The following is a 57,671-nucleotide window of genomic DNA, read 5'->3' as shown; positions in this document are numbered from 1 at the left end:
AGTCCCGACCGTTCTTTTTGACGCCAATATCGACACGATTGGCGAGGCTTTTGTTGGCTCGAACAACGAACAAAGTATTGGCTTGATTGTGGATTACCTCTGTCGAACTGGCGAAGCACCGTGCTTTTTTGAGATGAGATCCCCCACTAACCCGAACGCTTTTAAGAGGCGGAGCGCCTATATTGCGGCCATGGAAAGGCTGGGGCACACGCCACATTTGATCCAGGCCGAAGGTGAAGGCTGGGAGTTTGAAGAGATCGGCTTTCGCGAAGGAATGCGGGCTCTAAGTGATCGAAACCTGACCACGAATACGATCCTTTGCAGTAACGACCGCCTCGCCATTGGAGTTTTGTCCGCCGCTTTTGAGACGGGGCTAAAAGTTGGAATCGGAGAGGATTGCGATCTACGAATTGCAGGCCACGATGACCATCCCTTTTCCAAATATACCTGCCCCACGCTCACAACGGTTTCGCAAGATTATGAAGCTATAGCAAAGAAAAGCGCCTCACTTCTTCTAGAGCGGATTGAGACTGAAAAGGCCGCCGATTCGCGGCGAGAGGCATTATTCGACGGGCGTTTGATAATGCGGTCCTCCGCTTAAGCAGTTGAGCCTAAAAGGGTAATTTATAAAATTTACGCGCGTAAAGAAATAAATTGACGCAAGTAATTAAGTAGAGCTACCATTTCCTCAAGCATCTACTTTAGGGAGGACGAGGATGTTTAAGAGAAGCGCATTTCGCGCAGCAACCGCCATGGCGCTGCTTGCAGCCGGTGGGGTATCTGCCGAAACACTGACAATTGCGATCGTGAACAACGGTCACATGATCAACATGCAGAAAGTCGCAGAAGCTTACACCGCCGAAACTGGCGTTGAGCTGAACTGGGTCTCTCTGGAAGAAGGCGTCCTGCGTGAGCAGGTTCAATCTGACACCGCAACAGGTGGTGGACAGTATGACATCATCAACATTGGTATGCAGGAAGCACCCATCTGGGGGCAGGCTGGCTGGATTGAGCCGCTTAATTTCTCTGCAGACTATGATGTAGACGACATTCTACCAGCGATGCGCAATGGTTTGTCTCATGATGGACAGCTTTATGCGGCACCGTTTTATGGTGAATCCTCTATGGTGATGTACCGCAAAGACCTGACCGACGCGGCTGGTGTTTCCATCGGCGACAACGACAGCTGGGACAATGTGAAAGCGGCCGCCGCCGCGATCCATGACCCGGACAATGGTGTCTATGGTGCCTGCCTGCGCGGCAAGCCGGGCTGGGGCGACAACATGGCTTTCATCACGACTGTGGTGAACTCTTTCGGTGGCGCGTGGTTTGACGCAGAAGGTCGCCCGCAGCTGGACAGCGCGGAATGGAATGCGGCGATTAACTTCTATGTCGACCTGCTCGGTTCTTATGGCCCTCCAGGTTCGGAAGGTAACTCCTTCAACGAAATTTTGGCGCTTTATAACGAAGGCAAATGCGGCATGTGGATTGACGCCACAATCGCGGCGTCCTTCCTAGAAGTTGACGGCGTGGCATACGCGCAATCTCCGAACGCAGGCAATCCGGTCGGTGCAAACTGGCTATGGGCTTGGGCAATGGCGATCCCTGCGGGCTCTCCTAATGCTGAAGCCGCTGCTGACTTTATCGAGTGGGCGACATCCAAAGACTATGTTCAGGCTGTCGGCAACCACCCAGACTTCGGCTGGGGCTCTGTTCCAACTGGTCAGCGTGCGTCCACTTATGCGATCCCTGAGTTCCAAGCCGCAGCTGGTTTTGCTGCCGCGGAACTGGCCGCAATCGAAAGCGCTGCGCCTGAAGCAACAGATCTGAAACCATATGTTGGCGTACAGTTTGCTGCGATCCCGGAATTCCCAGAGGTCGGCTCTGCCGTTGCTCAGGAAATGGCTGCAGCGCTATCTGGCGCGAAATCGGTCGAAGATGCGCTGGCTGCTGCTCAAGGTGCAGCTGACTCGATCATGAAAGAAGCGGGCTACTACGACTAAGCCTCATCGGGGCCCGGCAGGCATCTCAATGGTTGCCAGGTCCCACCCACGACGTACCACAGGGTTTGCTAGATCGCCTTGGTACCGCCTAACATCCAAGCAATCGCAACCCAAACATAAGATGTGAAACGGAAAAACCGTTTTACTGAGAGGATAGGACCATGTCCGACAGAAAGCTCCCTCGACTTTTACAAAGCCCCGCAGTTCTGCTGCTTTTGGTCTGGATGCTGATCCCGTTGGGAATGACGCTTTATTTTTCGTTCATTCGCTACGTGCTGAACAGCCTTCGCCGGCCAGAGTGGACATCACCAAGCCTCAGCAACTGGCGCGGCTTCGGAAACTACGAATTCGTTCTGAAATCAAAAGATTTCCTCTTCGCTATTCAGAACAGCCTATTCATCGTTTGCAGCATCTTGATCCTGACGGTCATCCTCGGTGTCTTAATCGCAGTTTTGATCAACAAGACATTCCCTGGGCAGGGCATCGTCCGAGTTCTTCTGATCTCACCGTTCTTTGTCATGCCTGCCGTGAACGCCGTTCTCTGGATCAACATGATCCTCGACCCGGTCCTAGGTCTGCAAGGCATCGCAATCGGAAGCATCAATGATCTGATTGATGGCCTAAGAGCTGCGCCTGGCGTGGGCTGGTTCTTCTCACTCTGGCCGGAACTCGAGCCGATTTCCTTTCGGGCAACGCAGACCTCAGCCTATGCGGTCATCATCATGGTGACGTGGCAGTGGACACCTTTCGCAGTCTTGATCTTCATGACCTCGCTGCAATCTGAAGACCAGCAACAGAAAGAAGCTGCGGTTCTGGATGGCGCGAGCCCATGGTCACAATTCCGGTTCCTGACCCTGCCGCATTTGGCGCGACCGATTGCGATTGTGGTCATGATCCAGGCGATCTTTCACCTCTCGCTTTATGCGGAAATCGAAATCGTCAGCCGCGGTACCGGCAACAAGAACCTGCCGTATCTGATCGGTGAATTTGCCAACAACAACATCGGGGCTGCCAGTGCCACAGGCATCTTCGCAGTCATCCTCGCCAACATCGTAGCCTTCTTCCTGCTGCGCATGATTGGCAAGACACTGATGGAATAAGGGACAGAACCAATGGCAATCGTTGCAAAACCCTCAAGATTTTCAAAATACGGTCGGCCAACAGTGGCCTGGGTCGTGGGGCTCTTGTTCTTCTTCCCGATCTTCTGGATGGTCCTGACCAGCTTTAAGACCGACGCGGATGCGGTGAAGCCTGAACACCTGATCTGGTTCACACCGACGCTCGAGAACTACCTGAATATGACCGAGAACTACGACTATTGGCGCTTTGCCAAAAACTCCGTGATCACGGCGGTCTTCGCCACAGCATTCACCCTAGTCGTTGGCATTCCATGTGCCTATGCGATGGCCTTCAACCCAAGCAAGGCAACCAAAGACGTCTTGATGTGGATGCTCTCTACCAAGATGCTTCCAGCGGCGGCCGTGCTTTATCCAATGACCTTCTTGACCAAGTCAGCAGGACTTTTTGATACGCACTTCCTGATCATTCTGGTTCTCAGCCTGATCAACCTGCCGATCGCGATCTGGATGCTTTTCACCTACTTCAAGGAAATCCCGAAGGACATCATTGAAGCCGGTCAAATGGACGGTGTCAGCACAATGGGTGAGATCAAAGAGATCCTGATCCCCCTCGCTTGGGGCGGCATCGCAGCCACCGCGCTTCTTGTGTTCATTTTCTGCTGGAACGAAGCCTATTGGACCGTGCGCTTGACGACGACCGATGCGGCAACGCTCTCCAAACTCATCGAAGGCAACCGGGCCCCTGAAGGTCTCTTCTTCGGACGCCTGTCTGCCGTATCAGCCGCCGCCGTTGGACCAATCGTTGTCCTCGGATGGTTCTGCCAGAAACAACTTGTCCAAGGCTTGACCTTCGGCGCTGTGAAATAAGGAAAGACAATGGGACGTATTCAACTCAAAAACGTGACGAAGAGTTTCGGTGAAACTCAAGTTATCCCACCGCTTGATCTGACCATCGAAGACGGAGAGTTCGCGGTATTTGTTGGCCCATCAGGCTGCGGTAAATCCACCTTGCTGCGGATGATTGCAGGTCTTGAAGACCTCACCTCCGGTAACATCGAAATCGATGGCGATGTCGCCACCGAAGTGCCGCCATCCCAACGCGGTCTGGCTATGGTGTTCCAATCCTACGCGCTTTACCCGCATATGACGGTGCGCAAGAACATCGGCTTTCCGCTGCGCATGGCAAAGATGGAGCAGGCCGAGATCGACCAGCGTGTCGAAACAGCCGCCAAGTCGTTGAACCTGATGGATTACCTAGAGCGTAAACCTGCTGACCTGTCTGGCGGTCAGCGCCAGCGGGTCGCCATTGGCCGCGCGATTGTTCGCGAGCCTGCTGCCTTCCTGTTTGACGAGCCACTGTCAAACCTCGACGCAGCCCTGCGTGTAGGTATGCGCTTGGAAATCGGCGAATTGCATGAACGTTTGAAAACCACCATGATCTACGTGACCCACGACCAGGTCGAAGCGATGACTATGGCGAATAAAATCGTCGTGTTGCGGGCTGGTGTGATCGAACAGGTTGGTTCTCCGCTTGAGCTCTATCACAAGCCGCAAAACGAGTTTGTGGCCGGCTTTATTGGTTCCCCGAAGATGAACTTCGTCAAAGGTCCAGAAGCGGAAAAATATGGGGCAGCGACCATCGGTATTCGGCCAGAACACACGGACGTCAGTATGACTGAAGGTGCATGGAAAGGTCGGGTCGGCGTTGCAGAACACCTTGGCTCTGACACCTTCATTCACGTGCATGATACAGGTCTTGCAGACATGCTGACCGTGCGTGTGACCGGCGACATTTCTGTCAAACACGGCGACACCATCTACCTGACACCGCAGGCTGACCAGATCCACAAATTTGATACACAAGGTCTGAGACTTTAATGGCATCTGCGGCACTCAATACCCAAGCGATCGCGCTGTCAGAGGCGAACCTGCCAAGGCTTCCGGAAAGCGTTGATCTACCTAGCTATGACCGAGCTACCCTCCACCCTGGCATCGTACATATCGGGCTTGGAAACTTTCACCGCGCGCATCAGGCTTGGTACATACATCGCCTGATGCAGGAAGGGCTGGCAAAGGATTGGGCCATCATTGGCGCCAGCGTCAGGCAACAGGATCAAACGATGCGGGATCGATTGATAGCGCAGGACTGTCTGACCACCCTGATCGAGCTTTCTCCAAAAGGCCGATCCGCAGAGATCATCGGATCAATGATTGACTACCTACCAATCGAAAAGGACCATTCTGCGCTGATTGCGAAAATGTCTGATCCCGACATTCGCATCGTTTCTTTGACGATCACGGAGGGGGGATACTTTATATCCGCCAACAAGGGCGGTTTGGATACAGATCATCCTGACATTCGACATGACATCGCAAACCCCGGTTCTCCGCGGACGGTTTTTGGCGCGATTGTTGCAGCCCTTGATAAGCGGCGACAGTCTGGTGTTGGGCCGATCACGGTTCTCAGTTGCGATAATCTTCGTGGGAACGGTGATATCACACGTTCAGCGGTGACTGGCTTGGCAAAACGCATCGATCCTGACCTAGGTAATTGGATTTCTGAGCAATGCAGCTTCCCCAATTCTATGGTGGACTGCATTGTGCCTGCAACCGGCCCCAGTGAACTCGCGTTGGCGCATGGGTTTGGCATCGATGACGCCGCACCCGTCACTCATGAAAATTATAGACAATGGGTCATCGAAGACGATTTTTGCGTGGGCCGACCCGAACTTGAACACGTTGGGGTGATTATTACACCAGATGTTGAGGCCTACGAGGCCATGAAGATCCGCATCCTGAATGCTGGGCATCAGGTGTTAGCCAATGTCGGAGAACTGCTCGGCTTGGAAACTATTGCAGATTGCATGGCTCACCCAGTTGTGTCGCGCTTTTTCCACAAGATCGAACAGGAAGAAATCGCACCTTACGTATCTGCTGTGCCAGGAATGACTCCGCCAAAATACGTCCAGCTCGTCGCGCAAAGGTTCTCAAATCCTGCGATTCAGGACACCACACGGCGGGTTGCCTTCGACGGATCGTCGCGTCATTCAGAATTTCTGCTACCGATCATTCGAGATGCCCTAAATGCCGGGGGATCGATAGAAGGCTTGGCCCTTGTCGAGGCGCTTTGGGCTCGTATGTGTGCCGGAACCCGTGATGACGGAACAGATATTTTCGAGAATGATCCAGATTGGGCACGTTTGACTGAGGTTGCGCAGCAAAGTGCACAGCGGCCAATAACTTGGCTTGAACAAAGCCACATTTATGGAAACCTTGTCGAACACCCTTCGTTTGCTCCCGCATTTTGCAGCTGGTTGGACAGGATTTGGTCTGAAGGGAGCGTTGCCGCGCTTCAAGCCTATCTAAGATAATTCGAAAGCCGAAAATCAAGTGAATTTCGGGCCGGTGTGACTGGGCGCTGCGCTTGCGGCACTTCAAACACGGAGTGGAGAGCTGCACGTCGAATTTAAAAAATAGCAGATCCAAGCCCCAACTTTGAAAACTCTCGACGTTCCGCAACTGCGGCTCTGCCGGGTTCACTCCAATGCAGACATTCGTCAAAACTGCAGCATTGGCGACTTGTGCTCAGAGCCGCCGATTGCGCACGCAGCGCCGATGCAGTCCATGGCAGAAGCGGTTAAGAACCTGATCGACAATGCCATGATCCACGGCGGCGAAAACCTGTCGCAGATCCACGTTACCCTGAAGGCAGACGCTGAAACCGCGTTCTAAGCGAATTTGATCTCTGAGATGTCAAATTTGGACAGGTTTCACAGACCTTCAAACGCAAGTCAGTCTTCCGCCTTTGGTTCTATTCCTGCGGTTACCAAGAGCTAAAAGCAGCCGTCTGGTTTAACAACGGCAGTGGTCGCTTTGTCCAGCGCCTAGATGGTCCGAGCAGGTTGCAGCGAAGGTGCGTTCTCGGATTGGATCATCTGGATGCCTATGGACGTCCGGTTTGGTGACACTCGCCGCACGCAGCGGGCGGTCTGCCGCAACCGCAAAAGGATTCTGCGGCAGCGAAGTGTCAAAACCCAAGGTCGGCTTAGTCTGAAGAGCAGACCTTGCTGCGCGTGTGGCCTTCGCTTTCCTTGACATAGCTTGGCCGCCTGCAGCAAGTCATCGGGCGCTACACCTGCTTTCACCGTCGCTTCGTCCAGGCGCAGACCAGTTCACCGAATTTCTTGCAACGCACAGCGTTGACCCGAACGCGGAACTTCTCTGCTTAAAATCGAGCTCTGATTGGAATGAGATTATTCAAACCGCTCGACCGTCGCTCAAGAGAAGCTGTCACGAGCGCATCAAGCGTTCTCAAGTAGCCCTAAAAGGACACCCGCGGCGCGAACCAAAAAGCGCCACGGGTCTTTTTCGCTTAAGCGGCAACCGGTGCAGCCGCGGCCCCCTCACGACGTCCTTTGCGGAAGAAGGCGTGATAGAACACCGGCGCGGCAATCAGCGTCAGGATCGATGCAAAGGCCAAACCACCCATGATCGTCACGGCCATCGACTGGAAGAAGGCATCCCAGATCAGTGGCAACATGCCCAAGATCGTTGTTGCCGCCGCCAATATAACCGGCCGCAAACGCGATGTGGACGCTTCTACGATCGAGTCAAACTGTAATTGCTGGGGTTTTGCCGCGCGGATCAAGTCGATCTCTTCGACCAAAACAATACCGTTCTTGATCAACATGCCGGACAAAGACAGCAAACCAAGCAGCGCCGTGAAGGTGAATGGCATGCCAGTCCCCAACAATGCCAAGGCAACGCCGTTCACCGACATGGGCACCAAAAGCCAAATGATCAGTGGCTGACGCAGGGCATTAAACAACAGCACCGAAATCAGAACCATGATCAAAAGGCTCAAAGGCAGCTGCTGGGCCAAGCTGGCCTGAGCGTCGCTAGAGCTTTCGTACTCTCCACCCCATTCCATCTTGTAGCCAGCGGGCAGCGGCATCTCTTCAATGGCTTGCTGCACTTCTGCCTGCACTTGCGCCGCGGTAACCCCTTTGGTGACGTCAGCACCCACTGTGATCGTCAGAACCCGGTCGCGACGCATAACAAGCGTGTTCTGTGCCTCAAAACGCAGCCCTTCGACCACCTGATCAAACGGAACATAGCTTTGGCCAGATGTTGAGAAAATCACCTGATCAGCGAAGGAGAGTTCATCTTCCGGGGATACACGTACAATGATCGGGATCTGACGTTCGCCTTCGCGGTAGACCCCTGCATCAATGCCCTCGGTTGCAAATCGCATCGAGTTGGTGATGTCATCCCGCGTGATCCCCGCTTCTTGCGCACGCTCGGTTGCGTAGATCGGACGAAGCACTTGCTCCATCTCACGCCAATCAACGCGCGGGGCCACGATATCCGCCGAGCTCGCCTGCAACAAAGCGCCAGCTTGGTCTGCGAGATCACGGAGCACGTCAGGATCGGACCCAGAGAAACGCACCTGAATTGGGTCACCGCCGCCAGGACCAAAGGCCAGACGTTTGGCGCGGAATTCACCTTGCGGCAGGGCTGCTGCAGCAAAGGCTTCCATTTCTGCAATCAATGGCGCGATTTCGTTGATCGTTTGGGTGCGCACGATGATATGGCCATAGCTCGGATTCGGGTCTTCCGCCTGATAAGTCAGCATGAAGCGCGCTGCCCCCTGCCCTGCATAGGCCGTCGACGACACGACATCTTCTTGGTCAGCTAGCCAGTTTTCCAGCACCTCCAGATCGCGTGAGGTTTCATGGATCGAAGCCCCTTGCGCAAGTTTGTAATGCACAAAGAAAAGCGGCGTGTTGCTGTCCGGGAAAAACTGTTGTTTGACCTGTCCAAACATCGCGAAACAAACCACGGTAATCGCCAGCAGGCCCGGAATGATCAGCCACCAGATGCGCAAGCAAAGGCGCAGCAGACCGGCGTAGGCGCGGAACATAACGCCATCATAGGCATCATCAGATCCTGCTGTGCCCTGACGGAAGAAGTAGTGGCCCAAGATCGGCGTCACAGTAAGCGCCAAAATCCAAGACAGCATCAGTGAAATCGCGATCACTGCAAAGAGAGAGAACAAGAACTCCCCTGTTGCGTCGCTACTGAGACCGATCCCGGCAAAGGCCATGATACCAATGACCGTCGCCCCAAGCAGTGGGATTTGTGTTTTACCGGCAGCATCTTCAGCAGCTTTGCGGGAGTTCATTCCTCGCCGCATCGATATCTGCATGCCTTCGGCGACAACGATCGCATTGTCCACAAGCATCCCCATGGCAATGATCAAAGCACCCAAGGAAATCCGCTCCATCTCGATTGCGAAAATTGCCATGAAGAACAGCGTTCCGACCACCGTCAAAAGCAAAGTCATACCCACCACGACGGCAGCGCGCCAACCCATGAACAACGCAAGGACGATCACCACGATGCTCACGGACATGGCGAGGTTCACAAGGAAATCGTTTGATGCGTTCTCGACCACAATGTGCTGCTGATAGATCGGATGCAGATCCACTCCCACAGGGATTTGCGGCGCCAGCTGAGCAAGCTTCGCGTCAGCACGGTGACCCACTTCCACGATGTTTTCACTCGCCAACCCAGCGATACCCAACGTGAAGGCCGAGACGCCGTTGTGCCTGATCATGATATCTGGGGTTTCTTCTCGGCTACGACTGACTTGAGAGAAATCGAATAGGTTCAAAACCTGGCCACCTAATCCAACGGCCAGACCGGCGATCTCGGATACAGTGTCAGACCCCGTCGGACCCTGGATCAGCGTACGACCATTCACACTTTGGAGTGAACCGCCATCGGTGACCGAGTTTGAGTCGGCAATCGCCTGTGTAATCGCTCCCGGGGAGACCCCAAGGTTGGTTGTGATTTCAAGATCGGGTTCAACGTAAATGACCTCTTCCGGCAATCCCGAGACATTTACATCGGCCACCCCTTGGACAGTCAGTAGCTCTCGCCTCAGAAAGGTCGACAATTGGTGAATTTCTGCATCGGAATAACCAGGCGCAGTGACCGCGTAGTAGATGCCATAAACGTCGCCAAACCCGTCATTCACAAAGGGGTGCGCGGCGCCGCTCGGCAATCTTGCGCTGTTGACGCGATTGCGAAGTTTTGTCCAAATTTCAGGCAGTTCCGCCCCATCAAATTGGTCCTGCATATCCACTGTGATCCAAGACAGACCGGGTTGGTTCATAGAGCGGATTTCCCGCACCTCTGACATCTTTTGGATTTCAGATTCCAGTGGTTCCGACACTTCGCGTGCGACCTGTCGTGCATCAGCGCCCGGGTATTGGGTGACTACGACAGCGGTTTTGATGGTAAAGGCCGGATCTTCGAGACGGCCAAGGTTGAAGAACCCCCAGATACCGCCAAACATGCAGATCAACATAATGATCCACGTTTGGACGGGCCGCGAAATGGATGCGCTTGCTACGTTCATACCAGCACCCTTAGTTCGCGAAGCCAGTGAAACGGCGTGCGGATGCGCCATCGGTCAAGCGGCTCGCCCCGCTCGCGACGATCTCTTGACCATCGCTAAGGCCGGACACCACTTGCACATTTCCATTCACATCAGGGACGATTTCGATATCGACCGCCCGCAAGGTCCCCTCATCGGCACCAGCAGGTTCAAAGACCAGGGCCATTGGGGTTCCGTCATTGGCGTTTTTGATGGCGGATGCGGGAATAAGAATGCGTTGATCATTGTTGCTTAGGGTCGCGGACACAGTGACCGACGAGCCGGGCAGAACCACAAGATCATCCGGTGGGGTCATCCCAAGCGTAATGCGGAACGTCTGACCGACAGCAGAGGTCTCCGCATTAAACTCACGCACTTCCAACGGAAACACGGTATCGCTTGCTGGGAATTTCGCACTCAGAGTCACATCCGGATCACGCCCAGCGCGTTGAAACAGAACCTCTGGTACATCAATTTCGATGCGTAGGTCAGACATATCATGCAGCCGCGCCACCGGGGTGCCCGCATTGATTGTCGAGAACTTGGCAACGTTGCGAGACGCCACCAACGCGTCAAACGGTGCATGCAGAGTCGCATTGTTCAAAGAACGCTGCGCGTTTCGTTGAGAAATGTCAGCCAATTGCGCTTGGGTTTGCGCATCGTCGACGGTCACTTGGCTAACGGTATTGCCCTGCAACTTCGTCAAACGCTCTACAGTTCGATCCGCCTGATCCTTTTGCACAACAGCTTGATCCAACGCGAGCTCAAACGGTTCTAAATCCAACTGCGCGATCACCGCACCTTCGGGCACCACCGCCCCCTCGACGATCGGGAGTTGAACGATTTGCCCCGCAACCTGGAATGCCAAATCAACAGTTTCTTTCGCAGCAACCTGACCAAAGAACACCCGCGTGACCTGATCAGCGCCCGCGTTCACAGTGACCAGTTTCACTAGGCTCTGCTCTTCTTGAGCAAGCGCCAATTGCGGTGTGGCGAGCACCGCAAAGGCGGCAGCTAATAATGGGCGATACATGCGGTTTCTCCACTGTCCTGTGCGTCGTGCCCCAAAGATAGCTAGGTTGATTGCCCATGCAAGCGCTGGAGGTGTCGAAAAGATGCCATATGATGACAAACGACTGGTCAAGGGCGACAAAGCGAGAGCTATTTATGGCTGCGCAGAGCAGTCTCGCGAATTTGCCCAGCCGTCACACCTTTGTGGTCACGCAGGCTGCGCGTCAGATGAGACGCATCACAAAACCCATTCGCCACAGCAACGTCTGCCACACTGCGGCCAGTGCGGCGCAGCTGGTCTATCGCGCGATTTAAGCGCAAATCACGATAGAACTCTGACGGCGTGTCTCCGGTATCAATGCGAAAGCGCCGCTCAAGCGTCCGGCGTCCAACCTTTAAGGTGTCAGCGAGCGCCTCAATGGACTTTGGAACTTCTAGGTTCTGATTCATCAAATGCATGCAACGTTTCACCAACGGATCTTGAGCCGACCGTTCTGGAACACCAGCCGGCTGTGGACGATCGGCACTCAAAGCACGATCAATTGTCATGATATTCAAGCTCTTAGCAGCCGCAGCATCGCCGATGTGACGAGCAATTATATAGGCGGCCATATGGGCTGACCCGTGCCCCCCGGAACAGGTTAGACGGTCTCGATCAACCACAAAAATCTGATCCGATACCGGGCGTTCGTTTTCAAACCGATCCACGAACTCCTGATGGTGGAACCAGTTCACACAACAGCGGTACCCCTTCAACAGCCCCGCCTCTTGCAGAATGAACACACCAGTGCACAGGCCAACAATTGGCACTCCGCCCGCGGCTTGTTCGTGCAGATATCTTAGCATCTCTGGCGCAAGGTTACTGCCATCCCCAATCAGCCCACCGACAACGACGATGTAGTCGTAAGCGCGCGCATTGCGCAGGCGCGTGTCGGGCTGGATTTTAAAACCTCCACTGGACCGGATCATATCCATGTCATGAGAGAGCACATCCCAGTCACATAAAATACGCCGAGATTTATCGTCTTCATCAGACGCAAGCCGCACCACATCCGCGAAACTTGCAAAGGCGGACATGGTAAAACGATTGGCCAGAATGAAGCCAATCAAAAGAGGTTTACGACGCGGTTGCTGCATGACGCAATTATACCCAAAAAGTGACGCGAATATTCCAGCACGATCCGCTGCATTTATCCAGAGTTTTTCTTCGAGACTCTCATCAGGCTTTGGATCCGCCATGACCCGTTTTAACGCCCTCAATCTGTTTAAGAACGCCCTTTCCGGCCATAAGAACTGGACCGAACAGTGGCCCGACAGCCAGCCCAAAGACGAATATGACGTTGTTGTCATTGGTGCGGGCGGCCATGGGCTTGGGGCCGCTTACTATTTGGCCAAAGAACACGGCATCACCAATGTGGCTGTATTGGACAAAGGTTGGCTTGGGGGCGGCAACACTGGGCGCAACACCACGATCATCCGCTCGAACTATCTCTATGACGAGAGCGCGCGGCTCTATGATCACTCCGTCGATCTGTGGCAAAACCTCAGCCAAGACCTGAACTACAACGTCATGTATTCCAATCGCGGCGTGTTGATGCTGGCCCATAACCAGCACGACGTCCAAAGCTCGCAGCGCCATATTCACGCGAACCGATTGAACGGCGTCGATAACCGTTGGCTCACCCCCGAAGAATGCAAAAAGTTCTGCCCGCCGCTCAATATCTCGGGGAACGCGCGCTATCCGGTCCTTGGCGGAGCGCTTCAAGAACGCGGCGGCACCGCCCGCCATGATGCGGTTGCATGGGGTTATGCGCGCGGCGCGTCGGAACGTGGTGTCGACATCATCCAAAACTGCGCAGTCACCGCAATCCGCCGTAATCCAGACGGTTCCGTCGCGGGCGTTGAGACTGAGAAAGGCTTTATCAAAGCCAAAAAAGTCGCGGTATCTGCCGCTGGGCACACATCCGTCGTCATGCAAACCGCAGACGTGCAACTGCCGCTGGAAAGCTTCCCGCTTCAGGCGTTGGTGTCTGAGCCCATCAAGCCCGTCGTGCCTTGCGTGGTTATGTCCAACGCGGTGCATGCCTATATCAGCCAATCTGACAAAGGCGAGCTGGTGATTGGCTCGGGCACAGACCAATACACCTCCTACTCTCAACGGGGTGGCCTTCCGCTGATCGAACATACTGTATCTGCGATCACCGAGATGTTCCCGATCTTCAACCGCATGCGCATGTTGCGCAAATGGGGCGGCATCGTTGACGTGACACCTGACCGGTCCGCTATCATTTCAAAGACACCTGTGCAGGGTCTTTACGTGAACTGCGGCTGGGGCACAGGTGGCTTCAAGGCAACGCCGGGGGCAGCGCATACGCTGGCCTGGACCGTTGCCAAAGACGAGCCCCACCCGATCAACGCCCCCTTCACCATCGAACGTTTCCGCAATGGCCGTTTGATTGACGAAGCCGCCGCTGCGGCCGTCGCCCACTAACGCCCGCGCAAAGGAAAGATACGCCAATGCTTATGATCCATTGCCCCTATTGCGACGAACTGCTGCCCGAAGCAGAGTTCGCCTATGCTGGCGAAGCCCATATCATTCGCCCCGAAGATCCCTCTGCGGTCAGCGACGAAGAATGGGAGAAATTCCTCTTCATCCGCACCAACGTGAAGGGCCTGCATTTTGAACGCTGGCGGCATGTGCACGGCTGTGGTCGTTTCTTCAATGCAGTGCGCGACACGGTCAGCGACCGCATCTTGATCACCTACAAAGCAGGCGAACCAAAGCCTGAGTTGGACAAACTTCTCGCGGAGGTCGGCCAATGAGCAACTATCGCGTCAAAGGTCTCGGCCGCGTCGACACCGGCAAACCAGTGACTTTCACTTTCGATGGAAAGTCCTACTCGGGCTTTAAGGGCGACACGGTCGCCTCCGCTCTGCTCGCCAATGGTGTTCACCTCATGGGACGGTCGTTCAAGTCCCACCGCCCGCGCGGCGCTGTGACAGCGGGTTCTGAGGAACCCAACGCATTGATTGGCACCCGCCGTGGACCGGGCCGGTTCGAGCCCAACACCCGCGCAACGGTGCAGGAAATCTATGGCGGGCTAGAGACCAACTCGCAAAACAAATACCCAAGTCTCAAATTTGACGTGGGTGCCGTGAACGACGCGGCCTACATGCTGTTTTCCGCTGGGTTCTACTACAAAACCTTCATGTGGCCGAAGTCATTCTGGGACAAGGTCTATGAGCCGTTCATCCGTGCCGCCGCCGGTTTGGGCGTCTCTCCGTCTGAGGAAGACCCAGACACCTATGCTTCCCGCTATCTGCACTGCGATTTGTTGATTGTGGGTGCCGGTCCAACCGGTATCGCCGCAGCAAAAGCCGCGATCGGCAAGGGGTTGAAAGTCGTTCTGGTCGACGAAAACGCCGAAGTGGGCGGGACACTCTTGTCTGAACCACAGTCAAAGATTGATGGCACAGCCGCATGGGAGTGGCTTGAGACAGAGATTGCCGCGTTGAAAGACGCGGGCGTCAAAGTCATGACCCGCACAACGGCAATCGGCTATTACCACCAGAACATGATTGGCATGGTCGAAAAGCTCACCGACCACCTGCCAGAACTTCCCACCGACATGCCCCGAGAACGCATGTGGCGCGTGCGCGCCAAGCAAGTGGTTCTGGCACAAGGCGCATTGGAAAAACCGCTTGTTTTCCACGGAAACGACCGCCCAGGCATCATGCTGGCAGGCTCGGCGCAAACCTTCCTGAATCGGTACGGCGTCAAAGTCGGCAACGCGCCTGTTGTCATCACAAGCCATGACAGCGCTTGGTATGCAGCCTTCGACCTGCACGACGCGGGAGCGAAAGTTCGCGCTATTGTCGATACGCGCGAGGATGTGCCGGATGACTTGACCAAAGCCGCCCGAGAGCGCGGGATTGACGTCAAAGTCTCCCACACCGCAACGGCGACATCAGGCCGCCTGCGGGTCAGCGGCATTCGCGTAAACGCCATGAAAGGCGGCGCGGTCGAGCAAGGCACATGGATTTCATGTGACTGCGTGCTCATGTCCGGCGGCTGGACCCCCTCTTTGCATCTCTTCTCCCACACCAAAGGCAAATTGACGTGGGACGAAGACCAAACCACGTTCCTGCCGGAACACACACCAGAAGACTGCGTTGTAGCTGGAGCTGGGCGCGGCCTGTGGGGCGTGAAGGCAGCACTTGATGATGGGGTTGCACAAGCAGCCAAGGCGTTGACTGCTTTGGACCAAAAACCAGATACGGCAGCTTACGATGTCACAGATGACCGCACCGGCACCGGTGTCACCTATCGCGAGCTGCCCACAGACAAAAACACCAGCAAAGCCAAAGCTTTTGTCGATTTCCAAAACGACGTGACTGCGAAAGACCTGCGTTTGGCCGTGCGCGAGGGCATGCGCTCGATCGAGCATGTGAAACGCTACACCACCAACGGCATGGCCACCGATCAGGGCAAAATGTCCAATATCAACGGCCTCAATATTGCGGCCGATGCTTTGGGCAAAGAACAACCGAAGGTGGGCCTCACCACCTTCCGCCCGCCTTACACACCAACAACCTTTGGCGCGTTTGCGGGCTACCATCGTGGCGATCACTTTGAAATCACGCGCAAAACCCAGATCGACAGCTGGGCCGAAGACCAAGGCGTAGCCTTTGAGCCTGTAGGCCAATGGCGCCGTGCTTGGTATTTCCCAAAACCGGGCGAAGACATGCACGCTGCGGTAAAACGCGAATGCAAAGCGGTGCGCGACAGCGTTGGCATGTTTGACGCGTCCACCTTGGGTAAAATCGAAATCGTTGGCCCAGACGCAGTCGAGTTCATGAACCGTATGTACACCAACCCATGGACCAAACTGGGTGTGGGCAAATGCCGGTATGGCATCCTTTTGGGGGATGATGGTTTCATCCGCGACGATGGTGTGATCGGGCGCTTATCTGACGACCGCTTCCACGTGACAACCACCACCGGCGGTGCCCCGCGCGTGCTGAATATGTTTGAGGACTACCTGCAAACCGAGTGGCCGGATCTCAATTGCTGGCTGACCTCAACGACCGAGCAATGGTCCGCCATTGCCGTGCAAGGTCCAAACGCGGCGAAGCTGCTTGCCCCATTGGTCGAAGGTGTTGAGCTCACGGACGCCGCCTTCCCCCATATGTCTTGCGCAGAATGCACCGTAGCTGGAATCCCAGCACGCTTGTTCCGCATCAGCTTTACGGGAGAATTGGGCTTTGAAATCAACGTCCCTGCTCCTTACGGGCGCCAGCTTTGGGAGAAAATCTGGGAAGCAGGACAAGCCTACAATGTAACCGCCTATGGCACTGAAACAATGCACGTCCTCCGCGCCGAAAAAGGCTACATCATTGTCGGCCAAGACACCGACGGCACCGTGACACCACACGACGCGGGCGTTGCTTGGGCCATTGGCAAGAAGAAACCCGACTTCGTGGGCAAACGGGGTCTGGAACGTCCTGACTTGAAAGCGCCAAACCGCAAACATCTGGTGGGCCTGCTGACAGAGGATAAATCCTGCCTCGAAGAAGGCGCACAGATCGTCTTTGATCCAAACCAACAGATCCCAATGAAGATGGTGGGCCATGTTACCTCGTCTTACGACGAAGGCACCACAGATCAGCCAATCGCAATGGCCTTGGTCGAGGGCGGCTTTGATAGGATGGGCGAAACCGTCTACATCCCAATGCCCGACCGCACCATTGCCGCCAAAATCACCAGCCCGATCTTTGTAGATCCGGACAACACTCGCCTGAAGATCGGAGCTTAAGATGTCTTTGCAAATCTCATCCCTAAGCCCCGAAACGCTGATTCACACAGGCGACGTCCAAATCACAGTAACGGGGGAAACTGGACGCATTTCATTGCGCGCGCGCGGGAAATTAGCCCCTCTCGACAAAGCACTTGGTGTGAAACTGCCAACCAAAATCGGCACGCGCGCCAATAAAGGCGATGTCGAAGCGCTTTGCCTCGGACCAGATGAATGGCTCATCCTTTGCCCAAACGATGACGTTTCTGCCCTGAAAGCAGCCTGCGACGCGATTTATGAGAAACTGCCGCACAGTTTCACCGATATCTCAGCACGTGAAATCACATTGAGTATCACCGGGCCACAAGCCGCAGAGCTGCTCACAATCGGTTGCCCACGTGATATCGCGTCAATCGGTGTCGGCGAAGCCCGTCGCACCGTGTTTGACAATGCGAGCGTCGTGCTTTGGTGCGATGGCCCTGACCAATTCCGCTTGGACCTTTGGAACAGCTTTGCACCCTACTCAGCGGAACTGCTGATCACTGGTGCGAAAGAGTTCTCAGCAGAAACAGCGCTTACCTAAGCTTTCCCAATAAATAAGCGGCCCAGAGTCTCTCCGGGCCGCTCAACACTCGCTACCAACACCTGTTTGCGGCGTTAACCGGCAACCACTTTCTGGGTTTGGCCACCAAGGCCACTTACGCCGAGTTCCATTACGTCGCCCGCTTTCAAATACCGCTCTGGCTTTTGGCCCATACCAACACCGGGCGGGGTGCCCGTGGTAATCACGTCACCTGGTTGCAAGCTCATGAACTGGGACAAATGGGCAATGATTTGCGCCACGGTAAAGTGCATCGTGCGTGTAGATCCAGACTGCTGGCGCTCACCGTTCACATCTAGATACATCTCCAGGTCCTGTGGATTTGGCACCTCATCACGGGTCACCAGCCAAGGACCAATCGGTCCAAACGTGTCGCAAGACTTCCCCTTGATCCACTGACCCGAGCGATGCAGCTGAAAATCTCGCTCGCTCACGTCATTCACGACGCAATACCCAGCCACATAGTCCAGCGCGTCTTCGACGGACACGTATTTCGCCGTCTTGCCGATGACAAAACCAAGTTCCACTTCCCAGTCGGTTTTCTCGCCACCTCGGGGGATTTCCACATCGTCATTCGGACCGGAAATCGCAGATGTTGCTTTGGCGAACACCACCGGTTCATCCGGCAGCTGCATGCCTGCCTCTTCTGCGTGATCGCTGTAGTTCAGACCGATACAGATGAACTTTCCCACTTGGCCCACACATGGCCCAATCCGTGGATTTCCTTCGACCACTGGCAAGGTTTGCGGATCAACGGTGCGGAGCGCATCAAGCCCTGCATCGCTTAACACATCACCAGCGATGTCAGAGACAACTTCCGACAGGTCGCGCACCTGACCATCTGTATCAAGCAAACCGGGTTTTTCTGCGCCGCTTGGCCCATAGCGTAGAAGCTTCATTATTTTTTCTCCTCAGAATTCCTCAAATTTCGGTGCGGGCGCAGCATTCGCTCACCCTTAAGAACTCGTTCGCCCAAAACCATGGCATCCATGCCGCGGTCAGGCTTGTTTTGTTGCGCTTTGGCATTCCACACTGGTATATGCCGGATCTCTCAGATATCATCTAGAAAAAAGGATCTTAGATGAATATCGCCGCCAGCCAACCGTTTACGATACCCGACATCTACCTGTCGGAATTGCCGACTGGTGCGGCCAAAACTGCGGTGAACACCTTGGGTCAAAAGATCGCGCGTGGTGAATTCCCCATCGGGTCCACCATTCCCATGGAAGCCGAATTGACCGAGATGCTGGGTGTGTCCCGCACCGTGGTTCGGGACGCGATCAAAGTGCTGTCCGGCAAAGGCATGCTGCGCACCGCACGCCGCTATGGCACACGCGTGCTGCCGTTTGAGAACTGGAACCTGATCGACCCGGACGTGATCAAGTGGCACGATCCCGACAGCCCCACGGCGAAGCGGATTTACCAAAACAGCACGCAATTGCGCTACATCATTGAACCGGAAGCGGCGGCACTTGCCGCGGTCAATGCCACGCAGAAACAGCGGGATACCATTCTGGCGGCAGCGCAGCACATCAGCCCTGGGCCTTACGGCGCGGAAGGTATGATTGCGGCGGATTATACGTTCCACGCCACGATTCTTGAAAGCACCGGCAACATCATGTTGCGCCAGATGCAGGGACTGATCTTGGCGGTCTTGCAATTCGCCTACCCCACTGGCGCGCAAGCCGCACCGGATGAGAAAGTTTCGCGCCGCAACCATATTCTTGTGGCGGAAGCGATTGCTGATGGCGATCCAGAAAAAGCGCGTGCGCGCATGACGACCATGCTCACGCAAAACAAACAGATCGCCGAGCGCATCGACGCCGGCGATCTTTAAAGTTTGTAACGGCCCGATCAAGCCAGATCAGCGGGCAAAAGCTCCGCTGGAATGTTCTGATAACAAACCGGACGCAAGAAACGGCGGATTGCCATCGTCCCCACCGAGGTCGCCCCAAAGTTGGTGGAGGCAGGATATGGTCCGCCATGAACCATGCTGTCACACACTTCCACGCCGGTTGGAAAACCGTTGGCCAAAACCCGACCCGCTTTGCGTTCCAAAACCGGTAGCAATGCACCAGCCGCCGCATGGTCTTCAGCGTCCAGATGCAGCGTACAGGTCAATTGGCCGTCCAGTGATTTTGCCAATTCCAGCACTTCAGCTTGATCAGAAGCGACAACCACAACGCCCAGCGGTCCAAAGACCTCATGACCAATGCTTTCGTCTTCCAGCCACTTCTTAGCGGTCGTTTCAAACAGAAACGGTGTGCCCTTGCGCGGTGCGGTTTCGGTCGCCAACAGCGTTTCAACGTTGGTGTTCTGAGACAAGCGCGCTTGTCCGTTGTCATAAGCAGACGCAATGCCTGCTGTCAGCATGGTCTGACCGTCGACTTGGCCCAAGGCCTCTACCGTCGCATCGACAAACGCACGCGCTTCTGGACTATCGATCACAATCGCAACGCCAGGGTTGGTGCAGAACTGCCCCGCGCCCATGGTCAAGGAAGCCGCCCAAGCCTGACCCAATGCAGCTCCGCGAGACGCGACTGCGTTTGGCATCATGAACATCGGATTCACAGAACCAAGCTCGCCAAAGAATGGGATCGGCTCGGGACGTGCCGCGCAAAGATCAAACAACGCACGCCCACCGCGAAGGGACCCGGTAAAGCCAACGGCCTTGATCAGTGGATGCTGCACCAGTGCCGCGCCCACGGGCAGGTCGCCCCCTTGGACTTGGCTAAAGACACCCGGGTGCAGATCGCAAGCTTTGATCGCGACATCAATGGCTTGGGCAATCACGTCAGACACACCGGGATGCGCGAAGTGACCGCGCACTACAACCGGACAACCGGCAGCCAAGGCGGACGCGGTGTCGCCACCAGCCGTTGAGAACGCCAATGGAAAGTTGGATGCACCAAACACGGCCACAGGCCCAATCGGGCGCTGAATCATACGCAGGTCAGGACGGGGCAAAGGCGCACGATCTGGCAGCGCCGCATCAAAACGGCGATCCAGATAATCGCCTTTCAAGATATGGTCTGCGAACAAGCGCAACTGGCCAGTGGTACGACCACGCTCGCCTTCTAAACGCGCTTCTGGCAAGCCCGTTTCTTTGGTGCCAATCGCGGTGAGATCCGCACCGCGCGCTTCAATCTCGTCGGCGATACGATTGAGAAACGCCGCCCGCTCCTCAGCAGTCGTCTGGCTATAGGACCAAAATGCATCCTCGGCCGCCTCGACCGCCTTATTCACCAGCGCAACGGTGCCGGAAGAGAAGCTATCCGCCTCCCGAGTAACCGGTTCGTTCGTAAATGTCCCTTCGCCGACCAACCATTGGCCGGCAATCAAATGTTTGCCTGTCAGCATATCAATGTCCTCTTAGAGCCCGATCAGGGTCCTGTGTGGGTCTTACCAGTTGGTGAAAGAGCCATCCTCGCGATGGAGAATGGGCAGGTGCTCGTGGCTAAACGGGTAATTGTCTAAGGCTTCGGTGTTCAATTCGACCCCAAGACCCGGTTTACCCGCGCAAGACAGCCAGCCATCTTCCCAAACTTGATCTGTTGAAACCAGATCAGGAATAGACTCGCCCGGCCGTTTTGGCAGCTCCTGCACCAATACATTTGGGCTGCTTAAATTCAGATGCAAGCAGGCCGCGCTGGAAATCGGTCCGATCGGGTTATGAACCGCAAGATCGATCATGTGGGTTTCACACATGGCTGCGATTTTTTTGGACTCGGTGATGCCGCCCGCGATGCAAAGATCCACGCGAATGTAGTCTACCAAATTGCCTTCAATCAGATTGCGGAACTGCCACTTGTTGGCGAGTTGTTCCCCGGCGGCCAACGGCACTGCCGTCTGCTTGCGCAGCAGCGCATAGCCTTCGGTAAATTCGCTCCGCAAAGCGCATTCTACAAACATCGGGCGGTATTCTTCCACAGCCCGACAGAACCGTGCTGCCTCAGCTGGAGTAAGCTTTGTATGCGCATCAAAAGCCAGTTCGATATCAGGGCCCAGAGCTTCCCGCAGCAGGCGATATTCTTCGATGGCTTTATCCACCGCCCAGCGCCCACGCATGACCATATCGTCTTTATACGTCGGCTCCCAACGTATGGCCTTCCAACCATCAGCAACCGCCTTTTTGGCCGCTTCCAGTGTCTCCTCAGGGGTTTGGCCACCGATATGGCAGTAGGTCAGCACCTTGTCTCGTGTCTTGCCACCCAGCAGCTCATAAACCGGCACATTCAGGGCTTTGCCTTTGATATCGTAAAGCGCAATATCAATCGCCGCGATGGCGCTGGACAGAACCTGACCAGACGGATGAAAGCCCGAGCGCCACAGAGTTTGCCAGTGATGCTCGATCTGGAACGGATCTTGACCAACCAACAAATCCTTCAGATCTCGGATCATACCTTCAACGGCATATTCACGGCTGGTTAGACCGCTTTCACCGATACCGTAGATGCCCTCATCGGTTTCGACGACAACAAGCAACAGCGTGCGCCATTCTTTCAGGAGATAGGTTTTGATATCGGTAATTTTCACAGAAGCTCTCCGGTTTCTGGATCGCGTCCCAGCACGCTGGCCCAAGTGTGTTTTGGTTCCCAGCCCAATTCCCGCTTGGCTTTATCGCTGTTCAAAAACGCCACGCGGCGCGGCAGATCGGGGTCTACTTTCAGACCTGGCCAGACCTGATCAAGAATGTCCTGGGTCGAGATATTCATAATGTTGTCGTCAGCCGCGATCGTGTAGACATTCGCGCCGCTCAGATCAGTTTCCAGGCTCAAACGCACCGCTTCCGCGCTGTCTTCGGAATGGATGTAACCCCAGGTGTTAAAGCGCCGAGAGTTCACGTCTTCCCAATAGCCAGGGATCGACTGGAAGTTCTGCGGATGATCAGGATCATCATAAAGAACGTTTGACAGGCGCAGGCCTACAAATGTCATGCGGTAAAGTTCAGCAAACATCTCTGCGATGTCTTCGCTCGCCGCTTTGGAGATCGCATAGGCTGTCTGCGGGGTGCCAGGCGCGTCCTCGTAGGCAGGCACGCTCAGTGGGGCGTTCTTTTCAAATGGGAAGCCAAAGATCGTTTCCGAAGACGCCCAAACAACGCGTTTAATGCCCAGCTGCATGGCCGCTTGAAAGACATTGAACACACATGTCGTGTTGTTGTTAAAGCGATGCTCGCCTTCCCAATGATCCGCGTCTGGACGCGGGTCACCGGCGAAATGCACAACGGCATCGCACCCTTCCATCGCCGCCAGAGTGGCTTTGTAATCAGTCACTTCGACCTGAATGAAAGGACAATGTTCTTCTTTCGGGGCGTTAATATCGAGGTTGACGCATTCATAGCCATGCTTGACCAAATGCTTGATCACCGCATTACCAGCACCACCGCTGCCGCCTGTTACTGCTACTTTTGTCATCGCTTATGCCCTTTCCACTGCGCCGTTTTCGCGGAACAGGTGAATGTTACCCGCCCGCGGCGTCATAAAGACTTTGTCACCGCGATTGATGGCCACTTCACCCTGCAAGCGCACGGTCACGCTTCCAGCCACTTCGCTGTCGATGTAGGCCACGGTGTCAGAACCCAAATGCTCTGCATAGCGCAGAGTGCCTTCCCACTCGCCCGCATCCGGAGAAACGTCGATATGTTCAGGACGCACACCGACCAGTTTGGACTTGCGCGCAGAGGCAATGCTGCCTTCGATGAGGTTCATTTTCGGAGACCCGATAAAACCAGCGACAAACGGGTTTTCCGGTGCGTTGTATAGATCCATCGGGCGACCCACCTGTTGGATGATGCCAGCCTTCATGATCACGATCTGATCGGCCATGGTCATCGCTTCAACTTGGTCGTGGGTCACATAGACCATCGTCGCACCCAGCTTCGCGTGAAGCTCCGCCAGTTCAACGCGCATCTGGGTCCGCAGCGCGGCATCCAAATTCGACAGCGGTTCGTCAAACAGGAAAACCTTCGGCTTGCGAACAATCGAACGCCCGATCGCGACCCGCTGACGCTGACCACCGGAAAGCTGACGCGGTTTGCGATCCAACAATGGTCCCAGCTGCAGAATGTCGGCCGCTTCGTCGACACGGCGGTCGATTTCGTCCTTCGGAGTTTTGGCCAGCTTCAAACCAAATCCAATGTTCTGGCGGACGGTCATATGCGGGTAAAGCGCGTAGCTTTGGAACACCATTGCGATGCCGCGATCAGATGGTTTGGCGTTGGTTACATCCTCGCCATCGATGTGGATCGAACCATCGGTCACCTCTTCCAGACCCGCAATCATGCGCAGCAATGTGGACTTACCACAGCCTGATGGGCCCACCAGAACGCTGAAGCTCCCATCCGGGATTGTCAGGGACAAATCCGGGATCACCTCGACAGAACCGTAGTTCTTTTTCACGTTGGTCATACGTACTTCGGCCATCGGTTAACCTTTCCTGTTCTCATACGTAAAGCGGTTGAAATCGGCGACATGCGCCTGTCCGCTTGTGTCTTGGGCAGCCATTCCAACGAAGGCCCCCGTAAAGTTTGCTTGATCCCCACGCCCGGCTTCATCCGAGAGCACGGAGGCATCAAGTTTGGGTCCAATCTCTTGCCAATCCGCTGCATCGACGCGCCAACGGAATTGCAGCTCAGCGCCATCCACATCCACGCCCAACTCCAGAGCGCCCGCAGGCAGCGCAACACCCTTACCCGCGGGGAAGGTCAGGCGCGCTTCTGGCCAGTCGCCATCGCAGGACTGAATGGCCAGCCGCGCGGTCCCCTCAAGATCCGCATAGACATAGAGGTAGTGAAATTGGTGGCGGTTATAGTAAGCCACCAACCCAGCCATGGTCTTTGCGTCGCGGGGTGAGAAATCGAGTGCAGTCTCGGCACTGTAGTTCCAACTGGTCTGACGCCGCGCAACGAGCGCTTGCTCAAACCAGCTTCCCACACTTTCGCGACCAATCAGCCTCAAATAGCCGGGACGGTCTGTTAAGCTAAAGATCCGATCCCGTTCGGGGGTGCGCAACCATTGAAAATCGCCATCCAGCGCCTCTTCAAACGCATAGGTTTTGGCATCTTCAAAATAACCATCAGTGGCGACATTCTCTTGCGGATCATCGCAATAGAGCCAGCCATCCTCGCCCCATGCGCACTGGACAATTCCAGTCTCGCGCCCCAGCGGAGATCGCTTCACACCGTCCAGACCCGGCAATGGTCGACCGCATAGGAATGTATGCCAGCCTTGGCCGTCTGTCGTTTCCACAAACTGGCCATGACCGATCCGCTGTAAGGGTGCTTGGGGCGTGTCCTTCGCGGTCAGCACATAACGATCTGGGTGAACTTCATAAGGGCCTTCAATCCGTTCTGCCCTCGCATAGGTCACTGCGTGGTTATAGCCGGTGCCCCCTTCCGCGGTGCAAAGGTAGTAATAGCCATTTGCCTGCAAAAGATGCGGCGCTTCGGTGTAGCCCAGATCAGTGCCTTCAAAGATACGTGTGATTGGTCCAACCAGCTTTTCGGCCTTAGGATCATATTCTTGCAGCACGATCCCAGAAAAAGCGCCGCCAGGATGCGGCCCTGTCTCAGCGCGGTAGTCCCAATCCATATTCACGAACCACTTGCGCCCATCCGCGTCATGAAACAACGACGGATCAAAGCCTGAAGAGTTCATATGGACCGGGTCGCTCCAGGGCCCTTCAATGGAAGGCGCAGTGACCAGGTAGTTATGCGTATCCTTGTAGTTCCCGTCATAGCGTTTGACGTCCGTGTAGATCAGCCAAAACAGCCCATCCGCATAGGACAGACAGGGCGCCCAGACGCCGCAGCTGTCAGGATTGCCACGCATATCAAGCTGCGTTTTGCGATCCAGAGGCCTAGCAACAAGCGACCAGGTCACCATATCGGTGGAGTGGTTGATCTCCACCCCGGGGTACCATTCAAAGGTGGAGGTGGCGATATAGACGTCCTCCCCCACCCGGCAGATCGAAGGATCCGGGTGAAATCCGGGTAGGATCGGATTTCGGATCGCTTGCGTCATCCTTTCACCGCTCCACCTGTCAGACCGGCCACGATGTATTTCTGTGCAGCGAGGAAGAAGACCACTGCAGGGGCCAGGGTTGCCGAAACAAAGGCCAAGGTGCGGTTCCACTCCGCCGCATATTCGCCGCGGAAGTCCATGGCACCCAAAGTCCAAGTGTAACCTTCGCGGTCATTCAGCATGATCAGAGGCAGCAGATAGTTGTTCCAGCTTTGCACGAACACAAACACCGCGATGGTCGCCAGAATTGGCGTGGAGAGCGGCAAGGTGAAGGTGAAGAAGAACCGTGTATAGCTGCACCCATCTACGCGAGCTGCGTCAAACAACTCTGCTGGCATTTCCTTAAAGAAGGTGCGGAAGAACATGATCGAGAATGCCAACCCAAAGGCCACCTGCGGCAGGATCACACCCCAAGAGGTATCCAGCAGGCCCAGATCGCGCACGGTTAGGAACAGAGGCATGATCGCCGCGGCCACTGGGAACATCAGGCCAAGCAACAGGTAGCCAAACAGGAAGCGAGAGCCAAAAAACTGGGTCTGCGCAAAGGCGAAGGCACACATGGAGCCAAGCAGCAGCGTCAGAACAACGGTCATCAAAGAGATGAAAAAGCTGTTGCCCAGATAGACCCAGAATTGGCGGCTGGCGAGGATTTCGCCGTAGAATTCAAAGCGCCAGACCTCTGGGATACCGAATGGGGAGACGCGAAGCTCGCCATTTGTCTTGAACCCGCCCAGCACTGCAGCTGCAATTGGCATGACGATCAGGAAACAGACGGTCAGCAAGACGATGATGCGCAGGGCTTCGGCCCAAGTAAACATGCGGTTCATCTTATTGACCTTTCTGAACGGTGTTGCGGTAGACCAGAGCGAATACGACACCGGTCACGAAGAGGAACACACCGACCGCAGAGCCAAAGCCCACATCCAGACGGATGAACCCGAAGTTATAGAGATAGCTCACCAGCGTATGGGAACTGTTGGACGGACCACCGGCGGTCATTGGCATGACAAGGTCAAACACCTGAAGCGCACCAAGCACCGAGTAGAAAATCGAAACCGTGATCGCTGGCCAGATCAGTGGGATCTTGATGTAGATTGCTTTTTGCCAAGTGGTCGCCCCATCGATTTCAGCGCTTTCGAGCAACTCAGAGCTGATGGATTGCAAGCCAGCGATATAGATCATCATGTGGAAGCCGAAATACTTCCAAACCAATGCGGCGAGAATTGCATAGAAGGCCCATGGTTTTTCCGCCAATGGGAACCAAGCTTCCTCAAGCCCTAGCATCTGACTGAACCATGCGGAGAGGCCATAGTTGCCGTCCAAAGCAAAGGCAAAGATCAGACCGGTTGCCACTTCAGCCAAGATATAAGGCATGAAGAATACCAGGCGGAATATCGTGTTGGCCCGAGAGGTGCGGTAGATCATCAGCGCCAGCATCAAAGCGAGCGGCAGCTGGATCAGCAAAGACACAACAATCACCAGAATCGAGTTCCACACCGCTTGTTGGAACGCAGAATGACCAAACATTCGGTCAAAGTTACGCTCCCCAACCCAACGCCCAAAGGTCGCGTCAGTCGCCTCATTGAAGGCCCACGGAGCGGGTCCATATCCAGACCATTTCCAGGGGGAGAAGAACCCGGCCTGGATCATGGGCAACATGACAAAGACCGTGAAAACTAAGATCGCCGGCGGGACGAAGATTATGATCATGCGCAGACGGTCATCGTGGATCCATTTCTGCCAGAGCGAACCCTGTTGCATGTGGAAGTCTCCTTAACTTGGATTGAGACTGCACGCCCATTGGTGCGAATTTAGTCTTAGTTGGAAAGGGATAATTTGGTGTCCATGCCCCGGAAACGCAGCATGCCGGGACATGGACTGGGAGGAAGCTTTATTGGAATTCGCGAGTTTCTTCGAGAAGTTCCGCTGCCGCTTCTGGTGTGATGTCACCGGTCGCCATCTGCGCCGACACGTCGTTGATCGCACCGCCAAGGGAGCTGCCAAAGAACTGGTCTAGGAACAGTTGGTGATAGGTGGATGCGCCGCCGATGGCCGCGAACTGCTTGAGGATGGTGTCTTCGACCAGACCACCCGCAGATGGAACAGTTGGGATATAGACCCCTTCGCTGGCCGCACGTTTTTGTGCTTCAACGCCCATGAAGACTTTCAGGAAGTCGATCGCTTCTGGTTCAGCTTTTGCGGTCAGAACAAAGCCGGATGCGCCACCAAGCGTATCTGTTACAGCACCTTTGCCGCCTTCAACCATTGGGAATGGGATCACGCCCATCTGGTCGTTGGTCAGGCCACCATTGGACGCCGCGCCACGGCTTGCGCCGAGATCCCAGTCACCCATCAGGTGGAACAGGCTTTCACCGTCGCCCCAAAGACCGGTCGCGCCGTCATATTTTACGCCCATGAAACCATTCTGGAATGGCTCCATTTCAATGAAACGCACGTATTCTTCGCCGGCACGAACCCAGTCAGCATTGTTAAAGCCGCCGTTTTCGCCTGCCGCAGAAGCGGTCATGCCGTCTTGGCCCATGATGCGCATCGCGAGGAAAGAATAGAAGAAGTGCAGAGGCCATTTGTCTTGGCCACCGACCACAAACGGGGTCACGCCACCGTCTTTGGCGACTTTAACCATAGCCAACAGATCATCCCAAGTCGCGATAGTCGTTGGGTCGACACCCAGCTGTGCTGCGAGGTCTTTGTTATACCAGATTGCAACGTTCTGAGATGCTTCCGGCGCACCATAAAACTTGCCATTGTGAGACAGTGCAGCCATGCCACCTGGGGACAGGTCCTGCTGCCATGCCGCAACCACATCATCTGGAAGCGCTTGCAGGAAGCCTTGCTCTGCCTGCTCATAAAACACACCGCCGGACCAGCTAAAGAACATGTCAGGTGCTGACGCGGATTGTAGCAGGGTTGGCAGCTTCTGCTTGAAGGACTCGTCCTCCATATATTCAACGGTCACCGTCACGCCGGGGTTATTGGCGTTGAAGTCCGCGACCACATCATCATACAGCCCCTTCCATGGGGTGCTGTCACGGTTGATCGAAAGTACGGTGATTTCTGTTTCAGCAATAACCGGCGTCGCCGCCATCGCTGCGGCCAATCCAGCCGCAATTAGTCCCTGTTTCATGAAAGCATCCTCCATCTGTTTTCACGCAGTATTCTATGGGGATTCGCATTGATTGCGGCCCCTAGATATTATCTGTAGACTTTCTAGGTATGATCTGTAAAGTGAAAATCCACAATTCTTGGCAAAGGAATTTCTGGGTGGAGCCAACACGTATTCAGATTTCAGACAGCGACGCCGTCGCGTGCGTCGAAAAAACTGTTAGCGATAACGTACTTACGCCGAAATTGCTGTTAGACTGTTCTTGCTTCTTGGGCGAAGGCATTCAATGGAATGCGGATCGCGCGCGTCTGTACTGGACCGACATCTTTCGAAGATCCCTTTGGTCTTGCGATGAAAACGGAGATGATGCGACTCGCCAAGACCTTCCAACAGACCTCTGCGCCTTTGCTTTTGCGGATAATGGTTTGATTCTCGCAGCCTTCACAGACGGGCTTTATTGGTTCGACGAACAGACTGGGAAACGCACGTTAATAAAGGCTTACGATCCTAATCGTACCAACACCCGTATGAATGACGGCGGGCTGGACCGTCAGGGGCGCTTTATTGTCGGCGGCATGGACGAAAACGGCATGAGCCCGATCACGCCGGTCTGGAGCGCGTCTCCCTCTGGCATCAAAATGTTGATCAAAGACATCGGCTGCTCAAATTCTACCGCCTTTTCACCGGACGGGACGACAATGTATTTTGCGGATTCAGCGCGACCCGAAATTCTGCAATTCGACTATGATCCAGAAACAGGTATCGCGCAAAACAAGCGTCTCTTTGCTAAACTGCGCGATGGCAGCGGCATTCCGGATGGTTCAACAGTGGATGCCGAAGGAGGCCTATGGAACGCACAATTCGGTGGTTCCTGCGTGCAAAGGTATTTGCCCGACGGCACCCCAGACATTCATGTCGCCCTACCCGTTTCCAACCCCGCCTGCTGCTGCATTGGCGGTAAATCCATGAACCGACTTTTCATCTCGACGGCGACAGCAAACATGTCTGGCGCTGAACTGGCGGCTCAACCTGGCGCAGGCGGGATCTATGCAACTAACATTCCAGTGCAGGGCTTGACCCAAGGCATTTACAAGACGTGAGGACCCAAATTGTGGCATCTTTTTTAACTGAAACAGAATTGGCGGGCACATGGTTGGGACGCGTCTGGCGATCAGACATTGGCGGGCCATGCGTTGTGACGGTTCGCGGCACGGACGTCGTTGACATCACATCAAAGACCGCCCCCACCGTTCGCGACATTTGCGAGATGGAGAACCCATCCGCCTATGTGCAACGAGCCGAAGGTCGGGTGATTGGTTCGCTAGATGAAATCGCGGCCGCCAAACCTGGCGCTTCCGATCAAACCCACTTCCTTTCCCCCTGCGACCTACAAGCGGTAAAAGCATGTGGCGTGACGTTCGCCAAATCCATGGTCGAACGTGTCATAGAGGAACGCGCGGCCGGTGACCCGGCCTTGGCGCAATCGATCAGAGAGAAAATCGGCGCAGCCATCGGCGGCAGTTTGGAGAACATTAACCCGGGGTCGGACGAGGCCGAGCGGCTAAAACAGGCTCTGATCAAAGAGGGCTTTTGGTCTCAATACTTGGAAGTGGGCATCGGGCCTGACGCAGAGGTCTTCTCCAAAGCGCAGGTCTTGTCTTCCGTTGGCACGGGTGCCGACATTGGGTTGCATCCGATTTCCAACTGGAACAACCCCGAACCTGAAGTGGTACTTGCGGTTTCGTCCACCGGTCGCATTCTAGGCGCTACGCTTGGCAACGATGTGAATCTGCGTGATGTAGAGGGGCGCTCTGCATTGCTGCTGTCTAAAGCAAAAGACAACAACGCCTCTGCTGCAATTGGTCCGATGATCCGACTGTTTGATGAAACCTTCAGCATGGATGACGTGCGCAAGGCCGAATTGACACTCAACGTGACAGGCGAAGACGGTTTTGTGCTCGAAGGTCATTCTTCTATGAGCGAAATCAGTCGAGATCCAGAAAACCTGGTCAAACAAACCATCGGCGCGCATCATCAGTATCCTGATGGGTTTATGCTTTATCTCGGAACCCTATTCGCGCCGACTGAGGACCGCGATGTGCCCTCTGAGGGTTTCACCCATAAGCTGGGCGACAAGGTTACGATATCAGCACCGGGACTGGGCAAATTGCAGAATACGGTGCGCCTGTCTACGGAATGCGCACCATGGACGTTTGGCGCGAGCCATTTGATGCGCAATCTAGCAAAGCGCGGGCTGCTTTAAAGCAGCCCCAATGGCGTTCCGTGCCGCGATACATGCGCACAACATACGCCATCCCAAACCAAAGCAGCGCTGTGCATTGGCCCGTTATGCCTGTTGCGCAAATTGCGCTATTTAATCTCTTGGTTCTTGGCGTCTCACGGAATGAACAACTGGCACAATTTACAAAGGCCCGCCACACGGTAGCGGACCCTTGGGTGTTAACGGTTGGACCTAAAGCACCTGACTCAGAAACTCTTTGGTCCGCGGATCACTTGCTTTGTCAAAGAACTCTTCCGGCGCACCATGTTCCACAATTACACCTTTGTCGGTGAAATAGATGTGGTCAGCCACTTCTCGGGCAAAGCCCATTTCGTGGGTCACTAGGATGCAAGTCATGCCTTCGGCCGCTAGATCTTTGATCGTGACCAGAACTTCTTTTACCGTTTCCGGATCCAGCGCAGCTGTCACCTCGTCAAAGAGCATCACATCCGGGCGCATCGCCAAGGAACGTGCAATCGCAACCCGTTGCTGTTGACCGCCAGATAGCTCACCGGGGTAAGAGTTCTCTTTCCCTTCCAAACGCACCTTTTTGATCAGAGCGCGTGCACGTTTTTCGACGTCTGCTTTCGGTTCTTTCAGAACCTTTAGCGGGGCCATCATCACGTTTTGCAGCGCGGTCTTATGTGGGAACAGGTTGTACTGTTGGAACACCATCCCGACCTTTTTGCGCAGCTCCAGCTTGTCCAGCTCTTCGTCGTGCACTTCGCGGCCTTCAACGGTGATAGAGCCACCTTGAATGTCGTTGAGTGCATTGATGCAGCGGATGAGGGTTGATTTACCGGACCCAGAAGGACCAATGATACAGATCACCTCGCCCTTCATGATGTCTATGCTGACGCCTTTGAGAACCTCAAGAGACCCAAAAGATTTCTTCACGTCCTTGATGGAAACGATAGGTTTGTCTTCAGACCATGACATAGGTTGGTCTCCTTAAGATTTGACCGCAAAGCGGTTTTCGAGGCGGCGGGTCAATCCACTGATCGGGAAGCAGTAAATAAAGAACCAGCACAGCACATAGAGGTACATTGGGATCAGAAGATCGACGCGGTTTTCCGATGCCAAAGCCGCGCGGGCAAAGGACATGATTTCATCCACACCGACGATGGAAACGAGCGGAGTTGCCATGGTCAAAACCGCATAGAGGTTCATCCAAGGTGGCAGCAGACGTTTCACCGTCTGTGGCAGAATGACCATGCGCATGGTCTGACCACGGGAAAAACCCAGCGAGTCCGCGCTTTCCCATTGGCCCGACGGCAGGGATTGGATTGCTCCGCGCATGTATTCAGACATGTAAGCCATAACAGGCAATGACAAACCAATGACCGCTTTGAGCCAACCCGGGAATGGGATGGTCGTGCCAAAGACCTCAATCTCAAACGGGATCAAGAGGATGCAATAAAACAGCAAAACCAACCAAGGCGAATTCCGAAAGAACTGGGTCACAAGCCAAGCCACGCGACGGATGATGCCATTGGGCGAGACCTGTAGAATGCCAAGACACACGCCCAAGACTGTGCCAATTGCCATTGATAGGATCGAGATCAGGACGTTAAAGCCAAAGCCCTTCGCCAAAAGCGGCGTCCATTTCCAAAGCAAAGCGATGGTGCCAAGTTGAGCGCCACTTGCCGCTTGCGCATAGGATGCCGCGCCAAGGCTGATCAAGAAAGCTGCCAGAACAAACAAACCCATTTTAGTGCTCAGGAAACTTTGCACCATGGTGCCAACACCTACCGGCGCAGCATGAGATTTCATCGGCAGCAGGACAGGCATGTAGCCGGGGCGCTGTTCGGGGTTTTGTGGAAGTTTCAATGGAAGGTACATAATTAGCCTCCAAATCCGGGGATGCGCAGCGCTTTTTCCCAACGGTGCAGGATCCAAACCAGGATTGCCACAAGGCCAACGTAGCTCAGCAACAAAACGTTCATCATTTCACGCACGTTGAGCTGGTCGGACCAGATTTGCGCGGAAACATAAAGCAGCTCTGGAACCGCCAGCGCATAGGCGAGCGTCGTCGTTTTCACGAGGTTCACAAGGTTTGTGCCCAAAGAAGGCAGCGAAATGCGGATCGCCAGCGGCAGAACAATGTAGATATATGTCTGCAAGCGGGTGAACCCCATCGCATAAGAGGCTTCAATGGTGGAATTTGGCACCGCCTCGATACCCGAGCGGAAAATCTCAGTGTTCATCGCGCCAGCAAACAATGAGAAGGAAATCACGGCCCAACCAAAGTTAGACACCAATGGTTGCGCAAGACCGGTGTCGCTCTCGATCCGCAGAACAGTGCCCAAGGCAAAGAAGAAGAAATACAGCTGCACAAGTGGAGGCGTATTGCGGAAGAAGGTCACGAACCCGCCAACCAATGCGCGAATTATCCGAAGCGGAGAGCCTTGCGCCCAAGCGCCAATCGCGCCCACAAGCAAAGAGAAGAAGATTGACAGAACGGAAAGCTGAACCGTTAGCCATAGGCCGTCAAGAAACTGGCCTCGGTCCCAGGAATCGTAACCGATGGTCACGTTGATCCCATGGACATCATAGAGCATTTCAAAGAACGCTTCGACACTGGTCACTTGAAACACCTCCTAAAGTTAAGTGGGTGAAGAGGCAGTACCCCTTCACCCGGTTACACTTTGGTCTTTAGAAACGCGGCGCTTATTGCTGCGCGTTGTGCTGCTCAACCAAGAACGGGCTGTTGGCGATTCCGTTTGCCATGTTGCGGGCGATCAAGAAGCCAGACTTGTGCCAATCCGCAACGATCTCGCGCATGGTTTCACCGAATGGGGCATCCAGATCCTCCAGCGGAACTGCGATCGCCCAGACGGATGGGTTTTCGGTTTCCATTGGCATCTCGTAGCCGTCCCACTGTGGGTTGGAAGACAGCTGGGATTCGATCCAAGTGTTGTCATAGAGGAATGCAACACATGCGCCGTTTTGAAGGGCCGCGGTTGCTTCTGGAACACCTGCAAAGGCAGCGATTTCAGCATTGTAGCCTTGTGCAGCTGGTTTGTTGTAATATGCGCCTTGAACCGCACATACTTTTTGACCATCCAGATCAGCCCACTCATTCAATGTGCCTGCTGGCGCGATCACGTTTGCACCACCCGCGTAGTAGTTGGGCTCGATCATACCAACAACTTTGCGGCGCTTGTCGTTGTCACCCATGGTTGCGATGATCAGGTCGATCTGACCCTGCTGCAGGAATTCCATGCGGTTGGACGCAACAACTGGTACCAGTTCCACCTCAACGCCTAGACGCGCTGCAGCATCTTTCGCCAGATCGATTTCCAGACCAACCAAGTTGCCATCTGAATCAAGGTAACCCCATGGGGCATAGTCTTGCTTAACGCCAACAACCAGTTTGCCAGCTTCTTTGATATCTGCCAGCTTGTCAGCGGACGCAGCGCCGGACAGTGCGACGATCGCCGCTGTTGTCATTGCGAGAAATTTTTTCATTGTGACCTCCCAGTCAAAAAAATTCGGTGGAGGGAGGTTGTGCGAAATTTTGTTACTCTTACAGATTGTTTAATTTCACCGTCTCAGAGTAACTTTTTTGTAAGGCGCAAGGGTTCAAAGCTGTGCCACACTCCGATCAGACACCGCGCAATGTTAGGAAAAATGAAGTTACGTTATTTATTAATAACTTCCCTGCTCTCACTCTGGGTGACCACAGGTTTCGGTCTGGCTGAAACTTGGGTTGTCGGCAGTCAAAAAGACGTCCCCCCGTTTAACTATTTTGACGCTCAAGGAACTTATGTGGGCATTGATGTCGACATTTTAGAAGAGGCAGCAGCGCTTGCTGGGGTGACTTTGGCCCATAGACCGATGCCTTGGCGTCGTGCCTTGTTGGATTTTGAGTCGGGCCAATTGGACGCAGTTTTCCAGCTAACTCCAACGCCAGAACGTTTCGCAAAGTGGAACATGGTGGGTCCTTTGCGCAGCACGCGTACAGTCTTCATCACCCGCGTCGGGTCGTCAATCGAAGACATTGAAACCGTCAACGATCTGAATGGGCACGTTTTAGGGACCGTTGCAGGCTACACTTACGGGCATGAGATAGATGAGGATACAAACCTTAACAAAGAGATCAGCACCGACGACTACGGCAATGTGCGCAAACTTCTCTTAGGGCGTGTAGATGTCATTGTTGGTGGCCAGACCACCTTGTTAAGCGTGATCGACGATCTTAAGGCGCGCGACAAAATCCGTATTTTGCCCACACCACTGGTGATCCGCGACCGATTTATCGCTTTCCCCAAAGATGATCGCGGAAGTGCCATGGCTAAAAGAATGCAGACCGCACTGGACGAGCTGCGCCTTAAAGGACGAATTGCAGCAATTATTGCAGGCTATGTGGACCAGTTCGATCAATGAGCATCACCCGCCAAATCGCCTTGTCTGCCGCCTTGCTCGGCTTGGTCTCGGGTCTGGTTCTCGGCGGTTGGTCTTTACGCAATGATGCAGCTCAAAGCCGCGCCCAAGCCCTAGATACTTCAGAACGTTTTATCGCTGCGACTGTGCCCCAAATTGCATCGGCATACTGGGAGGTGGATATCGACCGTGTAAGCAGCTTGCTAGATGGTCTGCTTGAAGATCCCATCATTCAAAGTGCGCGTATAGAAGATCCCATTATGACTGAACAATTGCGCCAAACCGCGGGTTTTGGCGAATTGAACTCCGTGACAGATGCAGTGCCTCCAAGCTTTTCTTCCTTTGATCGTATTCTCGGTTTCTCCGGCGAAGCTTTGGAGCGCCGACATATCTTACCGTCTCCCCGCGATGGGCGGAATTTGGGAGAGTTGGTGCTGCAAATGAATTTCGATGCCGCGCGACTTGAGATGCGCACACGCAGTGCGCTGACTTTAGCGCTCAGTATCCTACAAAGTTTACTCGTTGCGGCAGCCGTGTTTGTGGTCGTGCAATGGCGCGTCATTCGCCCTCTGGGCCAGTTACAAACCGCTGCCTTACGCGTTCGAGAAGGTGAAAGCTTTGAGCTCCAACCACCTTGGAACCGCATGCTTGACCGCAAATACCGAGATGAAATTTCGCGACTTGCTCGCGGATTTCAGCGTTCTGTAGACGATCTGGAACAAAGCAGAAATACGCTTCAAGAGAATGTAGCCTTGCGCACGCAAGAGCTTGAAATCGCGCGAAATGACGCCGTGCGAGCATCTGAAGCAAAGTCTGACTTTCTCGCGAATATCAGCCACGAACTGCGCACGCCACTGAACGCGATACTAGGGATTGCTGATATTTTGATGGAGGGCAATGCGACTGGGCAGCAAAAACAGTACCTTTCAGATATGCGTAATGCGGCAAGTCAACTGGCCGACAACATCTCTTCTGTGCTGGACCTGTCTCGGATTGAAGCCCAGGAAGACCAGCCGGAACTGAGCGACGCGTCGCTATTCAAAATTCTCGACGATGTGGTTTCTCAGCTGCGCAGCCTGACCATCGGACGTCCCATCAAACTGTCATGTCGCTTTGATCCGGACCTTCCAGAACACATCGAGACAGACCGTATCCGACTGCGCCAAATCCTCGTGAACCTAGCATCTAATGCGGCGAAATACACCGAAGAAGGGCATATCCGCTTTGAAGTCGCTTTGGATGCAAACGTCCCTGCGCTGGTTTTTCATGTTCACGATACGGGCGATGGAATTGCCGAAGACAAACTTGACGAGATCTTTCGCCCGTTCGGGCAGATAGACGGGTCCTCGACACGCATTCATGGCGGCACCGGGTTAGGTCTTGCGATTGCGGACGGCTTGGCAAAGAGCCTAGGCGCTGGGATCTCTGTTGAAAGCACATTAGGCGAAGGCAGCACATTTAGTTTGACCCTACCGATCACCCAGACTGTTCATCGAACGACGGAATATGACAGCCCGTTGAGGTTGTCTATTTCAGGAACAGATGGCGCAGTTGATCAGTTACAATCCTTGAGCGCGCTCCTTGGGCATCAGGTCGTTCCTAAAGAGTCGTCAGATGTTGATATCTCCGAAACAAAGGCAGAAGTCACTTTTTCGGGGCCCGAAACCACTCTGACCAACGTTCTGCCAGTCACAATAGCCGAATTCGGAATGGCGGTTCGTAGATGCTCAGAAAGAGAGAGAGACCGTGCCGAAGTCCATGCTGACTTGCGCGGCATGCGCGTGGCAATTGTCGAAGACAATCCAGTGAATAGTAACGTCTTTCAACAGATCTTCACCACTGCCGGTGCGGTGGCAGAACCGTATGACTCAGGTCAAGCGGCGCTAGACGGATTGACGACGAGTTCACCACCCGATTTGATCTTACTGGATCTACATATGCCACGCATGGATGGCCGCCAGACTCTTGCAAAACTGCGTGCACATTTTGGAAAAGATATGCCTCCAGTTGTCGCCGCAACCGCGGACGCGATGCCTGAAACGCGCGAGCTCTGTCAAGCCTTGGGTTTTGATGGCTTTCTTGCCAAACCAATAGAACCAGACGTTCTGCGCGATGTTGCAAAAGAAATGGTCGCCCGCCGACGCCCAGCGATTATCGACCGCGAAAAGGGCCTCCTCTACTCAGACGGATCAACAAGGCTCTATCTGCAAACGTTAAGCAAGCTGCAAGCGTCTCTACCAATACACATTGAGACGCTTGAAAATGAAACTGGCGAGGCCTCGGAGGTATTGCACGTTATCAAAGGTGTTACTGCAACGGTCGGCGCCGATCCGGTCGGAACTGCCCTTGCAAACGCCAAACAAACTGGCGACAGGACAACGCTTTATCAAACTCTCGCCGATCTCATGGCAGAACTCAACGCGATTGAGGACCCCTTAGCCTGATCGAAAAGCCTGTATCTGAGCTTCCATTTTATCAAGCATATCTTCTAATCTCTGCAAGCGATCACCGCGCCGCTTAAGGACTTTCTCTAAAGTCTTCTGGGTCTGACGTAGATCTAGCTGCGTCTTGATCCTTGCGCGCAAAACGCCTGGCACGATCGGACGAGATATGAAGTCCGACGCCCCACATTCCAGACCTTTGGTTTCGTCAGCAGGGCTGTCCAATGCTGTCAGGAACATGACTGGCAGTGTTTCAGTCGCCCCAACCGCTTTAATTCGGCGACAAATTTCAAAGCCATCAAGGTCGGGCATACAAACATCCAACAGCACCAAATCAAGCGGTTCGCTGTGAATAATTTGCAGTGCATCTGCACCGTTTCCAGCAGTTAAGATGTCGTATCGAGACCCCAACAGACCGGAAATGTGGTCCAAGTTCTCTTCTCGGTCATCCACTAGCAAAACCCGCGCACGTTCAGCGTCAAAATCAGCGGCCTCCGCAAGGGGCTGATCTTCCACTTCTGGCGGCACAGTGCCTGCAATTTCCGACGATTTTTCAGCAATTGCCCAAAGGTTCGCGGAAATCACTTGATAAAAACTGCGCCCCAGCTCCATCAATACGGCAGAATTGGCATCCCGCTCAAACAGCAATATGCCCAGATATTCTTCGAGGTTTCGCACCTGACGGCTTACGGCCACACGCGACACATTCAGCTCTTTTGCCGCATCCTTAAAAGACCCATGCCGCGCCGCTGCTTCAAAGGCAATGATCGACGTCATCGGAGGCAGGTTTCGCTTTAGATGTTTCACAGCAGGCCCTTTGCGCAGAGAGTTTCAGGCTAAATTGCAGTGCGTTCCAGCGAAGGCTGCATCACTCATTTTCTAGAAACCATAATATCTTCGACACACTCTGCAACGCCTTTAAGTCATACAGAGATTGCGTTTCCTAAATCCAAGCTGTTGCAATGACTTCGATCTTAACGCCACGACCTGCGCTCGCCAGCGCGGCCCCACAGGTGGCGCGGGCGGGTGTGTTTTCTTGGTCAACCCAAGCATCCCAAGCCTGATTCATTCCTGCAAAGTCGCCCAGATCGTGCAGCCAGATTTGCACCGAGACAAGGTTCGACTTTGAGCCGCCTTCTTCCTGCAAAATCTGATCAATGCGCTCCAGGACTTCTGTGGTTTGACCTTGAATATCAGCAGAGGGGTCATTGGGGATCTGACCTGCGAGCCACACCATATTGCCGGCGCGCACGACCTGACTCATGCGTTGATTAGAGTCGATACGAGTGATCATAAGAGGACCTTTTCTAACAAGATGCGCCGGAAACCTATTCTGATGCCCGGTGCATTTTTTCAATTTAGATCCGCCGTTGCCAGGCGGAGCTTTTTCTACGCAAGCAAGGTCTTTTGCGCGTTTACAGAGACCATAATCTCTTTGATCGCATGGGCGAAGGATGGGGCGAAGGACCGACCACACAATAGGCGATATGACCTTCCCTGTTCGAGACACAGCACGAAGCTGCCCACATGTTCGATCACTGTCCGCTGAGCGCGGCCGCGAGCGAGTTCAGACAGGTTGATAGAACACAGTCGCTCTAATACCTCATCCAAATCTTCTCCGGTCAGATCGAAAACAACCCATCCGTCATTCTGTTCCGTAACAGAAGCAGACGCACCGAGATCGGCTTTCAGAGTCTGTGCCAGTGCTTCAACTGCGCTGTGATCATCCAACACAAACCATTGGTTTGGTCCGGTCCAGAATACGGTCCGCGTGTCGGTCTGAACGAGTTCAGAAACTGCCACATCCGCGCCACCGGTCAACTTTGCTGCGATGCCGTCTTGCTCGGCTCTTACTGCGACCGAGGCAATGGAAAACTCAGGCCGTTCGGTCAACGTTGCTTTGCCGATGGTTGCCCGCATCGGTTCGCTTGCGCCAAACGCGGTGCGGGGAGAAAGACGATAATTAGTCACGAAGACGCGCTCCTTCTGGATCAACAAAGTGGGCGCTGACAACGCGCGCTTTCAGGGTTTTGCCCTGAACCGGATTGGCGATTGTCACCACTTCGTCTTTGCGCTCATAGCCACCTTTGATGTAGCCAAGCGCGATATGTTTGCCCAAATGCGGGGAATAACACGCCGAGGTCAGCCAGCCTTGGTCCGCTTCTGGGGTTTGTTTGTCCCCTTCCGCAAAGACATGGCTTCCTGCTGGCAGGATGTCTTCACCGATGGCCTCAAAGCCCATCAAGCGCAGCCCGTCCTCTTTCACCAGCTCTTCGCGGCGGGTCATGACGGCACCGATGGAGTCCTTCTTGGTGGACACCATGCGGATCATACCAAGATGCGCTGCAGCGATCTGACCATTCAGCTCGTTGCCCGCTGCGTGACCCTTTTCGATCCGCAACACAGACAGAGTTTCGGTTCCATATGGCACCACGTCAAACTCTTTGCCCGCCTCCATCATGACTTCGATCAGGCTTTCACCATACCGGGTTGGCACCGCGATTTCATAGGCCATCTCGCCCGAGAAAGAGATGCGGAACAGGCGCGCACGGATGCCGCCGCAGACTGTGATCTCGCCACAGGCCATGAACGGGAAAGCATCATTGGAGATGTCAAACTCTGGATCGACGATCTTCTGCAGCAGTTTGCGAGAATTCGGCCCTGCTACAGCGTATTGCGCCCAGGCGTCGGTGGTTGAGATCAGCTGCACGTCCATATCTGGGCACAGACCCTGACGCACAAATTCCATGTGGCGATAGACCGGCCCCGCATTGGCGGTTGTGGTCGTGACCACAAAGTGATCTTCGGCCAGACGTGCGGCGGTGCCGTCGTCCATCGCAATACCGTCTTCGCGCAGCATCAGACCATAGCGGGTCTTGCCAACGGGCAATTTCGCAAATGCATTGGCATAGATCATGTTCAGGAACTGGGCGGCGTCTTTGCCTTGCACATCGACTTTCCCCAATGTGGTCACGTCGCAGATGCCTACGGATTTGCGCACCGCGAGGGATTCACGATCCACAGACTGACGCCAATGGGTTTCACCTGCTTGTGGGAACCACTGCGCCCGCATCCATTGACCTACTTCCACAAAGACCGCGCCTTGGCGCACGGCCCAATGGTGGCTTGGTGTCAGGCGGGTTGGCTTGAACTCTTTGCCGACAGAACGCCCCGCAAGGGCCCCCATGGCAACCGGTGTATATGGCGGGCGGAAGATGGTTGTGCCGGTTTGTGGCACGGGTTTGCCGGTCATTTCCGCCATCACAGCCAAACCGCCAAGGTTAGAGTTTTTGCCCTGATCGGTCGCCATGCCCAAGGTGGTATAGCGTTTCAGGTGCTCAACAGATTCAAAGCCTTCCTGATGCGCCAGCTTCACGTCTTTCACGGTCACATCGTTCTGGAAATCAATCCATTTACGTGCCTTGCCTTCGCCAACGTACCAAAGCGGCGTCAGGTTCACAGGCGCATCTTCAGCGTCAGGTACATCCGGCGCGGTGCTGGAGATGCCCAGAGCTTCAAGGCTCTCGACCGCAGCTTTTGCGCCAGAACTCAGCGCGCCATGGGTGGACAGATCGCCATTGGCAGCGCCAGCCACAGCCATGCCAACCGGCAGAACATCCCCCGGAACAAAGCCAGCAATGTCTTCGCGCCAATTGGGGCGGCCACGTTGGTGGCAGGTCAAAGACACATTCGGGTTCCAGCCGCCAGACACGCCAAGCGCATCCACCTTCAGGGTTTCCATACCACCGTCATGACGACGTACCTGGACCGACTTCAGACCCAGACGGCCTTTTGTGTCCACAACCTGACCCCGGATCACGGGCACGCCCGTGGATGGAGGCACTTCGCGCGGGTCAATCACAGCTACAACAGTGACGCCTTTGTCAGCCAGATCTTTTGCGGTGCGGTGGCCATCGTCATTATTGGTAAAGACAGCAACACGCTGACCTACAGTGGCCGCCCAGCGATGCGCATAGGCGCGCATGGCACCGGCTTGCAGAATGCCCGGACGGTCATTGTTGGAAAACGCGATTGTGCGTTCCAGCGCACCCGCGCAGAGCAAAGAGCGTTTCGCATAGATCCGCCACAGCGTCTGGCGCGGGGCGGCCCCAACCGAAGCTGTTGGCAAATGCTCTGTGACCCGCTCCACCGCGCTGAAAATCCCGTGATCAAAAGCGCCCAGAACGGTGGTCCGAGACATCAGGCGTACATTGTCCAAGCTTGCCAGTTCCAGCAGAGTTGCCTGCGCCCAAGCAGAGCCTGCCTGTCCGCCAACCTCATAAGATTCAGCGTTCAACCGGCCACCCATGCGGAAATCTTCATCCGCCAGGATGACCTGCGCCCCGGCCCGCGCTGCGGTCAATGCTGCCATCAACCCGGAAGGACCCGCGCCAATCACCAACAGATCGCAGTGCAGAAAACCTTTGTCATAGACAGAGGGGTCCGCTTCCATCGACAGCGCGCCAAGACCGGCTGCGTTGCGGATGATCGGTTCGTAGATCTTTTCCCAGAACGCTTTCGGCCACATGAAGGTCTTGTAGTAAAACCCCGCGGTCAGGAAGTTCGCAAACAAATCGTTCACACCCATAAAGTCGCGTTCCAGAGACGGCCATGCGTTCTGGCTGGCGGCGGTCAATCCGTCATACAGCTCGACCACTGTCGCGCGCGAGTTTGGTGTGCGGTCCGCACCCGTGCCGATTTCCATCAACCCATTTGGCTCTTCAGAGCCTGCAGAAAGAACACCGCGCGGGCGGTGGTACTTAAAGCTGCGGCCCATCAGCTGGACGCCATTTGCCAGCAAAGCCGAGGCGACGGTATCGCCTTCAAAGCCGCTGTATGTGCGGCCCTCGAAGGTGAATTCCAACGGTTTGTCGCGGTTCACAAGACCGCCATTTAATCTGTTCATCTGGGTCATGTCGCGCTCCGACGCGCAAGCGCCACGTCTGTTGCAAATTCAACTTTAAAGATTTCATGGGTCAGCGTATTACGTGTGACCACCAGCCAGGACCGGTCACCCTGTTCATGAAACCATAGTTCTTGGTGTTCACCAGCTGGGTTGTCGCGCAGATAAAGATAGTCGTGAAACTGCTCAGATGCACCTTCGGCCATGCCATCAGGACGATCCAAAAGGCTTGCATCGCCGAAATACGTGAACTCTTGCGCGTCGCGCAGACCAAGCAAAGGATGAGGGATCAGCATTCGCTTTTCTCCGATGCAAAATATTTGATATTGATGTCCCGCATGCGCTGCATCGCGGACTGGCGACGATCTTCTGGTGCGGCCTCGTCATCAAAGGCTTGAACGCGTGTCAAAGTGACGTCCTGTAGGTCGATAAGAACCAATGCTTTGATGTCGTTCTTAAGACCGCGCTGCTGCGCGATGTATGGCTCCGACAACGAATTGAAACACTGCGCAGAACGCTCTACGCACCGAGCTTGACCGCGACAGCGCAGCGCAACTTGCGTCAGCTGATCCACGAACAGAACCTCGACCGTTGGCCGTGCAGCCAAGTTTTTCAGCGTGTTCAAGGATTGGGTTTCAGGAAAGCCGATCGTTTTAGGATCATGCACCACGAATGTATCTTTCGGCCAGACATTCGGGGTTCCATCTGAATGGGTCGAAGCCACAATGCCAAGACGCCAAGTTTCAATCAGCGCTTTTGTATCTTTGTTCAGCATAGCGACTGCCCTCAGTGCAGGTTGGGCTGAGCGCCCACGCCTTTTTCGTCAATCATCTTGCCGGTCTTGAACCGGTCCAGACGATAGGCGGTGGCTGTTTCATGTGGTGAGCCCGTGGCCAGCAAATGCGCGAAGGCATAGCCCGACGCCGGCGTTGCTTTAAAGCCGCCATAGCACCAGCCACCATTGAAGAAGAGCCCATCAATATGGGTCTTATCAATGTAAGGAGAGCCATCCATGGACATATCCATGATCCCGCCCCACATCCGCAGCAGACGCGCGCGGCCAATCATTGGCATGATCGCCATTCCGCCCTCGGCCACATCTTCGACCACGGGCATATTCCCGCGCTGCGCATAGGTGTTGTAGCCATCAATATCGCCCCCAAAGACCAGGCCGCCTTTGTCAGACTGGCTGACATAGAAGTGACCCGCCCCAAAGGTGATGACACCCGGAATGGTTGGCTTCAGACCCTCTGATACAAAGGCCTGCAGCACATGGCTTTCGATGGGCAGACGCATACCGGCCTTGGCCATCACTTTGGAAGAGTTCCCGGCAACGGCAACGCCAACTTTGCCCGCTCCGATATAACCACGAGAGGTCTCAACCCCCAGCACCTTGCCGTTTTCAATCTTAAAGCCGGTGACTTCGCAGTTCTGGATAATATCAACGCCGTTCTGATCCGCACCGCGCGCATAGCCCCAAGCCACCGCATCGTGACGCACAGTGCCGCCCCGGCGCTGCACCAGTGCGCCTTTGATCGGGAAACGTGCATTGTCAAAGTTCAGGAACGGCACTTCTTTGCGAACTTGTTCCGCATCCAAAAGCTCGGCCCCTGCGCCATGCAACATCATCGCATTGCCGCGACGACGGAAGGCATCGCGTTGCGCGTCGGAATGGATGAGGTTCATGATCCCGCGCTGCGATACCATCGCGTTATAGTTCAGGTCCTGCTCTAGGTTCTCCCAGAGCTTCATCGAGAACTCATAGAATGGCTCGTTGCCGTCCAGCAGGTAGTTAGAGCGCACAATGGTTGTGTTCCGGCCCACGTTGCCGCCACCGATCCAGCCTTTTTCCAGCACGGCTACATTGCGTATGCCATAGACCTTGGCCAGATAATGAGCTGTCGCCAGGCCGTGACCGCCACCGCCAATAATCACCACATCATAATGGGTCTTAGGTTCCGGATCACGCCATGTGCGACCCCATCCCTTGTGACCCGTAAGCCCTTCCCAAAGCAGCCGCGCGGCTGAATATTTCATAACTCAAGCTCCAAACATTTGCCCCGTTGGTAATCCGCCAAACGACTCCAAAGTGTTCCCAAACAGCCATACAGAATTCAAATTGGGTCATCGCGTCAATTTCTGCATGCCGAGGCATTCTCAGATCGACGTAAATTTATGCAAATGTCTCCTTTGGAATGGTTTTTGGCTCTCAAAGAGCAAATCGGCACCCGTCTGCTGTTACGCAATCAACAACGAAACGGAGACTCACATGTCAGACACCGCATCCTATCCAACGACCCCGCCATTGGACGTACCCGGCGGCTGGCATTCCGCAGATCTGTTGGTGCCATTGGGAGAGATCAGCGCCTTAAAAGGCATTTATGATTGGGTCGTCATAGGTGGCGGCATTACAGGCATTGCTGCGGCAACTCGCTTAGGGAAGATCGCGCCGGATGACAGTGTTTTGCTTGTGGATGCACGCCCCATTGGTTGGGGAGCATCTGGCCGCAACTCAGGTTTTTTGCTGGATCTGCCCCACAAGTTTGACCTAGAGACCCGCGATCGGGAGCGTCTAAATAAGATCATGCACCTCAATCGCTTTGCGATTGATGGGCTACGCGAACACACCGAGGCTCTTGGGATCGATTGCGACTGGTCCGATGTGGGCAAATTGCAGGGTGCAGTGAAAAAGCGCGGCACTGGCATGATGCGCGGATATATTGAAATGCTCGACTGGCTCGGCGTCGACCACGAGGTCTATGACCGCGACCAATGCGATGCGCTCATGGGCACTTCCCACTATCATGCAGCGGTTTTCACACCTGGATCAGTGCTGGTGGACCCGATGAACATGGTACGCGGCCTCGCGGTAAACCTACCTGCGAACGTCACTCTGGCGGACGACTGCCCGGTCATAAAATTTGACAGTGCCAACGGCGGTTACGCGCTGACACTGAAACCATCCGAGGGTGAAACCGATGTGATCGCCAAAAAAGTGATATTGGCCACCGATCCATACACCTCGCAGTTTGGTGCGCTGAAGGGGCGTATCCTGCCAACAATCACCTTTGCATCAATTACTCGGCCATTGTCCAAGAACGAGCGCGCACGCTATCGCGGAAAGCTGAACTGGGGGCTGACACCAGCAGATGCTGCAGGCACGACCCTTCGCATGACCGCCGAAGGCCGCATACTGATCCGAAACCACTATGCGGCAGCACCCAAATTCAAAGCGACTGATCACGACTTAGGATTTGCTAGAGAGGCCCACCGAAAGGGCATCGATACGCGCTGGCCAGAGCTAGAGAATCTACCGATCACAGCCACATGGGGCGGCGTGGTCAGCCTCTCAGGCAACCACCAAACCTATTTCGGCGAGGTTGCCGACGGGCTTTATGCCAGCAGCTGCTACAACGGTGTTGGTCTGACACGCGGCTGGACCGCTGGGCAGTTGCTCGCGGATCTGGCCAACGGAAAAGACAGCAAACAATTGGACTACATCCAAGATGTCAGCGGCATGCCAAACCGTTTGCCGCCAGATCCGTTTCTATCCGTTGGGGCCAATTCACGACTGAAACTGGCCCAATGGCAAGCGGGGGCCGAAGTCTGAATCTCTCCCACGATGAAGCAGATAAAGAAAACCCCTGCCCAGACATCTGGACAGGGGTTTTTTCATTCAAATCTCTTGATAAGAGACGATTAGCTCCAAGGATATGGGCTATTGGACACTGGGTGCAGCTTTCCTTCCGCAAAGCGAGAGAAGCGGAACGGTTCAAGCAATGCGCTCTTTTCGCCCATGATCTCTTGCGCCACCAGTTCACCCACACCGATCATTTTGTAACCGTGGTTACTGTCGGCAATCATGTAAACGTTCTCGCGGAAGGTATCAAAGATCGGGAAGCTGTCTGCGGTAAAGCAGCCTACGCCACCAGAGGCCTCTTTGTGATACTTCGGCATGGTGCCTTTGAAACGAGAGTTACAATGCGCCAATGCAGAAACCCACATATGCGCGAACTCTGGTGAAGAAACGAATTCAGGGGAAGATGGACCATATGGGTCAATCGCCACCTCATCCGCAGGCTTGTCGATTGCATATGGCATCGCGCCACCTTGGATGCCAGCGAAGTTGAAGTCAGGCTTATAGTAGATGCCCCACATCTCGTCTTCGGTGATCACAGACCCATCAACGTCAGACAGCAGCGGTGCATCGGTATCCACGTGGATCACCGGAGGCAGCTTGCCGTCGTTGGTTTTGAAGCTTTCTGGATCGACGTTCAGAACGCCCTCTTCCAGCTGCCAGAATTTCCACATTGGCTGGTTTTCGTGCACAACACCGTCTTTGCCTTTGATGGAAATCGCAGATGGCAGTTCCGCCATGTGCCAGAAATCACGCACCCAAGGACCGGTTGCAACAACCAGCGTATCACAGTTGATGTCACCTTTGTCGGTTTCAACGCCCGTCACAGCAGAGGTCGCACCATTTGCAAACTTCATGCCAGTGACAGTGATGCCAGTCTGAATGCGCACCCCTTCTGCTTCGGCCATAGTCGCCAGTGCATACATCGCTGGAGCGTTATGGGCAAAACCACCACGTTTCTCGTGCAGAACAGAGGTGATGCCCTGTGCTGTCCAGTCATCAAAGATGCCTTTCATGTAGGCGTCGGAATCCGCTGCGCCTTCGATGAACACGGACTCGTACCCGATGGCTTTTTGCTGCTCATAGATTTCACCCACGTCTTCACGCATGGATTCCGCAGAGATCTGCATATAGCCCACAGGGTTGTATTGGAATTCTTTCGCGTTCGCTTCCCAGTGGCCCACCGAATGCGCCATCAGCTCGCGCATGGCAGGCTGATAATAGTTGTTACGTACAACGCCACAGGCGATGCCGGATGCGCCCGCTGCGATGCCCGCTTTGTCGATGATCAGAATGTCCTCACCAGAGCCCTTGCCCGCTGCCTTCAGCTTGCGTGCTAAGTGAACGGCTGTGGACAGGCCGTGAATGCCGGCGCCGATGATAAGATAAGGTGCTGATTTCACCATTGCGTCAAAACTCCAATTTCGAACGGGCCGAAGGAAGGCCCCTAAATTCTGACGCAAGGTTTAATCGGGCATTTGCGAGGCTTCGGCTGACCGAAGGTCATTTTCTTTCGAAATCTGGACATATTTATTGATTTGCGCGACGGTCACTTGGAGATTCCCCGTAAGCATGCCGAAATGCCCGGGCGAAATTGGATTGACTTGCGAATCCTGACGCGAACGCAATTTCCGTGATCGAAAGCCGCGATTGCCGCAACAATTCCTCGGCTTTGTGCAACCTTACCCGCGTGTAGTGCTGAACCACGGAACGACCCAAATCCATTTGAAAATGACGCTGTAATTGGCGCGCACTCATCCCACAAAGTTTGGCGATTTGTTCCAACGTCAATGGCTCTGCAATGTGATCTTCCATCAAGCGAATGGCGGTCACCACATGGGGATGAAGCATTGCATCGCCTGTATCGATACCCCTTTGATCCTCTTCCGCCATACGCACGTGGGTGTGAATAAACCAATCGCTCACTTCAGTTGCGAGTTCCACGCCGTGCTTTGCGCGGATCAGGGCATGCATCATATCCAAAGGAGCAACGCCACCGGCGCAGGTCGCACGATCACGATCCAGAACAAAAAGGCGCTGTTCAAAGATTAGTTCTGGGAATTCCTCGCGCATCGCTTCCATGTGTTCCCAATGAACTGTGAAACGTCGCGACCCCAAGAGCCCTGCGCGAGCCAATACGACAGCCCCACCGGAAATCCCCCCCAATCGAACGCCATGTCGATCCAATCGCCTGAGTAATGCGGCTTCAGCGTCTATTTCCAAAACGAAGGGGTTCGCGCCCGCAACGACATAAACGTTTTCAACCGGCCCCGTCATATCCGCCATAGGTTTCGTGTCGAACCCACCTCCAGATGAGGACTGAACAAAACCGCCAAGCGCAGAGACAAAGCGCACGTCATAAAGGGACTGTCCCGCAATGTAGTTTGCCGCTCGCAGCGGCTCTATCGCAGCGGCCGCGGACATCATGGCGAAATTTGGGGTCAGCAGAAAATGAATGGTCTCCATTTGAGAAACGTCCCTCAATGAATATCATATGTCTATATTAGGATGCCTTCTGCGACCTGTACAGCGTAAATCACTTGCCAATCAAATTGGAATCTTCAGGTGTCTGCGCGCTCTACATTCGAGTTTATCTTAATCGATGACTTTTCAATGCTGTCTGTTGTGACTGCCATCGAACCTTTGCGCGTCGCCAATCGCATCCTCGGCGAAGATCGGTATTTATGGCGTGTCCTTTATGAAACTGGCGATGCACCAATGGCTTCCAATGGCCTTTCTTTGAACGATTGCCGAAAGGGCCACAACGCCACCGACCCAGACTACACGTTCGTTTGTGCAGGTATGCATACCAAGGTGCGGGACCCAGGCAGGTTAAGCGCGACACTGAATCGCCGTTTTAACGCCGGCGGAGTCGTCGGGGCTGTTTCTTTAGCCCCAACCCTACTCGCGCGGGCGGGCCTGTTGGATGGCCGTCGGTCAGTGATCCACTGGGAAGGCCTTGCAGCGTTCACCGAAGAGTTCCCTGAAATCGAAATCAGCAACGGGCTCTTTGAGATCGACGGTAAGATCATGACATCCTGTGGCGGACTGGCGACACTCGACTTATTCCTTGAAATTCTCAAACAAGACCAAGAAAGCTGGCTTGTGCAAGCTATCGCGAACCAGCTCCATATTGGTCACGCGCGAAACAGTAACGACGTTCAGAATGCTGGCATTTTTCGCCTCCCCGTCACGGCGCCGAAATTGATGCACAAGGCCATAGCTCTAATCGATCAAACTCTGTCTTCGCCTCTCACGCCGGAACAAATGGCCACCGAAATCGGCACATCCCGACGCACAATGGATCGGAAATTCTTGGAATTTACCGGGCATTCTTTTTCAGAATTCTACCTCTCGCGCCGCCTTGAGGAGGCGCGCGGGCTCTTGCGACATTCCAATATATCCATGCTGGATGTGGCCCTTGCGACGGGATTCCGATCCGGATCGTACTTTTCAACCCAGTTCAAAGCCACCTACGGGCAGTCCCCACGCGACTACCGTAAAGCACGCAGCTAAGGTTTATTATGCTCCATCAATCGTTGTCCTCCGACCAACGTGCACCCGTCGCCCGAACCCGGGTCACAAATTGCCTTCGGCATTATACCATCTTTCTGGGACCCGACTTTTCTTTGTTGAACCTCAGCGGATTTATTCAAGGCTTGAAGATCGCCAACGATTTTATGCAAAACGAGTGTTTCCGATGGACTATCGTGTCCGAGCATGGAAACGCGGTTGAATCTTCATGCGGTTTGACAATGCCTGTGGGCTCTGACTTGCCCGTTCCGCAAGGCCTTGATTATATCGTCGTCAACATGGGCCTCGATCAGCAATTGAGCCCGAAAGCGAAGGCATGGCTTCACTCTGCAGCCCGGCACGGCAGCTCGTTCGGTGCCTTAGATGGGGCAGTTGTGGCTTTAGCAAAGTCAGGCTGCTTAACGTGCGAAGTCCCTTGGTCGGTGCATTGGCATGCATTTGAGGCCATGCGCGAACAATTCCCAGAAATGACTTTCAGCCGACGCTCTTTCCATCATGATACCCGCGTCTTTTCAGGGGCGGGAGCAACGGCAGGGATCGACCTGGCCCTCTGCGAAATACAAGAGGTTCTGGGCGACGATATCGCGCGGAAATCGGCTGATGAGCTAAACTATTCAGCACAGCACCGCCTTCAAACTATGAGCGGCGACATGCACCCGATACTGTCACAAATCGACAACGAAAAGCTGCGCATCGCGGTCGCTGAAATGGAGCGCACAATTGAAGAGGCCCCGCCTACCGAATATTTTGCGCAGGTCGCCCAGATATCGGTTCGACAGCTCGAGCGCTTGTTCAAAGAGCACCTCGAACTTTCGCCCAAACGTTTCTTTCTAAATTTACGTTTGGAGCACGCACGCGATTTACTATTAAGCACGAATCTCAACGTTTTGGATGTCGCCATCTGTAGCGGTTTTGGGTCGAAAACGAATTTCAGCAAAAAGTTTCGTGAACGCTTTGGTATCAGCGCAATGAAACTACGAAGCAGCTGAGAAGTTTGCGAAATACGCGAACCAACTGCGAATTTTGTGTGATGCTGCCTTTGCCTAATTGGCAATCGCTAGCACTCCCTAAGCGTCGCAATAGAGATACGTGGCCTGTGTCGAAGGTGCATAGGCAATGCAGTTCTAGACCAGATTCGCTTTTTAGGAGTCTGAGCGCAGAACGTCGCGGAATGTCAGCGCGAACTCCGTACCCGTCATGCACCTAAAAACAAACAAAGCCTTAGCTGTTTCCAGCTAAGGCTTTGTTTTTAATGGCGCTCTGGGGAGGATTCGAACCCCCGACCCCTTGATTCGTAGTCAAGTACTCTATCCAGCTGAGCTACCAGAGCGCGGTGTGAGGGGCGGTTTAATGGCAACGCTCAGAGGGCGCAAGGGCAAAATCTGAAAATTTTCAGATTTCTGCAAAGTCACCCTTCGGAAGCAAAATCTGAAAACGGGTTCCGGCATCATCGCTGCCCAAAAGCTCAAGCTTACCACCGTGCCCACGGATCAACTCCGCTGATATAGCGAGGCCCAAACCCGTCCCTCCTTTTCGCGCACCGCCTTGAAATGGTTGGAACAAATGCTCTTTTGCCTTCAATGGCAAGCCAGGCCCCGTATCCACGACTTGGATCACCCAATCATCCTCACGCGCCTCAGCAGATACCATGATCTCTGCCGGTTTACCGGCTGAGATAATCGCCTGCCGCGCATTGCGAACAAGGTTTGAGATGACGCGATAGAGCTGTTCAGCGTCGGCGCGGACTTCCATGCCCCCGGGCACGTTGTCGGCAAGACTCAGATCGAAGTCGCCAACGGCGAGTCGCTCGGACGCAAGAACATCTTCGACCAACTCAGGTAGATTCACTTGAGTAAGACGCGGTGCCGGTTCCTCGGCCTTGCCATAGGCCAGCGTGCCCTCGCAAAGGTTGACCGCGCGGGTGATGGAATTCACCAGTTTGGGTGCCATGCGCTTCACGGTCGGGTCTTCGGACATTTCAATCCGGTCAGTGAACAGTTGCGCCGATGTGAGGATGTTACGCAGGTCATGGCTGACCTTGGCGACCGCACCACCCAATTGGGCGAGCCGTTCTTTCTGGCGCAGCGCAGACGTCAGTTCCGTCTGAAGAGACTGCAGAGCTTCTTCCGCTTCGCGGAGCTCCACAACGCCTGCACTTGGTTGAATGATCCGCCGCGCATCTTCGGGAGCGGCAGCGTAGCTTTGCATATAGCCGACCACACCTTTGATGGGTTTCACGAGGATCGTGCGCACGGCCACAAAAAGCAGCGTTGCCGTGAAAACCGAAATCACCGCAGAGAGCAGCAGAATGTTCAGCCCATAATCGATCATCGCGGACCGCAGGTCTTTGGTCCAGATCGTGACTTCGATCAACAAGCCTGCTTCGCGCACAGGCGCGCCGATCACCCGGATGACTTCGGGTTCCGGATTAAACAGTCGCGCCATGGCATCCATGATCAGGGTCATCGCCTTGCGGTCGCGTAGATCAAAGGTTTGATCGATGGGCGCTGGCATCGGAGATGAGAGCATCAATTGACGGATCTCGTCCCGACGCAGCACGACATTGTAGACTTCGGCATTTTCCAAGAGCTCTGCTTCAAGCTTTTCGTCGATCATCTCGTCTGCCAGCAACGCCAAAGACGCGATCTGGGCGCGTTCGAGTCGCGAGAGCAGATAGTCCTCTCGAAAACGGGCTATCGAGGGGACGAAGATCAGGATTTCTGCCAGCATCACAAAGATGATGGTCAAAAACAGGAACCGTCCTGAAAGCGTCTTTAACATGGCCCCTCGCCTATCATTACGTCGTTCACCGGTTACGGCAGCCAGCGTTGGACAAATCTGACAACGCGTTTGACTGTAGGGTTTTCAAACAGCCTTGGCGAGAAATATGCACCAGCAGCACGCTTATTCAGCTCGCCCACGGTTGGGTACGGGGCGACCATATTGGCGACAGCACTCATCTTCAGTTTGTTGGCAATAACCAAGGCCCAAAGGTTGATCAGCTCACCCGCCTGGTAGCCTGCGATAGAGGCACCTACTGGGCGGCCCTTAACGACCATCACCTTAATCAGACCGGCTGTTTTACGTTCGGCAATCGCGCGGTCATTGTGATTGAAGTGAAATCGAGCCACTTCCAGCTTATCCCCATGTTTTTCGCGCGCCTGCGCTTCGGTCAGGCCGACTTGCGCCAGCTCGGGGTCCGTGTAGGTGGCCCAAGGGATATGGTCGGTTCGCTCCTTTGCAGGCAGACCCAGAACCGCATTCCGAATGATAAGTCCTGCGTGGTAGCCCGCCACATGGGTGAACTGCAGACCACCGGCCACATCACCAATGGCATAGACTTTTTTGTTGGTGGTGCGCATGCCAGCGTCAACTTTGATACCAGTGCGTGAGCGCTCGATACCCGCGGCTTCAAGGTTCAGCTTATCGATATTGGGTTTGCGCCCGACGGCCATCAACAGATGCGTACCCTTGAAGACACGCCCGTCTTTGGTTTCGACCTCAATCGCACCAGCTTTGCCACGGATTTCCTGCGCCAGAGCATCTTCTTCAATCTCGATGCCTTCTCCGCGTAGGTTCTCCAAGACAACCGCAGCCATTTCCGGGTCATCTTTGCCCAGCGCTTTCAGACCTTCAATCACCGTCACTTTGATCCCCAGTCTGCGATGGGCTTGCGCCATCTCAAGACCAATGGGACCACCACCAATGATCAACAAATGATCAGGCTGTTCGCGCAATTCAAACAGGGTTTCGTTGGTTTCAAAGGGAACAGCGTCCAGCCCCGGGATCGGCGGGACCAATGGCGATGACCCGGTCGAAATCACAATGCGCCGTGCGGTGATGACATTGTCACCGGCTTTTACCTCGGTCGGGGAAATGAACTCGCCATACTCGGTGATGACACGCACGCCGAGGCTTTCAAAGCGTTCCACAGAGTCATTGGGTTCAATCTCGGCAATGACATCCGCCACATGATCTTTTGCGGCAGCATAATCGACCTTTGGCGTCACATCGGCCACACCGTATTTTTGTGCATGGCTTTGACCCCAAGCGGCCTTGCCTGATGCGATCAACGCCTTGGAGGGCACACAACCGAAGTTCAGGCAATCACCGCCCATTTTGTGACCTTCAAGCAGAGTCACGTCAGCGCCCATTTGCACGGCCCCTGCAGCGACGGACAATCCGCCAGAGCCTGCACCAATCACCAGCAAATCTGTTTTGATCTTATTCATCACGCGATCTCCTTACTTGCCGCGAATGGCTTTGATGGCGATTGGCATTGCCGCCAAGGCACATAGCCCGAGGATTGGAAGCAAGATTTGCGGCTCAAAGATGATGCCAAGGTTCGGCGTCTCGCCGCGGGCAAAAACCTCACCCAGCCCAGCGCCAACGGAGGTGTAAACAACACTGCCGGGGATGATCCCAATGAAGGTCGAAATCGCAAAACGGCTCAGCGGCACGCCCACCAGCGCAGGCACCAGGTTCGCCACAAAGAAGGGCACCGCAGGGACAAGGCGGATCAGGAACAGCATCGACCACTGGTTTTCATCAATACCGTCTTTGATTTTTTTAACGGCCCCATCAGAGCCTTCCATCTTGGCTGCCAAACGCTCGCCCAAGCCCCATTTCGCGGCAAGGAAGATCAGGATAGCGCCGATGGTGGCCGCGGTGACGTTAAAGAGAGCCCCAGGGAAAGTCGCAAAGAGAAAGCCACCCGTCAGTGTTGCAATCGCGGCCCCAGGTAGGCTGAAGGCGACAATAACGACATAGGCCAAAATAAAGAGACCGACCGTCAGACCATAATTGGCATCCCTAAAGCCCAATAGCGCCTCACGGTTGTCCCGCAGAGCCTCAAAACTGAGGTAGTCGCGCAATGTGAACGCTCCGATCACAGCCACCAATAAGATGGCAATCAAAGGCAAGTTTTTCGCAAATCCACTTTTCTGTTCAGTCTCTGGCGCTTCGGTCATATCAGTCATTTCTCGTCTCTCGTCCACTTTGGTTTCCCCCAAGATGCGAACGACTGCAATCTTTCGGTATAGACTTCACGGCCCGTTGATGATCTTCACGGCTTCCGTGATCATCTGACCCGTTTTATGACCATTTTGAAACATAAGCCGGAGTTTGGTTCGACTTTTTGTTGCAAAACCCGGTTTGGGCGTTTGACTTATCCCAATCCCCCCCCTATTAGACGGGCTTCGAATAGATGACGCACCCGATGTGAGTCGCGGAGCGTTTAACAATAGTACGGAGACGGAGCGATGAAACGCACCTACCAACCATCGAACTTGGTTCGCAAACGCCGCCACGGCTTCCGTGCGCGCATGGCAACAAAAGCGGGTCGCAAGATCATTAACGCACGCCGCGCGCAAGGCCGTAAGTCCCTGAGCGCGTAAGCCTCAGCTGCACTGCGAGTAAGACATGACGCCGCCGGAGGCCCCATTGGATGGCACTGCCAACCGAAGGGACAACCCTCCGGCGGCTTCGTCGTGTTTGAAGATACTTAAGAAACGATCCGACTTCCTACTTGCCGCACGGGCGCGCAAGCAGGGGGTGGGATCCATGATGGTACAAGCGCGCAAGCGCAAGGACGGTGAAACCGACGACCCTGATGCGGTTCGCGTCGGCTTCACTTGCTCAAAAAAAGTTGGCAATGCCGTCGCACGCAACCACGCAAAGCGACGTATGCGCGAAGTGGCGCGCGCGATCCTGACAACCCGCGGCAAACCCGGTTGGGATTACGTTCTGATTGGTCGCGCGGAAACAACGGCCGAACGCCCCTTTGAAGATCTTAAAGGCGACCTGATCTTTGCATTGAAAAAGGTACACGCGCCCCACCAAAGGTCACATTCAAAAAGAGATCGGCAAAAAAGATGAGCTTCTTATCCGCGGCCTTGGTCTACTTATTGTCCCTGCCGATCCGCGCATATCGGCTGATATTCAGCCCATGGGTAGGCCACAATTGTCGTTTCCAACCTACCTGCTCCGCATATGCTCTTGAAGCATTGCAAAAGCACGGGCCGATCAAGGGACTCTTCCTAACATTTAAACGGATCGGGCGATGCCATCCTTTGGGCAGCCAAGGCTATGACCCAGTCCCAGACAAATCTTGCGACTGCTCACACTCCAAGGGCAATTCAGACAGCTCTTCTTCCTAAAATTGTGCCTCCCGGGCAACAAAGCTGTTGGGTCAGGATTTCCGTACTTTTTCTGTTACAAACTCCTGCTAGATTGCGCGCACGTTCAACATCTAAAAAGGAGGCGTGTCATGACATATTGTACATTTAAACCGACGCGCATCCGAGCTGGCTGGCTGCACCGCCTCTATTGATGCCCGCTCCGGGGGCTTAGGCCTCTTCTTTCGAACGTATCCTGATCAAAAACAAACAACTCACTATTCCTATGGAATGGCGTTTCGTTCTGATCATCCCTTCATCCAACCCAACATAGGACCAGACCGCAATCGGCTGGATAAACCCATGACTCACATCGCATCTCACAGCGCTCAAAAAGAGCTCAACTTTGAAATCTCATACCTTGTCGCAAGATTTGGACGTCGGCAGGCTTTGGTCGCGATCATTAAGACCTGCTTCAAAGGCAAAGGCCGGCCACCGGACTCCGTTTCACACCTCAGCAATCATTTGAGGCGAGATATCGGCATGCCTGAAATCGTCGCAAAATCACGCCGGGGCGGTACTGAAAAGGTCTGAACCCGGTTTAAAATGGAGAAAAGAGGCAATTGCCAAAGGGCGCTTTGCCTCTTTTCCTATGGCGGCCCACATGGCATAGGGGCCCTATGCTTGACGAAGATCTCGACGATATTCACCCGCTCTTTCACGGCGCGCCGTCCACTGCCAGTTTCAAAAAACTGCGCAAACGGATTGTTCGTCATACGCGCGAAGCCATCGAACAATATGGCATGATCGAGCGTGATGCGAGGTGGCTTGTTTGTCTGTCAGGCGGCAAAGACAGTTATACACTTCTTGCAGTGCTCTACGAGCTCAAGTGGCGCGGGCTACTGCCCGTTGACTTGCTTGCCTGCAACCTCGACCAAGGCCAACCAAATTTTCCGGCCACCGTCCTGCCTGCATTTCTCGAAAAAATGGGCGTTCCTCATCGCATCGAATATCAAGACACCTACTCTATTGTGAAAGACAAAGTCCCTGCAGGCCGCACATATTGCGCGCTATGTTCGCGACTACGCCGCGGAAATCTTTACCGTATCGCGCGTGAGGAAGGCTGTTCGGCAGTTGTGCTAGGTCATCACCGGGATGATATCCTTGAGACTTTCTTCATGAACCTCTTCCACGGTGGGCGCCTTGCGACAATGCCGCCAAAATTGGTGAATGAAGACAAGGACCTGTTTGTTTATCGCCCCCTCGCCCATGTGGCTGAAGAGGATTGCGAA

Annotated in this window: 51 protein-coding genes and 1 tRNA gene (2 of these 52 running past the window's edge); 23 read left to right on the top strand and 29 right to left on the bottom strand. The window is 54.5% G+C overall.

Translation table 11 applies throughout. The features are described from left to right. The 7 genes from TA5113_RS01115 to TA5113_RS01085 form a co-directional block, all read left to right on the top strand. Positions 1 to 601 carry the 3' portion of a LacI family DNA-binding transcriptional regulator gene (locus tag TA5113_RS01115; protein ID WP_058313800.1) on the top strand. It extends 431 nt beyond the left edge of the window, so 601 of the gene's 1,032 nt are visible here — the last part of the coding sequence; the start codon falls outside the window, past its left edge; it ends in the stop codon at positions 599 to 601. A 151-nt stretch (positions 602 to 752) separates the two neighbouring features. Next, complete coding sequence (locus TA5113_RS01110; protein ID WP_058313908.1) at positions 753 to 2,003, top strand: ABC transporter substrate-binding protein; 1,251 nt, start codon at positions 753 to 755, stop codon at positions 2,001 to 2,003. Between the two features lie 161 nt (positions 2,004 to 2,164). After that, on the top strand, positions 2,165 to 3,103 hold the full coding sequence (locus TA5113_RS01105; RefSeq protein WP_058316581.1) for a carbohydrate ABC transporter permease: 939 nt from the start codon (positions 2,165 to 2,167) through the stop codon (positions 3,101 to 3,103). Between the two features lie 12 nt (positions 3,104 to 3,115). Then, the gene (locus TA5113_RS01100) at positions 3,116 to 3,949 is read left to right on the top strand and encodes a carbohydrate ABC transporter permease (RefSeq protein WP_058313802.1); all 834 of its coding nucleotides are present in this window, start codon (positions 3,116 to 3,118) and stop codon (positions 3,947 to 3,949) included. A 9-nt stretch (positions 3,950 to 3,958) separates the two neighbouring features. Beyond that, the gene (locus TA5113_RS01095; RefSeq protein ID WP_058313803.1) at positions 3,959 to 4,960 is read left to right on the top strand and encodes an ABC transporter ATP-binding protein; all 1,002 of its coding nucleotides are present in this window, start codon (positions 3,959 to 3,961) and stop codon (positions 4,958 to 4,960) included. Next, a complete protein-coding gene (locus TA5113_RS01090) occupies positions 4,960 to 6,453 on the top strand; it encodes a mannitol dehydrogenase family protein (RefSeq protein WP_058313804.1) in 1,494 nt (497 codons plus the stop codon). Before TA5113_RS01095 ends, TA5113_RS01090 begins: the two co-directional genes overlap by 1 nt. Before the next feature lie 124 nt (positions 6,454 to 6,577). After that, the gene (locus TA5113_RS01085; RefSeq protein WP_058313805.1) at positions 6,578 to 6,814 is read left to right on the top strand and encodes a hypothetical protein; all 237 of its coding nucleotides are present in this window, start codon (positions 6,578 to 6,580) and stop codon (positions 6,812 to 6,814) included. A gap of 640 nt (positions 6,815 to 7,454) precedes the next feature. On the opposite strand, the gene TA5113_RS01075 is transcribed toward TA5113_RS01085, so the two are convergent. The 3 genes from TA5113_RS01075 to TA5113_RS01065 all read right to left on the bottom strand — a co-directional run bounded on the left by TA5113_RS01075 (position 7,455) and on the right by TA5113_RS01065 (position 12,776). Beyond that, entirely contained in the window at positions 7,455 to 10,508 is a 3,054-nt protein-coding gene (locus tag TA5113_RS01075; RefSeq protein WP_058313806.1) for an efflux RND transporter permease subunit, read from the bottom strand. A gap of 10 nt (positions 10,509 to 10,518) precedes the next feature. Continuing rightward, positions 10,519 to 11,559 carry an efflux RND transporter periplasmic adaptor subunit gene (locus TA5113_RS01070; RefSeq protein ID WP_058313807.1) on the bottom strand — a complete coding sequence of 347 codons (1,041 nt, stop codon included), beginning with the start codon at positions 11,557 to 11,559 and terminating at the stop codon, positions 10,519 to 10,521. Between the two features lie 128 nt (positions 11,560 to 11,687). Continuing rightward, positions 11,688 to 12,776, bottom strand: a complete 1,089-nt coding sequence (locus tag TA5113_RS01065; RefSeq protein ID WP_245627108.1) for a GlxA family transcriptional regulator — start codon at positions 12,774 to 12,776, stop codon at positions 11,688 to 11,690. On the opposite strand from TA5113_RS01065, the gene TA5113_RS01060 reads away from it, so the two are divergent. The 4 genes from TA5113_RS01060 to TA5113_RS01045 are packed head-to-tail and all read left to right on the top strand — an operon-like array spanning position 12,775 to position 17,915. Beyond that, a complete protein-coding gene (locus tag TA5113_RS01060) occupies positions 12,775 to 14,028 on the top strand; it encodes a sarcosine oxidase subunit beta family protein (RefSeq protein WP_058313808.1) in 1,254 nt (417 codons plus the stop codon). The two genes, TA5113_RS01065 and TA5113_RS01060, sit on opposite strands and share 2 nt — an antisense overlap. 26 nt (positions 14,029 to 14,054) lie before the next feature. After that, positions 14,055 to 14,360, top strand: coding sequence for a sarcosine oxidase subunit delta (locus tag TA5113_RS01055; RefSeq protein ID WP_058313809.1), 306 nt, complete (start codon positions 14,055 to 14,057; stop codon positions 14,358 to 14,360). Then, positions 14,357 to 17,353 carry a sarcosine oxidase subunit alpha gene (locus TA5113_RS01050; protein ID WP_058316579.1) on the top strand — a complete coding sequence of 999 codons (2,997 nt, stop codon included), beginning with the start codon at positions 14,357 to 14,359 and terminating at the stop codon, positions 17,351 to 17,353. The genes TA5113_RS01055 and TA5113_RS01050 overlap by 4 nt, the downstream gene beginning before the upstream one ends. A 1-nt stretch (position 17,354) precedes the next feature. Then, on the top strand, positions 17,355 to 17,915 hold the full coding sequence (locus TA5113_RS01045) for a sarcosine oxidase subunit gamma (protein ID WP_058313811.1): 561 nt from the start codon (positions 17,355 to 17,357) through the stop codon (positions 17,913 to 17,915). Between the two features lie 74 nt (positions 17,916 to 17,989). Here the strand turns inward: TA5113_RS01045 and TA5113_RS01040 are convergent, their stop codons facing one another. Further along, positions 17,990 to 18,832, bottom strand: a complete 843-nt coding sequence (locus tag TA5113_RS01040; RefSeq protein WP_058313812.1) for an ureidoglycolate lyase — start codon at positions 18,830 to 18,832, stop codon at positions 17,990 to 17,992. Between the two features lie 182 nt (positions 18,833 to 19,014). Between TA5113_RS01040 and TA5113_RS01035 the strand changes: the two genes are divergently transcribed. Beyond that, the gene (locus tag TA5113_RS01035) at positions 19,015 to 19,770 is read left to right on the top strand and encodes a FadR/GntR family transcriptional regulator (protein ID WP_058313813.1); all 756 of its coding nucleotides are present in this window, start codon (positions 19,015 to 19,017) and stop codon (positions 19,768 to 19,770) included. A gap of 17 nt (positions 19,771 to 19,787) precedes the next feature. On the opposite strand, the gene TA5113_RS01030 is transcribed toward TA5113_RS01035, so the two are convergent. The 8 genes from TA5113_RS01030 to TA5113_RS00995 all read right to left on the bottom strand — a co-directional run bounded on the left by TA5113_RS01030 (position 19,788) and on the right by TA5113_RS00995 (position 29,102). After that, on the bottom strand, positions 19,788 to 21,293 hold the full coding sequence (locus TA5113_RS01030) for an aldehyde dehydrogenase (NADP(+)) (protein WP_058313814.1): 1,506 nt from the start codon (positions 21,291 to 21,293) through the stop codon (positions 19,788 to 19,790). Between the two features lie 42 nt (positions 21,294 to 21,335). Beyond that, positions 21,336 to 22,469, bottom strand: a complete 1,134-nt coding sequence (gene dgoD / locus TA5113_RS01025) for a galactonate dehydratase (RefSeq protein ID WP_058313815.1) — start codon at positions 22,467 to 22,469, stop codon at positions 21,336 to 21,338. After that, a complete protein-coding gene (locus tag TA5113_RS01020; RefSeq protein ID WP_058313816.1) occupies positions 22,466 to 23,350 on the bottom strand; it encodes an NAD-dependent epimerase/dehydratase family protein in 885 nt (294 codons plus the stop codon). The genes dgoD and TA5113_RS01020 overlap by 4 nt, the downstream gene beginning before the upstream one ends. A 3-nt stretch (positions 23,351 to 23,353) precedes the next feature. Further along, positions 23,354 to 24,358, bottom strand: a complete 1,005-nt coding sequence (locus TA5113_RS01015) for an ABC transporter ATP-binding protein (protein ID WP_058313817.1) — start codon at positions 24,356 to 24,358, stop codon at positions 23,354 to 23,356. A 3-nt stretch (positions 24,359 to 24,361) separates the two neighbouring features. Then, positions 24,362 to 25,957: a glycoside hydrolase family 43 protein gene (locus TA5113_RS01010; RefSeq protein ID WP_058313818.1), complete on the bottom strand. Its 1,596-nt coding sequence runs from the start codon at positions 25,955 to 25,957 to the stop codon at positions 24,362 to 24,364. Then, positions 25,954 to 26,784, bottom strand: a complete 831-nt coding sequence (locus tag TA5113_RS01005; protein ID WP_058313819.1) for a carbohydrate ABC transporter permease — start codon at positions 26,782 to 26,784, stop codon at positions 25,954 to 25,956. Before TA5113_RS01005 ends, TA5113_RS01010 begins: the two co-directional genes overlap by 4 nt. A 1-nt stretch (position 26,785) precedes the next feature. After that, positions 26,786 to 27,718 (bottom strand): carbohydrate ABC transporter permease, encoded by a 933-nt coding sequence (locus tag TA5113_RS01000; RefSeq protein ID WP_058313820.1) that lies wholly within the window; start codon positions 27,716 to 27,718, stop codon positions 26,786 to 26,788. 130 nt (positions 27,719 to 27,848) lie between these two features. Next, on the bottom strand, positions 27,849 to 29,102 hold the full coding sequence (locus tag TA5113_RS00995; protein ID WP_058316578.1) for an ABC transporter substrate-binding protein: 1,254 nt from the start codon (positions 29,100 to 29,102) through the stop codon (positions 27,849 to 27,851). Between the two features lie 137 nt (positions 29,103 to 29,239). Between TA5113_RS00995 and TA5113_RS00990 the strand changes: the two genes are divergently transcribed. Further along, positions 29,240 to 30,181, top strand: a complete 942-nt coding sequence (locus TA5113_RS00990; RefSeq protein ID WP_058316577.1) for an SMP-30/gluconolactonase/LRE family protein — start codon at positions 29,240 to 29,242, stop codon at positions 30,179 to 30,181. An 11-nt stretch (positions 30,182 to 30,192) separates the two neighbouring features. Next, positions 30,193 to 31,344, top strand: coding sequence for a fumarylacetoacetate hydrolase family protein (locus tag TA5113_RS00985; protein ID WP_058313823.1), 1,152 nt, complete (start codon positions 30,193 to 30,195; stop codon positions 31,342 to 31,344). Positions 31,345 to 31,554: 210 nt separating this feature from the next. Here TA5113_RS00985 and TA5113_RS00980 read toward each other — a convergent pair whose 3' ends face one another. The 4 genes from TA5113_RS00980 to TA5113_RS00965 all read right to left on the bottom strand — a co-directional run bounded on the left by TA5113_RS00980 (position 31,555) and on the right by TA5113_RS00965 (position 34,833). Next, positions 31,555 to 32,301, bottom strand: coding sequence for an amino acid ABC transporter ATP-binding protein (locus tag TA5113_RS00980; protein ID WP_058313824.1), 747 nt, complete (start codon positions 32,299 to 32,301; stop codon positions 31,555 to 31,557). A 12-nt stretch (positions 32,302 to 32,313) separates the two neighbouring features. Continuing rightward, positions 32,314 to 33,204, bottom strand: a complete 891-nt coding sequence (locus TA5113_RS00975) for an amino acid ABC transporter permease (RefSeq protein ID WP_245627109.1) — start codon at positions 33,202 to 33,204, stop codon at positions 32,314 to 32,316. A gap of 2 nt (positions 33,205 to 33,206) precedes the next feature. Beyond that, entirely contained in the window at positions 33,207 to 33,950 is a 744-nt protein-coding gene (locus TA5113_RS00970) for an amino acid ABC transporter permease (RefSeq protein WP_106387447.1), read from the bottom strand. An 82-nt stretch (positions 33,951 to 34,032) separates the two neighbouring features. Continuing rightward, a complete protein-coding gene (locus TA5113_RS00965) occupies positions 34,033 to 34,833 on the bottom strand; it encodes a transporter substrate-binding domain-containing protein (RefSeq protein ID WP_058313825.1) in 801 nt (266 codons plus the stop codon). Between the two features lie 162 nt (positions 34,834 to 34,995). On the opposite strand from TA5113_RS00965, the gene TA5113_RS00960 reads away from it, so the two are divergent. Next, positions 34,996 to 35,751 carry a substrate-binding periplasmic protein gene (locus TA5113_RS00960; RefSeq protein ID WP_058316576.1) on the top strand — a complete coding sequence of 252 codons (756 nt, stop codon included), beginning with the start codon at positions 34,996 to 34,998 and terminating at the stop codon, positions 35,749 to 35,751. Beyond that, positions 35,748 to 38,192: an ATP-binding protein gene (locus tag TA5113_RS00955; protein ID WP_058313827.1), complete on the top strand. Its 2,445-nt coding sequence runs from the start codon at positions 35,748 to 35,750 to the stop codon at positions 38,190 to 38,192. The genes TA5113_RS00960 and TA5113_RS00955 overlap by 4 nt, the downstream gene beginning before the upstream one ends. Here the strand turns inward: TA5113_RS00955 and TA5113_RS00950 are convergent. The 7 genes from TA5113_RS00950 to TA5113_RS00920 form a co-directional block, all read right to left on the bottom strand. Beyond that, positions 38,184 to 38,996 (bottom strand): response regulator, encoded by an 813-nt coding sequence (locus TA5113_RS00950; RefSeq protein WP_058313828.1) that lies wholly within the window; start codon positions 38,994 to 38,996, stop codon positions 38,184 to 38,186. The two genes, TA5113_RS00955 and TA5113_RS00950, sit on opposite strands and share 9 nt — an antisense overlap. A 136-nt stretch (positions 38,997 to 39,132) precedes the next feature. Beyond that, positions 39,133 to 39,483, bottom strand: coding sequence for a RidA family protein (locus TA5113_RS00945; protein WP_058313829.1), 351 nt, complete (start codon positions 39,481 to 39,483; stop codon positions 39,133 to 39,135). A gap of 95 nt (positions 39,484 to 39,578) precedes the next feature. Continuing rightward, positions 39,579 to 40,160, bottom strand: coding sequence for a sarcosine oxidase subunit gamma (locus TA5113_RS00940; protein ID WP_058313830.1), 582 nt, complete (start codon positions 40,158 to 40,160; stop codon positions 39,579 to 39,581). After that, a complete protein-coding gene (locus TA5113_RS00935) occupies positions 40,153 to 43,104 on the bottom strand; it encodes a sarcosine oxidase subunit alpha family protein (RefSeq protein ID WP_058316575.1) in 2,952 nt (983 codons plus the stop codon). Before TA5113_RS00935 ends, TA5113_RS00940 begins: the two co-directional genes overlap by 8 nt. Continuing rightward, the gene (locus tag TA5113_RS00930; protein WP_058313832.1) at positions 43,101 to 43,388 is read right to left on the bottom strand and encodes a sarcosine oxidase subunit delta; all 288 of its coding nucleotides are present in this window, start codon (positions 43,386 to 43,388) and stop codon (positions 43,101 to 43,103) included. The genes TA5113_RS00935 and TA5113_RS00930 overlap by 4 nt, the downstream gene beginning before the upstream one ends. Continuing rightward, a complete protein-coding gene (locus TA5113_RS00925) occupies positions 43,382 to 43,867 on the bottom strand; it encodes a pyridoxamine 5'-phosphate oxidase family protein (protein WP_058313833.1) in 486 nt (161 codons plus the stop codon). The genes TA5113_RS00930 and TA5113_RS00925 overlap by 7 nt, the downstream gene beginning before the upstream one ends. Before the next feature lie 11 nt (positions 43,868 to 43,878). After that, positions 43,879 to 45,129 (bottom strand): sarcosine oxidase subunit beta family protein, encoded by a 1,251-nt coding sequence (locus tag TA5113_RS00920; RefSeq protein ID WP_058313834.1) that lies wholly within the window; start codon positions 45,127 to 45,129, stop codon positions 43,879 to 43,881. 232 nt (positions 45,130 to 45,361) lie between these two features. Here TA5113_RS00920 and TA5113_RS00915 point away from each other — a divergent pair, with 232 nt between their 5' ends. Beyond that, positions 45,362 to 46,702, top strand: coding sequence for an NAD(P)/FAD-dependent oxidoreductase (locus TA5113_RS00915; protein WP_058313835.1), 1,341 nt, complete (start codon positions 45,362 to 45,364; stop codon positions 46,700 to 46,702). A gap of 89 nt (positions 46,703 to 46,791) precedes the next feature. Here TA5113_RS00915 and TA5113_RS00910 read toward each other — a convergent pair whose 3' ends face one another. Both TA5113_RS00910 and TA5113_RS00905 read right to left on the bottom strand, forming a co-directional pair. Next, the gene (locus TA5113_RS00910; RefSeq protein WP_058313836.1) at positions 46,792 to 48,135 is read right to left on the bottom strand and encodes an NAD(P)/FAD-dependent oxidoreductase; all 1,344 of its coding nucleotides are present in this window, start codon (positions 48,133 to 48,135) and stop codon (positions 46,792 to 46,794) included. A 124-nt stretch (positions 48,136 to 48,259) separates the two neighbouring features. Further along, a complete protein-coding gene (locus TA5113_RS00905; protein WP_058313837.1) occupies positions 48,260 to 49,195 on the bottom strand; it encodes a GlxA family transcriptional regulator in 936 nt (311 codons plus the stop codon). A 99-nt stretch (positions 49,196 to 49,294) separates the two neighbouring features. On the opposite strand from TA5113_RS00905, the gene TA5113_RS00900 reads away from it, so the two are divergent. Next, complete coding sequence (locus TA5113_RS00900) at positions 49,295 to 50,245, top strand: GlxA family transcriptional regulator (RefSeq protein WP_058316574.1); 951 nt, start codon at positions 49,295 to 49,297, stop codon at positions 50,243 to 50,245. Between the two features lie 113 nt (positions 50,246 to 50,358). Then, on the top strand, positions 50,359 to 51,252 hold the full coding sequence (locus TA5113_RS00895) for a GlxA family transcriptional regulator (protein WP_165589368.1): 894 nt from the start codon (positions 50,359 to 50,361) through the stop codon (positions 51,250 to 51,252). A gap of 264 nt (positions 51,253 to 51,516) precedes the next feature. Here the strand turns inward: TA5113_RS00895 and TA5113_RS00890 are convergent. The 4 genes from TA5113_RS00890 to TA5113_RS00875 form a co-directional block, all read right to left on the bottom strand. After that, positions 51,517 to 51,593: transfer RNA gene (locus TA5113_RS00890), tRNA-Arg, on the bottom strand. A 62-nt stretch (positions 51,594 to 51,655) separates the two neighbouring features. Continuing rightward, positions 51,656 to 53,044 (bottom strand): sensor histidine kinase, encoded by a 1,389-nt coding sequence (locus tag TA5113_RS00885; RefSeq protein WP_058313840.1) that lies wholly within the window; start codon positions 53,042 to 53,044, stop codon positions 51,656 to 51,658. A gap of 32 nt (positions 53,045 to 53,076) precedes the next feature. Beyond that, positions 53,077 to 54,495 carry a dihydrolipoyl dehydrogenase family protein gene (locus tag TA5113_RS00880; protein WP_058313841.1) on the bottom strand — a complete coding sequence of 473 codons (1,419 nt, stop codon included), beginning with the start codon at positions 54,493 to 54,495 and terminating at the stop codon, positions 53,077 to 53,079. A gap of 12 nt (positions 54,496 to 54,507) precedes the next feature. Continuing rightward, entirely contained in the window at positions 54,508 to 55,233 is a 726-nt protein-coding gene (locus TA5113_RS00875) for a TVP38/TMEM64 family protein (RefSeq protein WP_370736426.1), read from the bottom strand. Between the two features lie 291 nt (positions 55,234 to 55,524). Here TA5113_RS00875 and rpmH point away from each other — a divergent pair, with 291 nt between their 5' ends. From rpmH to ttcA, 4 genes are all read left to right on the top strand, one after another. Further along, positions 55,525 to 55,659: a 50S ribosomal protein L34 gene (gene rpmH / locus TA5113_RS00870; RefSeq protein WP_037911188.1), complete on the top strand. Its 135-nt coding sequence runs from the start codon at positions 55,525 to 55,527 to the stop codon at positions 55,657 to 55,659. A gap of 25 nt (positions 55,660 to 55,684) precedes the next feature. Then, complete coding sequence (rnpA, locus tag TA5113_RS00865; RefSeq protein WP_058313843.1) at positions 55,685 to 56,140, top strand: ribonuclease P protein component; 456 nt, start codon at positions 55,685 to 55,687, stop codon at positions 56,138 to 56,140. After that, positions 56,137 to 56,421 (top strand): membrane protein insertion efficiency factor YidD, encoded by a 285-nt coding sequence (yidD, locus tag TA5113_RS16590; protein WP_082625786.1) that lies wholly within the window; start codon positions 56,137 to 56,139, stop codon positions 56,419 to 56,421. Before rnpA ends, yidD begins: the two co-directional genes overlap by 4 nt. A 638-nt stretch (positions 56,422 to 57,059) precedes the next feature. After that, a protein-coding gene (gene ttcA, locus TA5113_RS00855; RefSeq protein WP_058313845.1) for a tRNA 2-thiocytidine(32) synthetase TtcA crosses the window boundary here: on the top strand, positions 57,060 to 57,671 show its 5' portion. It continues 261 nt past the right edge of the window; 612 of the gene's 873 nt are visible here — the first part of the coding sequence; the start codon lies at positions 57,060 to 57,062; the stop codon falls past the right edge of the window.

This window comes from Cognatishimia activa, assembly GCF_001458335.1.
Lineage (GTDB): Bacteria > Pseudomonadota > Alphaproteobacteria > Rhodobacterales > Rhodobacteraceae > Cognatishimia > Cognatishimia activa.
Note: the sequence above shows the minus strand (reverse complement) of the source record. Positions and strands in the feature narration are given on the sequence as shown.

Bases quoted from the DNA above. Each gene is read 5' to 3' on its own strand.
- TA5113_RS01015 (WP_058313817.1), bottom strand. From the start codon at position 24,358: ATGGCCGAAGTACGTATGACCAACGTGAAAAAGAACTACGGTTCTGTC.
- TA5113_RS00960 (WP_058316576.1), top strand. From the start codon at position 34,996: ATGAAGTTACGTTATTTATTAATAACTTCCCTGCTCTCACTCTGGGTG.
- TA5113_RS01030 (WP_058313814.1), bottom strand. From the start codon at position 21,293: ATGCTGACAGGCAAACATTTGATTGCCGGCCAATGGTTGGTCGGCGAA.
- TA5113_RS01050 (WP_058316579.1), top strand. From the start codon at position 14,357: ATGAGCAACTATCGCGTCAAAGGTCTCGGCCGCGTCGACACCGGCAAA.
- TA5113_RS01100 (WP_058313802.1), top strand. From the start codon at position 3,116: ATGGCAATCGTTGCAAAACCCTCAAGATTTTCAAAATACGGTCGGCCA.
- TA5113_RS01065 (WP_245627108.1), bottom strand. From the start codon at position 12,776: ATGGCGGATCCAAAGCCTGATGAGAGTCTCGAAGAAAAACTCTGGATA.
- TA5113_RS01020 (WP_058313816.1), bottom strand. From the start codon at position 23,350: ATGACAAAAGTAGCAGTAACAGGCGGCAGCGGTGGTGCTGGTAATGCG.
- TA5113_RS00945 (WP_058313829.1), bottom strand. From the start codon at position 39,483: ATGATCACTCGTATCGACTCTAATCAACGCATGAGTCAGGTCGTGCGC.
- TA5113_RS00925 (WP_058313833.1), bottom strand. From the start codon at position 43,867: ATGCTGAACAAAGATACAAAAGCGCTGATTGAAACTTGGCGTCTTGGC.
- TA5113_RS00920 (WP_058313834.1), bottom strand. From the start codon at position 45,129: ATGAAATATTCAGCCGCGCGGCTGCTTTGGGAAGGGCTTACGGGTCAC.
- TA5113_RS00935 (WP_058316575.1), bottom strand. From the start codon at position 43,104: ATGACCCAGATGAACAGATTAAATGGCGGTCTTGTGAACCGCGACAAA.
- TA5113_RS00975 (WP_245627109.1), bottom strand. From the start codon at position 33,204: ATGTACCTTCCATTGAAACTTCCACAAAACCCCGAACAGCGCCCCGGC.
- TA5113_RS01090 (WP_058313804.1), top strand. From the start codon at position 4,960: ATGGCATCTGCGGCACTCAATACCCAAGCGATCGCGCTGTCAGAGGCG.
- TA5113_RS01035 (WP_058313813.1), top strand. From the start codon at position 19,015: ATGAATATCGCCGCCAGCCAACCGTTTACGATACCCGACATCTACCTG.
- TA5113_RS01105 (WP_058316581.1), top strand. From the start codon at position 2,165: ATGTCCGACAGAAAGCTCCCTCGACTTTTACAAAGCCCCGCAGTTCTG.
- TA5113_RS01095 (WP_058313803.1), top strand. From the start codon at position 3,959: ATGGGACGTATTCAACTCAAAAACGTGACGAAGAGTTTCGGTGAAACT.
- TA5113_RS01010 (WP_058313818.1), bottom strand. From the start codon at position 25,957: ATGACGCAAGCGATCCGAAATCCGATCCTACCCGGATTTCACCCGGAT.
- rpmH (WP_037911188.1), top strand. From the start codon at position 55,525: ATGAAACGCACCTACCAACCATCGAACTTGGTTCGCAAACGCCGCCAC.
- TA5113_RS01075 (WP_058313806.1), bottom strand. From the start codon at position 10,508: ATGAACGTAGCAAGCGCATCCATTTCGCGGCCCGTCCAAACGTGGATC.
- TA5113_RS01045 (WP_058313811.1), top strand. From the start codon at position 17,355: ATGTCTTTGCAAATCTCATCCCTAAGCCCCGAAACGCTGATTCACACA.
- TA5113_RS00905 (WP_058313837.1), bottom strand. From the start codon at position 49,195: ATGGAGACCATTCATTTTCTGCTGACCCCAAATTTCGCCATGATGTCC.
- TA5113_RS00980 (WP_058313824.1), bottom strand. From the start codon at position 32,301: ATGTCATGGTCTGAAGACAAACCTATCGTTTCCATCAAGGACGTGAAG.
- TA5113_RS01000 (WP_058313820.1), bottom strand. From the start codon at position 27,718: ATGCAACAGGGTTCGCTCTGGCAGAAATGGATCCACGATGACCGTCTG.
- TA5113_RS00995 (WP_058316578.1), bottom strand. From the start codon at position 29,102: ATGAAACAGGGACTAATTGCGGCTGGATTGGCCGCAGCGATGGCGGCG.
- rnpA (WP_058313843.1), top strand. From the start codon at position 55,685: ATGACGCCGCCGGAGGCCCCATTGGATGGCACTGCCAACCGAAGGGAC.
- TA5113_RS00955 (WP_058313827.1), top strand. From the start codon at position 35,748: ATGAGCATCACCCGCCAAATCGCCTTGTCTGCCGCCTTGCTCGGCTTG.
- yidD (WP_082625786.1), top strand. From the start codon at position 56,137: ATGAGCTTCTTATCCGCGGCCTTGGTCTACTTATTGTCCCTGCCGATC.
- TA5113_RS01070 (WP_058313807.1), bottom strand. From the start codon at position 11,559: ATGTATCGCCCATTATTAGCTGCCGCCTTTGCGGTGCTCGCCACACCG.
- TA5113_RS00885 (WP_058313840.1), bottom strand. From the start codon at position 53,044: ATGTTAAAGACGCTTTCAGGACGGTTCCTGTTTTTGACCATCATCTTT.
- TA5113_RS00910 (WP_058313836.1), bottom strand. From the start codon at position 48,135: ATGGTGAAATCAGCACCTTATCTTATCATCGGCGCCGGCATTCACGGC.
- TA5113_RS01005 (WP_058313819.1), bottom strand. From the start codon at position 26,784: ATGAACCGCATGTTTACTTGGGCCGAAGCCCTGCGCATCATCGTCTTG.
- TA5113_RS01060 (WP_058313808.1), top strand. From the start codon at position 12,775: ATGACCCGTTTTAACGCCCTCAATCTGTTTAAGAACGCCCTTTCCGGC.
- TA5113_RS01110 (WP_058313908.1), top strand. From the start codon at position 753: ATGGCGCTGCTTGCAGCCGGTGGGGTATCTGCCGAAACACTGACAATT.
- TA5113_RS00915 (WP_058313835.1), top strand. From the start codon at position 45,362: ATGTCAGACACCGCATCCTATCCAACGACCCCGCCATTGGACGTACCC.
- TA5113_RS01055 (WP_058313809.1), top strand. From the start codon at position 14,055: ATGCTTATGATCCATTGCCCCTATTGCGACGAACTGCTGCCCGAAGCA.
- TA5113_RS00880 (WP_058313841.1), bottom strand. From the start codon at position 54,495: ATGAATAAGATCAAAACAGATTTGCTGGTGATTGGTGCAGGCTCTGGC.
- TA5113_RS01040 (WP_058313812.1), bottom strand. From the start codon at position 18,832: ATGAAGCTTCTACGCTATGGGCCAAGCGGCGCAGAAAAACCCGGTTTG.
- TA5113_RS00965 (WP_058313825.1), bottom strand. From the start codon at position 34,833: ATGAAAAAATTTCTCGCAATGACAACAGCGGCGATCGTCGCACTGTCC.
- TA5113_RS00875 (WP_370736426.1), bottom strand. From the start codon at position 55,233: ATGACCGAAGCGCCAGAGACTGAACAGAAAAGTGGATTTGCGAAAAAC.
- TA5113_RS00930 (WP_058313832.1), bottom strand. From the start codon at position 43,388: ATGCTGATCCCTCATCCTTTGCTTGGTCTGCGCGACGCGCAAGAGTTC.